46 protein-coding genes and 1 pseudogene (1 of these 47 only partly in view) are annotated in these 57671 nt (G+C 59.7%); 23 read left to right on the top strand and 24 right to left on the bottom strand.

Annotation, left to right across the window (positions count from 1 at the left end; translation table 11 throughout):
* The 5 genes in view from ABJ99_RS03515 to ABJ99_RS03495 are tightly spaced (each overlapping or abutting the next) and all read left to right on the top strand, a layout consistent with a single transcriptional unit that may run on beyond the window.
* Positions 1-465, top strand: partial view of a hypothetical protein gene (locus ABJ99_RS03515; RefSeq protein WP_054084628.1) — the 3' portion only. Its footprint begins 18 nt before the window's first position; 465 of the gene's 483 nt are visible here — the last part of the coding sequence; its start codon lies off the left edge, out of view; its stop codon occupies positions 463-465.
* Positions 462-1658, top strand: coding sequence for a beta-ketoacyl-[acyl-carrier-protein] synthase family protein (locus ABJ99_RS03510; protein WP_054084627.1), 1197 nt, complete (start codon positions 462-464; stop codon positions 1656-1658). The genes ABJ99_RS03515 and ABJ99_RS03510 overlap by 4 nt, the downstream gene beginning before the upstream one ends.
* Positions 1655-2110, top strand: a complete 456-nt coding sequence (locus tag ABJ99_RS03505) for a hotdog family protein (RefSeq protein ID WP_054084626.1) — start codon at positions 1655-1657, stop codon at positions 2108-2110. The genes ABJ99_RS03510 and ABJ99_RS03505 overlap by 4 nt, the downstream gene beginning before the upstream one ends.
* A complete protein-coding gene (fabG, locus tag ABJ99_RS03500) occupies positions 2107-2835 on the top strand; it encodes a 3-oxoacyl-ACP reductase FabG (RefSeq protein ID WP_054084625.1) in 729 nt (242 codons plus the stop codon). Before ABJ99_RS03505 ends, fabG begins: the two co-directional genes overlap by 4 nt.
* Positions 2835-4061, top strand: a complete 1227-nt coding sequence (locus ABJ99_RS03495) for a beta-ketoacyl-ACP synthase (RefSeq protein ID WP_054084624.1) — start codon at positions 2835-2837, stop codon at positions 4059-4061. The genes fabG and ABJ99_RS03495 overlap by 1 nt, the downstream gene beginning before the upstream one ends.
* A gap of 38 nt (positions 4062-4099) precedes the next feature.
* Here the strand turns inward: ABJ99_RS03495 and ABJ99_RS03490 are convergent, their stop codons facing one another.
* Positions 4100-4993, bottom strand: a complete 894-nt coding sequence (locus tag ABJ99_RS03490) for a LysR family transcriptional regulator (protein ID WP_054084623.1) — start codon at positions 4991-4993, stop codon at positions 4100-4102.
* Between the two features lie 115 nt (positions 4994-5108).
* Between ABJ99_RS03490 and ABJ99_RS03485 the strand changes: the two genes are divergently transcribed.
* The 4 genes from ABJ99_RS03485 (at position 5109) to ABJ99_RS03470 (ending at position 9943) form a co-directional block, all read left to right on the top strand.
* Entirely contained in the window at positions 5109-6365 is a 1257-nt protein-coding gene (locus tag ABJ99_RS03485) for an MFS transporter (RefSeq protein ID WP_057447169.1), read from the top strand.
* Between the two features lie 77 nt (positions 6366-6442).
* Positions 6443-7711, top strand: coding sequence for an AAA family ATPase (locus ABJ99_RS03480; RefSeq protein ID WP_054084621.1), 1269 nt, complete (start codon positions 6443-6445; stop codon positions 7709-7711).
* Positions 7708-8352 carry an HNH endonuclease gene (locus tag ABJ99_RS03475; RefSeq protein ID WP_054084620.1) on the top strand — a complete coding sequence of 215 codons (645 nt, stop codon included), beginning with the start codon at positions 7708-7710 and terminating at the stop codon, positions 8350-8352. Before ABJ99_RS03480 ends, ABJ99_RS03475 begins: the two co-directional genes overlap by 4 nt.
* 76 nt (positions 8353-8428) lie before the next feature.
* On the top strand, positions 8429-9943 hold the full coding sequence (locus tag ABJ99_RS03470; protein WP_054084619.1) for an N-acyl-D-amino-acid deacylase family protein: 1515 nt from the start codon (positions 8429-8431) through the stop codon (positions 9941-9943).
* Positions 9944-9970: 27 nt separating this feature from the next.
* Here the strand turns inward: ABJ99_RS03470 and hemE are convergent, their stop codons facing one another.
* The 12 genes from hemE to ABJ99_RS03410 form a co-directional block, all read right to left on the bottom strand.
* On the bottom strand, positions 9971-11035 hold the full coding sequence (gene hemE / locus ABJ99_RS03465) for a uroporphyrinogen decarboxylase (RefSeq protein WP_024676650.1): 1065 nt from the start codon (positions 11033-11035) through the stop codon (positions 9971-9973).
* A gap of 136 nt (positions 11036-11171) precedes the next feature.
* The gene (locus ABJ99_RS03460) at positions 11172-14420 is read right to left on the bottom strand and encodes a dermonecrotic toxin domain-containing protein (protein WP_054084618.1); all 3249 of its coding nucleotides are present in this window, start codon (positions 14418-14420) and stop codon (positions 11172-11174) included.
* Between the two features lie 292 nt (positions 14421-14712).
* Positions 14713-16131 carry an FAD-dependent oxidoreductase gene (locus ABJ99_RS03455; RefSeq protein ID WP_054084617.1) on the bottom strand — a complete coding sequence of 473 codons (1419 nt, stop codon included), beginning with the start codon at positions 16129-16131 and terminating at the stop codon, positions 14713-14715.
* A 122-nt stretch (positions 16132-16253) separates the two neighbouring features.
* Complete coding sequence (gene gltB, locus ABJ99_RS03450; protein WP_054084616.1) at positions 16254-20699, bottom strand: glutamate synthase large subunit; 4446 nt, start codon at positions 20697-20699, stop codon at positions 16254-16256.
* A gap of 357 nt (positions 20700-21056) precedes the next feature.
* Positions 21057-22688, bottom strand: a complete 1632-nt coding sequence (locus ABJ99_RS03445) for an SPOR domain-containing protein (protein WP_054084615.1) — start codon at positions 22686-22688, stop codon at positions 21057-21059.
* A gap of 10 nt (positions 22689-22698) precedes the next feature.
* Positions 22699-23802: a 3-dehydroquinate synthase gene (aroB, locus tag ABJ99_RS03440; protein ID WP_007248055.1), complete on the bottom strand. Its 1104-nt coding sequence runs from the start codon at positions 23800-23802 to the stop codon at positions 22699-22701.
* A 116-nt stretch (positions 23803-23918) separates the two neighbouring features.
* On the bottom strand, positions 23919-24437 hold the full coding sequence (gene aroK, locus ABJ99_RS03435) for a shikimate kinase AroK (protein WP_054084614.1): 519 nt from the start codon (positions 24435-24437) through the stop codon (positions 23919-23921).
* A 4-nt stretch (positions 24438-24441) separates the two neighbouring features.
* A complete protein-coding gene (gene pilQ / locus ABJ99_RS03430; protein WP_054084613.1) occupies positions 24442-26520 on the bottom strand; it encodes a type IV pilus secretin PilQ in 2079 nt (692 codons plus the stop codon).
* Between the two features lie 47 nt (positions 26521-26567).
* Entirely contained in the window at positions 26568-27095 is a 528-nt protein-coding gene (gene pilP / locus ABJ99_RS03425; protein WP_054084612.1) for a type 4a pilus biogenesis lipoprotein PilP, read from the bottom strand.
* Positions 27092-27715, bottom strand: a complete 624-nt coding sequence (gene pilO, locus ABJ99_RS03420) for a type 4a pilus biogenesis protein PilO (protein ID WP_054084611.1) — start codon at positions 27713-27715, stop codon at positions 27092-27094. Before pilO ends, pilP begins: the two co-directional genes overlap by 4 nt.
* Positions 27712-28287 (bottom strand): PilN domain-containing protein, encoded by a 576-nt coding sequence (locus tag ABJ99_RS03415; protein WP_054084610.1) that lies wholly within the window; start codon positions 28285-28287, stop codon positions 27712-27714. Before ABJ99_RS03415 ends, pilO begins: the two co-directional genes overlap by 4 nt.
* Complete coding sequence (locus ABJ99_RS03410; RefSeq protein WP_007248061.1) at positions 28287-29351, bottom strand: pilus assembly protein PilM; 1065 nt, start codon at positions 29349-29351, stop codon at positions 28287-28289. Before ABJ99_RS03410 ends, ABJ99_RS03415 begins: the two co-directional genes overlap by 1 nt.
* Positions 29352-29560: 209 nt before the next feature.
* Here ABJ99_RS03410 and ABJ99_RS03405 point away from each other — a divergent pair, with 209 nt between their 5' ends.
* Complete coding sequence (locus tag ABJ99_RS03405) at positions 29561-32005, top strand: penicillin-binding protein 1A (RefSeq protein WP_375232731.1); 2445 nt, start codon at positions 29561-29563, stop codon at positions 32003-32005.
* A 172-nt stretch (positions 32006-32177) separates the two neighbouring features.
* Here ABJ99_RS03405 and ABJ99_RS03400 read toward each other — a convergent pair whose 3' ends face one another.
* From ABJ99_RS03400 to rpmE, 3 genes are all read right to left on the bottom strand, one after another.
* Entirely contained in the window at positions 32178-33446 is a 1269-nt protein-coding gene (locus ABJ99_RS03400; protein WP_007248063.1) for a malic enzyme-like NAD(P)-binding protein, read from the bottom strand.
* Positions 33447-33566: 120 nt separating this feature from the next.
* Positions 33567-34370: a thermonuclease family protein gene (locus ABJ99_RS03395; protein WP_054084608.1), complete on the bottom strand. Its 804-nt coding sequence runs from the start codon at positions 34368-34370 to the stop codon at positions 33567-33569.
* An 18-nt stretch (positions 34371-34388) separates the two neighbouring features.
* Positions 34389-34616, bottom strand: coding sequence for a 50S ribosomal protein L31 (gene rpmE / locus ABJ99_RS03390; protein ID WP_007248065.1), 228 nt, complete (start codon positions 34614-34616; stop codon positions 34389-34391).
* A 168-nt stretch (positions 34617-34784) separates the two neighbouring features.
* Between rpmE and ABJ99_RS03385 the strand changes: the two genes are divergently transcribed.
* The 10 genes from ABJ99_RS03385 (at position 34785) to fdhA (ending at position 48794) form a co-directional block, all read left to right on the top strand.
* A complete protein-coding gene (locus tag ABJ99_RS03385; RefSeq protein WP_054084607.1) occupies positions 34785-37004 on the top strand; it encodes a primosomal protein N' in 2220 nt (739 codons plus the stop codon).
* Between the two features lie 97 nt (positions 37005-37101).
* Positions 37102-38838: an arginine--tRNA ligase gene (gene argS / locus ABJ99_RS03380; protein WP_054084606.1), complete on the top strand. Its 1737-nt coding sequence runs from the start codon at positions 37102-37104 to the stop codon at positions 38836-38838.
* Between the two features lies 1 nt (position 38839).
* The gene (locus tag ABJ99_RS03375; protein ID WP_002551645.1) at positions 38840-39535 is read left to right on the top strand and encodes an SPOR domain-containing protein; all 696 of its coding nucleotides are present in this window, start codon (positions 38840-38842) and stop codon (positions 39533-39535) included.
* A gap of 366 nt (positions 39536-39901) precedes the next feature.
* Complete coding sequence (gene glyA / locus ABJ99_RS03370) at positions 39902-41155, top strand: serine hydroxymethyltransferase (RefSeq protein WP_054084605.1); 1254 nt, start codon at positions 39902-39904, stop codon at positions 41153-41155.
* Positions 41156-41172: 17 nt separating this feature from the next.
* Positions 41173-42423: a sarcosine oxidase subunit beta family protein gene (locus ABJ99_RS03365; protein ID WP_054084604.1), complete on the top strand. Its 1251-nt coding sequence runs from the start codon at positions 41173-41175 to the stop codon at positions 42421-42423.
* 15 nt (positions 42424-42438) lie between these two features.
* On the top strand, positions 42439-42735 hold the full coding sequence (locus ABJ99_RS03360; RefSeq protein ID WP_003379926.1) for a sarcosine oxidase subunit delta: 297 nt from the start codon (positions 42439-42441) through the stop codon (positions 42733-42735).
* Positions 42732-45752 (top strand): sarcosine oxidase subunit alpha, encoded by a 3021-nt coding sequence (locus ABJ99_RS03355; RefSeq protein WP_054084603.1) that lies wholly within the window; start codon positions 42732-42734, stop codon positions 45750-45752. The genes ABJ99_RS03360 and ABJ99_RS03355 overlap by 4 nt, the downstream gene beginning before the upstream one ends.
* A 36-nt stretch (positions 45753-45788) precedes the next feature.
* Positions 45789-46421 carry a sarcosine oxidase subunit gamma gene (locus ABJ99_RS03350; protein WP_054084602.1) on the top strand — a complete coding sequence of 211 codons (633 nt, stop codon included), beginning with the start codon at positions 45789-45791 and terminating at the stop codon, positions 46419-46421.
* 214 nt (positions 46422-46635) lie between these two features.
* The gene (purU, locus tag ABJ99_RS03345; RefSeq protein ID WP_054084601.1) at positions 46636-47493 is read left to right on the top strand and encodes a formyltetrahydrofolate deformylase; all 858 of its coding nucleotides are present in this window, start codon (positions 46636-46638) and stop codon (positions 47491-47493) included.
* A gap of 101 nt (positions 47494-47594) precedes the next feature.
* Positions 47595-48794, top strand: a complete 1200-nt coding sequence (gene fdhA / locus ABJ99_RS03340; protein WP_003379921.1) for a formaldehyde dehydrogenase, glutathione-independent — start codon at positions 47595-47597, stop codon at positions 48792-48794.
* Between the two features lie 148 nt (positions 48795-48942).
* Here the strand turns inward: fdhA and ABJ99_RS26535 are convergent, their stop codons facing one another.
* Positions 48943-49980, bottom strand: coding sequence for an RHS repeat-associated core domain-containing protein (locus ABJ99_RS26535; RefSeq protein WP_080377990.1), 1038 nt, complete (start codon positions 49978-49980; stop codon positions 48943-48945).
* A gap of 61 nt (positions 49981-50041) precedes the next feature.
* Between ABJ99_RS26535 and ABJ99_RS28055 the strand changes: the two are divergent.
* A pseudogene (locus ABJ99_RS28055) lies at positions 50042-50312 on the top strand (formaldehyde dehydrogenase, glutathione-independent); the annotation flags it as partial.
* A 119-nt stretch (positions 50313-50431) separates the two neighbouring features.
* Here the strand turns inward: ABJ99_RS28055 and ABJ99_RS28955 are convergent.
* Complete coding sequence (locus tag ABJ99_RS28955) at positions 50432-51361, bottom strand: RHS repeat-associated core domain-containing protein (RefSeq protein WP_080377989.1); 930 nt, start codon at positions 51359-51361, stop codon at positions 50432-50434.
* Between the two features lie 230 nt (positions 51362-51591).
* On the opposite strand from ABJ99_RS28955, the gene ABJ99_RS03335 reads away from it, so the two are divergent.
* Complete coding sequence (locus tag ABJ99_RS03335; protein WP_054084600.1) at positions 51592-52155, top strand: DUF2780 domain-containing protein; 564 nt, start codon at positions 51592-51594, stop codon at positions 52153-52155.
* On the opposite strand, the gene ABJ99_RS03330 is transcribed toward ABJ99_RS03335, so the two are convergent.
* The gene (locus ABJ99_RS03330) at positions 52135-53034 is read right to left on the bottom strand and encodes an acyltransferase (RefSeq protein WP_054084599.1); all 900 of its coding nucleotides are present in this window, start codon (positions 53032-53034) and stop codon (positions 52135-52137) included. The two genes, ABJ99_RS03335 and ABJ99_RS03330, sit on opposite strands and share 21 nt — an antisense overlap.
* 193 nt (positions 53035-53227) lie before the next feature.
* On the opposite strand from ABJ99_RS03330, the gene rloA2 reads away from it, so the two are divergent.
* On the top strand, positions 53228-53731 hold the full coding sequence (rloA2, locus tag ABJ99_RS03325) for a retropepsin-like aspartic peptidase RloA2 (RefSeq protein ID WP_054084598.1): 504 nt from the start codon (positions 53228-53230) through the stop codon (positions 53729-53731).
* A gap of 100 nt (positions 53732-53831) precedes the next feature.
* Here rloA2 and ABJ99_RS03320 read toward each other — a convergent pair whose 3' ends face one another.
* From ABJ99_RS03320 to ABJ99_RS03300, 5 genes are all read right to left on the bottom strand, one after another.
* The gene (locus ABJ99_RS03320; RefSeq protein ID WP_054084597.1) at positions 53832-54461 is read right to left on the bottom strand and encodes a glutathione S-transferase family protein; all 630 of its coding nucleotides are present in this window, start codon (positions 54459-54461) and stop codon (positions 53832-53834) included.
* Positions 54462-54530: 69 nt separating this feature from the next.
* Positions 54531-54713 carry a hypothetical protein gene (locus ABJ99_RS03315; RefSeq protein WP_054084596.1) on the bottom strand — a complete coding sequence of 61 codons (183 nt, stop codon included), beginning with the start codon at positions 54711-54713 and terminating at the stop codon, positions 54531-54533.
* Complete coding sequence (locus tag ABJ99_RS03310; protein ID WP_054084595.1) at positions 54710-55843, bottom strand: PepSY-associated TM helix domain-containing protein; 1134 nt, start codon at positions 55841-55843, stop codon at positions 54710-54712. The genes ABJ99_RS03315 and ABJ99_RS03310 overlap by 4 nt, the downstream gene beginning before the upstream one ends.
* Before the next feature lie 118 nt (positions 55844-55961).
* Positions 55962-56945: a FecR domain-containing protein gene (locus ABJ99_RS03305; protein ID WP_054084594.1), complete on the bottom strand. Its 984-nt coding sequence runs from the start codon at positions 56943-56945 to the stop codon at positions 55962-55964.
* Entirely contained in the window at positions 56942-57460 is a 519-nt protein-coding gene (locus ABJ99_RS03300; RefSeq protein ID WP_054084593.1) for an RNA polymerase sigma factor, read from the bottom strand. Before ABJ99_RS03300 ends, ABJ99_RS03305 begins: the two co-directional genes overlap by 4 nt.
* Positions 57461-57671 lie beyond the last annotated feature (211 nt).

Genomic DNA, 57671 nt, shown 5'->3' with positions numbered 1-57671 from the left:
CTGACCGTTCTCTTGCTTGGCGGTTGCGCTGCCCAGGCACCGCTGCCGACCACGGCACCTACCCTGCAATTGCCGATGCAACTGCACATCGACCGCCGCCAGGCTGATCAACGTCAGGACTGGATGCTGATCATCCAGCGTGAAAACGCCGGGCTGCGCTGGTCGATGATGGACCCGCTGGGTATTCCTCAGGCGCGGCAGTTATTGATCAACGGGCAATGGCAAGCCGATGGCCTGCTGCCGCCCAACCCCGAAGCGCGCGAACTGTTCGCTGCGCTGATGTTTGCCATGACCCCTGACATGGAAATGCATGGCCGCTACCCCAGCGCTTATCGCCAGGGCATGCAGCGCCGCCTGGATGATCGCTGGCTGGTGGAGTATCAATCGGCCAACGCGTTCACCATTCGCCTCAAGCAAGGGCTGAGCTACCGGGTGACGCCGCTGAACGACGAGGCAGTGCCATGACCGCCTACCTCGACGCGCTGGGGGTGATCTGTTCGCTGGGCGCGAGCCGCGAGGACGTGTCGCGCAGGCTGTTTGCCGGCGACAGCTCGGGCATGGTGGTCGAAAGCGGCTGGGTCCCCGAGCGTGCACTGCCGGTTGGCGCGGTCAAGGCCGCCCTGCCGGCCATGCCACCGGCCATGAGCGCGCAGCACAGCCGTAATAACCAGTTGTTGCTGGCTGCCGCTTTGCAGATCGAAGACGATATCCGGCTGGCCATCGAGCGCTACGGCGCTGCGCGTATCGGCGTGATCATCGGCACCAGCACCTCCGGCATCGACGAAGCGAGCAGCAGCATGGCCGTCTGGCTGCGTGACAAGACGTTTCCCGAGCATTACGACTATCGCCAGCAGGAGCTGGGCGCACCGGCCAATTTTCTCGCCAGTTGGCTGCAATTGAGCGGCCCGGCCTACGTGATTTCAACCGCCTGCACCTCCAGCGCGCGAGCGCTGCTCAGTGCGCGTCGGGCGCTGGACATCGGTTTGTGCGACGCGGTGCTGTGTGGCGGCGTCGACAGCCTGTGCAAGCTGACCCTGAACGGTTTTCTGTCGCTTGAGGCCATGTCGCCACGACTGTGCAGCCCGTTTTCGCGAAACCGTGACGGGATCAATATCGGTGAGGCCGCTGCGTTGTTTCTCATGACCCGCGAAGCCAGTGGCACGCACTCGATCGCGCTGCTGGGCGCCGGTGCCAACTGCGACGCTCACCATATCTCCGCCCCTGAACCCAGCGGGCGCGGCGCGCGGGACGCCATGCTGCAAGCCTTGCACACTGCCCGTCTGGATGCCGCGCAGATCAGTTATCTGAACCTGCACGGCACGGCCACGCCGCTGAACGATGCAATGGAAAGCCTCGCGGTGCAGGCAGTGTTTCCGGATGGCGTGGCGTGCTCGTCGACCAAACCGCTCAGCGGTCATACGCTGGGGGCTGCGGGGGCACTGGAAATCGCGTTCTGCTGGCTGAGTCTGGCACCGCACAACAGCGATCAGGCCCTGCCCCCGCACGTGTGGGATGGCGAGGAGGATCCGCTGTTGCCCGCGTTGCACTGGACAACGCCGGGCGCACGCCTGACACCTGCCGACGCTCGTTACATGATGAGCAATTCGTTTGCCTTCGGCGGCAACAACATCAGCCTGATAATCGGAGATGCCCCATGATCGAGTGGCCGCTCGCCGAACTCATCCCCCACGCTGGCGACATGATCCTCATCGATCAGGTGCTGGCTTTCGACGAAGAGCAGATTGAAACCCGCCTGACCGTACGCCCCGATGGCCTGTTCAATCAGGCGGATGGCAGCCTGCCCGCCTGGCTTGGCGTAGAACTGATGGCACAGAGCGTGGCGGCCTACGCGGGTTGTCAGGCGCGCAGCAAGGGCGAAGCGGTCAAGCTGGGGTTTCTGCTTGGCAGCCGCAAGTTCGACTGCAACGTGGCGCGCTTCCCGCTGGGCAGCGAACTGCATATTCACGCCGTGCGTTCCTTGCAGGACGACAGCGGCATGGGCGTGTTCGAATGCACGCTCACCGGTCCGGAAATCAAGGCATTTGCCCGCCTCAGTGTATATTGCCCACCCAGCACTGCTGACTATCTGGCTGAAGGAGCCCCGGCATGACTGAATCGATACTGGTCACCGGCTCCAGCCGTGGCATCGGCCGCGCCATTGCCTTGCGTCTGGCGCAGGCCGGCTACGACCTTGTCCTGCATTGCCGCACCGGCCGCAGCGAAGCCGAAGCGGTACAGGCCGAGATCAAGGCGCTGGGCCGCCAGGCGCGGGTGCTGCAATTCGATGTCTCGGACCGGGCCGCCTGCAAGGCGATTCTGGAAGATGACGTGGAAACCCACGGCGCGTATTACGGCGTGGTGCTCAATGCCGGTCTGACCCGCGACGGCGCCTTTCCGGCGCTCAGCGATGACGACTGGGATCAAGTGCTGCGCACCAACCTGGATGGTTTCTACAACGTCCTGCACCCGCTGACCATGCCGATGATTCGCCGTCGTGCAGCGGGCCGTATCGTCTGCATTACCTCGGTTTCGGGCTTGATCGGCAATCGCGGCCAGGTCAATTACAGCGCGTCCAAAGCGGGCCTGATCGGCGCCGCCAAGGCGCTGGCCATCGAACTGGGCAAGCGCAAGATCACCGTCAATTGCGTTGCGCCAGGGCTGATCGATACCGCGATGCTCGACGAGAACGTTCCCGTGGAAGAACTGATGAAAATGATCCCGGCCCAGCGCATGGGCACTCCCGAGGAAGTGGCCGGTGCGGTGAATTTTCTGATGTCGGCGGAAGCCAGCTACATCACTCGCCAAGTGCTGGCCGTCAACGGAGGACTCTGTTGATGAAGCGCGTGGTGGTCACCGGCATGTCAGGCATTACCTCGGTGGGCAGCGACTGGGCCACTGTCAACGCCAGCTTCAGCGCCAACCGCAGCGGTATCCGACGCATGGACGAATGGGAACGTTTCATTGAGCTGAACACCCGGCTGGCCGGCCCTATCGATGATTTCACTGTCCCCGCGCACTGGACGCGCAAACAATTGCGCAGCATGGGCCGCGTGTCACGCCTGGCGGTGGCCGCCTCGGAGCAGGCGCTGATCGACGCCGGGCTGCTGAATGATCCGATCATTCGTGACGGCCGAATGGGCACCGCCTGCGGCTCGTCCACCGGCAGCACCGACGAGATCAAGGCATTCGGCAACATGCTGATCAACTCGGTGGCGCTGAACCTGAACGCCAACTCATACGTGCGCATGATGCCGCACACCACGGCGGCCAACATCAGCATCTTCTTTGGCCTGACCGGACGGCTGATCCCGACCTCCAGCGCCTGCACCAGCGGCAGTCAGGGCATCGGTTATGCCTACGAGGCGATCAAGTTCGGGCGTCTGCCGCTGATGCTCGCCGGGGGAGCTGAAGAACTGTGCCCGACCGAAGCGATGGTGTTTGACGCGCTGTATGCCACCAGTCTGAAAAACGACGCGCCGCAGACCACGCCGCGACCTTACGACAGCGGACGCGACGGCCTGGTGATCGGCGAAGGGGGCGGCATGCTGGTGCTTGAAGAGCTTGAACACGCTCAGGCACGTGGCGCTCATATCTACGCCGAGATCGTCGGCTTCGGCAGCAACGCCGACGGCGCGCACAGCACCCGCCCGGAGCAAGCCACCATGCGCCGCGCCATGGAGCTCGCTCTGGAAGATGCCGGCTTGCCGCCCGAAGCCATCGGCTACGTCAACGGCCACGGCACCGCCACCGAACAGGGCGACATCGCCGAAACCCTGGCGACCAGCAGCCTGTTCGGCCCATGCATGCCGCTCAGCTCTCAGAAAAGCTTCCTCGGTCACACCTTGGGCGCCTGCGGTGCCTTGGAGTCATGGTTCAGCATCGAAATGCTCAACAGTGACCGGTATATCCATACCCTGAACCTGACCGACATCGATCCGCAATGCGGCGAACTTGATTACATCGTCGGCGAACCCCGGAATATGAGTAACGAATACGTGATGAACAATAACTTCGCCTTTGGCGGGGTGAATACCTCCCTGGTCTTCAAGCGTTGGGGGTGAGACCTCAATCTCCGGGGCGTGAGGCACGATAACCTCAACTACCGTGCAACGCTCCGCGTCAAGAGTTCGGTAAACGCCTTGGCCATCGGTGACTGTTCGTCCTTGCGCTGAACCAGCCACACCGCGCTGGTCGCGCCGGGGTCAAGGACGTTGCGGTAGACCACGCTGTCGATGCGCATTCTTCGATAGGATGCAGGCAGCACGGTCACGCCCAATCCGGCCGCGACCAGGCCAATGATGGTCATGACTTCCCCCGCTTCCTGAGTGATCAACGGGCTGAAACCGGCGGCGCGCGCCAGGCTCAGGACCTGCGCGTAAATACCGCTGCCATAAGAGCGCGGAAAGAACACAAACGGCTCGGCGGCCAGCGCGGCCATGTAGATTCCGTCCTCGGTGCTGGCCGCCAGTGGATGGTCCGCGCGCATGATCGCCACCAGCGGCTCGTTCAGCAATTCAAACACCACCAGTGAATCGGGCAATGCCAGCGGGCGCATGATGCCGACTTGTATGGTCTTGTCCTCAAGCCCTGCGGCTACTTCCTGGCTGGTGATTTCGGTCAGGGTCAGGTGCACGTCGGGGTAAGCCTGACGAAACGCAAAGATCGCCTGCGGGATGCTTGACGTGAACGGTGCCGACGACGTAAAGCCGATTTTCAGCTCACCGATTTCGCCCAGTTGCGCACGCCGTGCGACATCTGTGGCTTTGTCGACTTGCGCCAGCACCAACCGCGCCTCATCCAGAAACAGCCGCCCGGACTCACTCAATTCGACACGCCTGTTGGTGCGCTCGAACAGTCGTGTACCCAGCTCCTGCTCCAGCGCCTGAATCTGCTGGCTGAGTGGCGGTTGAGATATCCCCAGCGCCAGCGCCGCACGGCCGAAGTGCAGCTCTTCGGCAACCGCGATGAAGTAACGCAGATGGCGCAATTCCATGCGGCCTCCATTAAGACGTTTTACCTATCAAACAGGTCGAACAATATATTGGATGGAATGATTAGCGAGCTATATGATTTTTTCATTGCTTGCCCCATCGTGCCCGAGGTCTCCCTTGAATCCTGCCGTCGCCCCGCCCGTCACTGACCTGAACATGTCCACCGAACCGTCTGGCGACCGCTACATAGAAAAGAACACGCCGCTGTTCAAACGCACCGCGCTGGCGCTGTTCGCGGGCGGGTTCTCAACCTTCACCCTGCTGTATTGCGTTCAGCCGATGATGCCGACGCTGTCCAGCGAGTTTTCCCTCTCTGCGGCTCAGAGCAGCCTGATCCTGTCGGTCGCCACGGCAATGCTCGCCATCGGCCTGCTGATCACCGGGCCGATATCCGACCGGCTCGGGCGCAAGTCGGTGATGGTCATGGCGCTGTTCTGCGCGTCGCTGTTCACCATCGCCAGCGCATTGATGCCCAGCTGGGAAGGTGTGCTCATCACCCGGGCACTGGTCGGTCTTTCACTGAGCGGACTGGCAGCGGTGGCGATGACTTACCTGAGCGAAGAAATACACCCCGCACACCTCGGTCTGGCGATGGGGTTGTATATCGGTGGCAGTGCGGTCGGCGGCATGAGCGGTCGACTGATCGTCGGGGTGCTGATTGATTACGTCAGTTGGCACGCGGCGATGCTGGTGGTCGGCGGGCTGGCGCTGATCGCTGCTGTGGTGTTCTGGAAAATTCTACCGGAATCGCGTAATTTCCGCACCCGCTCGCTGCACCCGCGCAGCTTGTTGAATGGCTTTGTCGTGCAGTTTCGTGATGCCGGATTGCCGCTGCTGTTCCTGGTCGGGTTTCTGCTGATGGGCGCGTTCGTCACGCTGTTCAACTACATCGCCTACCGCTTGTTGAGCGAGCCTTACAACCTCAGCCAGGCCGTGGTCGGCGTGTTTTCGGTGGTGTATCTGTCAGGCATCTACAGCTCAGCGAAAATCGGCTCGCTGGCCGACCGTCTCGGTCGCCGCAAGATGCTGTGGTCAGTGATCGTCATGATGCTGGCGGGGCTGACCCTGACGCTGTTCACGCCGCTGCCGCTGGTCATCCTCGGCGTGCTGATCTTTACCTTCGGCTTCTTCGGCGCACACTCTGTGGCCAGCAGTTGGGTAGGCCGCCGGGCCACGACCGCCAGAGGCCAGGCCGCGTCGCTGTACCTGTTCTGCTATTACGCCGGCTCCAGCGTGGCCGGAACCGGCGGCGGAGTGTTCTGGCATTACGCGGGCTGGAACGGCATCGGGCTGTTTGTCGGTGTGTTGCTGTTGATGGCACTGGGCGTGGCATTGAGATTGGCGAGGTTGCAGCCTTTAGGGGCGAGGGTTTAGTCACATATGCAGCACTGGCGATTGGGGTGAGCCAAGGTACACTGGCGCATCCGCCAGTTCTGGTAAAGGAAACCGACATGCGCCTCGACCACCTCCACCTGCAGAATTTTCGTTGTTACGAAGATGCTCATTTTGACTTCCAGCCGGGTTTCAATCTGGTGGTGGGGGTCAATGGGAGTGGGAAGACGTCGCTGTTGCTGGGGGTGGCGGGATGCCTGATTCCTTATGGCAATGCAATGGGGCAAGGCCAGGAAATTCTGAGCAAGGAAGACGTTCGTTTCGTTATAGACAGGCATGAAGGACGCAGTCGATTTGAGAGAAAGTTTCCCGTATTCATAAGAGCGGATGGCGATATTTTTGATCTGCCAAATTGGCGGGCAGTCCGTCTGCTCGAGCCCTGGGAAGGAGGAGTAGATCCCTCATCACTCTCTCACTTGAGTGCTGTGCTCGCCAGGAACAACGCAGGTGAGCAGATTGACTTTCCGGTTCTTGCCTTCTATCGCGCCAATCGTCGTTGGAGCAGTGCGCGCATATCTGCCGAGTTCGCAGCACAGCAGCGGACTTCCCGTTTTGACGGATATGCAAACTGGTTTGACGCCGTAGCCGATCTGCGTGATTTTGAAAGCTGGTTAATCGCAAGGACGCTTGAGCGCCTTCAGGACCGTCTTGATTCAACTCCGACTGTCGAGCGTGAAGATGAACTTGAATGGGTGAATCGAGCGATCAGACTTGCCATACCGGATGCCCATGATCTCCGATATGACTTGAGGCTACAAAGCCTGCTCGTAGATATGGGGGAAGGCAACGCCGTTCCGTTTCACGAACTCAGTGATGGTCAACGTAGTTTGATTGCGTTGATTGCAGATATTGCACGACGCATGTGCGTTCTAAACCCACACATAGGAAAAGACGTTCTGGCGAATACCGGTGGCATCGTGATTATTGATGAGCTCGATATTCATCTGCACCCGGCCTGGCAACGCAACATTGCGCCGACGCTTAAAAAAGCATTCCCCAAAGTGCAATTCATCGCCACAAGCCACTCGCCTCAAGTTATTGGCAGCCTGCAACCGGGCGAGGTCATCCTGCTGAAGAATGGCGACAGCTCTCACCCGCGAGCAACCTATGGCCTGGACTCCAGCACCATTTTGGAGGAAGTCATGGGCGTACCGCAGCGCGAACCCGAAATTGAAGTGTTGCTTGATGAGCTGTTCAGCACACTGGAAAACAATGAGCTTGAAAAAGCCAGGTTGCAGCTTGATGCGCTAAAGAAAAAAGCCCCCGATTTACCCGAGTTCGCAGGTGCTGAAGCACTGCTCAAGCGCAAGGAGCTTATTGGACGATGAGACGCATCATCAAAGGAACTGAGCCTGCGTCATTTACCGAATGGAAAGCCAGCGCAAATGAAGACTGGATGCCCACTTACCCAACCTTGCAGAACCCACAAAAACGCGAATTACATAACAGCCTGCTACAAGAGCAGCATTTTTCTTGCTGCTATTGCGGCAGGGAAATAGAACTTGATAGCAGCCACATCGAACATTTCAAACCCCAGGAGCACTACCTGCCACTGGCGCTGGAGTACAGCAATCTCCATGCGTCCTGCCTGCGCGAGACCAAACCAGGAAACCCGCTGCATTGCGGACATCACAAGAGCAACTGGTTCGATGAAACGCTGCACATCTTTCCACTGGCAGACGATTGCGAACAGCGATTTCGCTATCTGCTGACAGGAAAAATTCAAAACACTGAATCCGCAGACCTTCCCGCCGCCACGATGATCGAGAAACTCGCACTCGATATCGCCTACCTGACAAGAAGACGTCAGGAAGCTATCACAGGCATTTTTGATGAACAGTTCATATTGAGCGCCAGTGAGGCGGAGTTGACGCATCTGGTGCAGAGTTTGCGCTCAGGAGATGCCGGCAAGCAGGTGGCCTTTGGCCACGTCGTGGCCCGTTATGCGGAGCAGTTTTTGACGCCGTAACAGATCTATCCGGATTAAACTCGCGCTGGATGAATACCGCGGCGGTGAAGACTGGATGCCGCTGGGAGACTGAACCATGCTTTACGACCTGATCATTCGCGACGCACTGGTGATTGATGGCAGCGATACGCCCGGAGTGCGCGCCGATGTGGCAATCAGTGATGGACGTATTCAGCGCATCGGCAGCCTGACCGAGGCCCGTGCGCGGGAAGAGGTCAACGCAGTGGGGCGCGTGCTGGCCCCAGGGTTTATCGACGTTCACACCCACGACGATACGGTGGTCATTCGCAAACCCGAGATGTTGCCCAAGATCAGCCAGGGCGTGACGACGGTGATCGTCGGCAACTGCGGGATCAGCGCGTCACCGGTCTCGCTGCGCGGCAATCCGCCCGACCCGATGAACCTGCTGGGCGACGCATCGGCGTTTGTCTATCCACGTTTCGCCGATTATCGCGCCGCCGTGGACAACGCCCGGCCTGCTGTGAACGTGGCCGCCCTGATTGGCCATACGGCATTGCGCAACAATCACATGGATGACTTGTTGCGCAGCGCCAGCCCGGCAGAAATCGCCGCCATGCGCGAACAGTTGCGCGACAGCCTTGAAGCGGGCGCGCTGGGTCTGTCGACCGGTCTTGCCTACGCCTCGGCCTTCTCGGCCAAAACCAGCGAAGTCAAGCAACTGGCTGAAGAGCTGACGACGTTCGGCGCGGTCTACACCACCCACTTGCGCAGCGAATTCGAGCCGGTGCTGGAGGCGATGGCGGAGGCATTCGACATCGGCCGCCATGCGCGCTCGCCGGTGATCATTTCTCACCTGAAATGCGCAGGTGCAGGTAACTGGGGCCGCAGCCCGCAACTGCTGGCGGCGCTGGAAAAAGCCGCACAGGACCATCCGGTCGGCTGCGACTGTTATCCCTATGCAGCCAGTTCCTCGACGCTGGACCTTAAACAGGTTACCGACGCGTTCCGTATCACCATCACCTGGTCAACGCCGCACCCGGATCAGGGCGGTCGGGATCTGCAGGACATTGCCGCCGACTGGGGGCTGTCATTGCAGGACACCGCCCGCAAGTTGCAGCCCGCAGGCGCGGTGTATTACGGCATGGATGAAAGCGATGTCGAACGCATCATGTCTCACCCGCTGTCGATGATCGGCTCCGATGGCCTTCCGGAAGACCCATTTCCCCATCCACGCTTATGGGGCGCCTTCCCACGGGTGCTCGGCCACTTCAGCCGCGACAAGAAACTGTTTGCCTTGCACACCGCCGTACACAAAATGACAGGGCTTTCGGCAGCACGCTTTGCCCTGCACGAGCGTGGCCTGATCCGCGAGGGCTATTGGGCGGATCTGGTGTTGTTCAACCCGCACACCGTGCGCGATATAGCGAACTTCAAAGATCCTCAGCGAGCAGCAGAAGGCATTGATGGCGTTTGGGTAAACGGCCAACTGAGCTATGCCGAGGGCAAACCGCAGGGCAAGCGTCAGGGCAGATTTCTGCCTCGCAGCGGTTCACTGCTGGACGGCTTTGCAGAGACAAAAACGCCGACGCAGGCGTCGGCGATCAAGCTTGAAAGGAACGATACGTCTTGATCTATCAACACATCGTTAGCCTGGCAGTTACTGGTGATACTGCGCCGACAGCTCGTGCACCGCTTCGATGAAGGCACCGGCATTGGCCGGGTCGACTTCAGGGGTGATGCCGTGGCCGAGGTTGAAGACGTGGCCGGTGCCGCTGCCGTAGCTGGCGAGGATGCGCGCGACTTCCTGGCGGATGGCTTCCGGACGGGCGTAGAGCACGGTCGGGTCCATGTTGCCTTGCAGCGACACTTTGTTGCCCACGCGCTGACGTGCTTCGCCGATGTCGCAGGTCCAGTCGAGGCCAAGGGTGTCGGCGCCGATGTCGGCGATACTTTCCAGCCACAGGCCGCCGCCTTTGGTGAAGACGATGACCGGCACCTTGCGCCCGTCATGTTCGCGAATCAGGCCGTTGACGATCTTGCGCATGTAAGCCAGCGAGAACTCCTGGTAAGCCGCCGAAGACAGGCTGCCGCCCCAACTGTCGAAGATCTGCACCGCTTGGGCACCGGCCAGAATCTGGCCGTTCAGGTACGAGGTCACTGACTGTGCCAGCTTGTCCAGCAACAGGTGCATGGCTTGCGGGTTGTCATAAAGCATGGCCTTGGATTTGCGGAAGTCCTTGGAGGAACCGCCTTCGACCATGTAGGTCGCCAGGGTCCACGGGCTGCCAGCGAAGCCGATCAGTGGCACACGACCGTTGAGTTCGCGGCGGATGGTGCTGACTGCGTCCATCACGTAACCCAGGTCTTTCTGCGCGTCCGGGATTGGCAGAGCTTCGATGTCCGCCAGTGTGCTGACGGTTTTCTTGAAACGCGGGCCTTCGCCGGTCTCGAAGTACAGGCCCAGGCCCATCGCGTCGGGAATGGTCAGGATGTCGGAAAACAGGATCGCTGCATCCAGCGGATAGCGATCCAGCGGCTGCAACGTGACTTCACAGGCGAACTGCGGGTTCTTGCACAAGCTCATGAAGTCCCCGGCACTGGCGCGGCTGGCGCGGTATTCCGGCAGGTAACGGCCGGCCTGACGCATCATCCATACCGGTGTGACGTCTACGGGTTGCTTGAGCAAAGCGCGAAGGAAACGGTCGTTCTTCAGGGCAGTCATGTCGGCATCCGCTATAAAAGTGCGCGCATTTTCTCAGAGCGCGACACAAAAGGCACGGCGAGAGCCGTGCCTTTTGTCTATCGGGGCGATTTGCTGTGGTTATACAACGTCATGCGCCTTCAGAACCGACGGGGTTCTATGCCAGATCCTTATGATTCAGAACGTTCCAAGGCTCAAGCACGCCCTTGCCCTGTTGGAGTATCAGACGCCAGTCCCCTCTCCCGGTACTGTTACCAACGGTGGTGACATCCACACTAAACATTTTTACCTTGGCACTTATTTTAAATTTTCCATTGTGATGCCATTCATGGATCCCGGCGCTGCCATCGATATATTTGGCAATTGAGAGTCTGACGGCTTCTTCAAGGCCTCCCTCTGTATCGGCTTGTATTCTATCCTGCGCCTTCTGAAACCTTCGACTTTCGAAAAAATCACCTATATGTATCTTGTATTTAGGCGTGGCAGGTTTACTGGACTGTCCCACGGCGGACGGCAGTTTGGGCTGCGTATGTTTGCCGCCGCCGCGCAAACCGGTCGAGGCATGCACCCAGCCACCTTTATCATCAAGCTGGATCGGTAATTGGTAATAAGCATCTGGTCGCCGTGAATCGATCACTCGCCATACCGCGCAATCAACGTCGTACCTGACGGCATAGGCTTTTTCCTGTTGCACAGCGTAAAAGCGGCTTGGCACACCCTCTTGAGCTTTCTCATGGATGCCCCGGTAAATACCGTCGCCGCGCAACGTCAACCCGCCGGGCGTTTTTGATACCGCCGTTTTAGGATCGAGAACAGAATGGCCAACCTTTGCCGCAGAAAACGGTTTAACTCGCCGCCCTTTTGACAGCGTCAGACCATCGGCCAGCAACAGCGCCGCCTGAACGAAATACAGCGGAGCACTGCCCTCTTCATCGGCTGCCTTCCCGATTCCCTGCCAGATGGCGTAAAAACTGCGAATGGCAGCGATGGGTAGTTGCACCTTGAAAGGCGTGAAGGTGAGGATGATATCGCCAACGGTTTGGGTGATTTCCCAAGCACTTTGCCAGTTGGTTTCCCAGTTGCTGTTGGTCTGCTCGTCGACAGCCAATATCACGCGTTCGACTTCAGCGTCATACACCGCTTCAAGAAAGTTTTCGCTGCATGGCAACAACTCCATGAACAACGTATCCCGCTCAGCGGTCAATGCCCGCTGCACATCGGCCTGGAAGGGGAGCCCTGCCCTGCTCACCAGATAGTCCAGCCATTCAGGATCAAGCAGTAACTGCTGAAGGTCTTTCGAGCTGCTCATTTCCCTGAAACATTTACCGTCAGGCGCCTGCGGAGTAAAAATCACCAACGAGCCGACGCTGGAGCGAGCCTCGACTCCGATCGCCAGCACACCGCTCAATAACACATCTTTAATGGACAACTGACTGACCTGAACACGATGCCCCTCAACGGTTGCACGGTCATCACCGTCAACCGGATGGTTCAGTACCGCCGTCAACCACTTGTGACCTCTGTTCGCCAGATCGGGAGGAAGGCTACCGTCACCCAGAAAGTCGCCTGCCATCTTTGCCTCGATTCCATCCAGTCGCATCTGGGTGTGCATCACGCGTGCATAGCGCTCGCGGTGCCATGTTCCGGTAGCCGAGGTCGACAATAAGATTTTCAGGAACTTAGGGTAGTTCTCACCAATGTTCAGATCTCGAATCAGCCCGAACAGATAGCCGGCCTTGAGAAAACCGATCAATTGCCCCTGGCTGTCGTACGCGCGACTGGTCTGCAAAAAGTTGAAATCGGTCACAGCGATATTTTCAAGGGACAAGTCCGTGAGACTGCGCTGCTGTGTCTCGTAGTGCGCTTCTGCCTCCGAGGGGCCTGCAAACTCATAATCAGGATCCAGGAAGAAGCCCGGCTCGATTTCAATGCTCACGGTATGGATGCTGACCTCGTCAGGATTCACCTCTACACCGTGATCCAGCAGGATTCGCGCCTGCAGCTTCTCGCGAGCATATTGGCGAAGCTGATCAGGCTCTCCGTACCCGGAGGGTTCAAGCAGATCGGGGGCCTGAGCTTCGAGCAAGGCCTGACTGTAGTCTTGTACGGCGATCTTCCAGCTGTACTTGTCTTCATCGGACGCGTCAGCGAACCACTCGGGCAAGAATTCGCGTTCAATCTCTGTCGGTTTTTCAGGATCGAACCAACCGCTGTTTTCGTCGATCGCGCGCTGGGTCAGAGCCTTGCGAAACCCCGCCACGTCCTGCTCGAACTGCATGCCCAGCGACGAACGCTCTTCAGACGTCAATTGCGAACCGATTGCCAGGTAAAAGCTGTCGGTGCCTTCCTTGAACACACTGATCTCCCCGTTGCTCGTATCCTGAGCACGGTAATTACCAAAGCCGTCATGCAACAGCACGATACTGGTATCGTCAGGCCCCTCAGGCACGTACTTGCTCATGCCGAAGTCGACGATCACCAGATTGCGCCCTGAAGCAGCCAACAGCTCCCGGGCTCCAGTGCGCGCAAGTTCATCAGTGTGTTGATTGAAAATCCGGGTGCGTGACAGGCCGTCGATAGCCGTACTGCGGGCCCATTCGTCCAGCGAAATGTCCATCGCCTCGACGAACTCATCCGGCAGAACATCATTTTCAAGAAAGTCGATTTTCTGTTCTTCGGTCAGTGGCATCCGCTCAAGCAACTCGTCGAGACGGCCGGCCGGAACCTCGGGATGTAAAACACACAGCCAGCCCAGAACGGGCGAAAGTTGCGTATGCCCGCGATGATTCCAAAGTGGCAAAAAGGGGTTGGGCGCACGAACGCTCAGCAGGCTTTTGGAAGTTCCCTCATCTGCCAGCAAGGCAGCGAACAAAAGCGGCCGCCGCTCCCTCGCCAATCCTGCAACCTGTTCGCGCAGGGTGACGATCCGGCCAGCAGTACTGTCGCCATCCGGAAAATTCCCGCCCATCCCGAGCGTCGAGCTGCGAGGCAGTTGGCTGAAAATCAGATGCAATAACGGCTCTTCGCCGGAAAGAGAGGCACCCTCGGGTGCCACATAGTCGTCGTCAGCATTTAGCGTCAGTACAACAGCGTTTTGAATATCACTTTCGTCATGGCCTTTCAGGTAAACCGCAAGCTCTTCATCGTCTTCGTTCTGAACCCTGATCGACAGGTCGGCGGGCCATTCCGGCAACTGCACCAGCAAGGCGAACAAGGCATTATCGCCATCATCAGGGAAGTAGTTCTTTTCCGCGAAACGCTCGACGAACTGATCGATGATTCGATCCGCCCGCTCACGTGCCCGGTGTTCACGCACCGCAACCGTACTAGGGCTGAACCGGTCAGATCCGAAAGATTTCTGTTCATTGGAGCGGGCAAGCTTGCCCGCAGGTGCTGCTTTCAACATGGCTACTTCCTTATAGCGACGTGGAGGTTGGGAGCGTCGGTCCGAGGAAGACCTCCCGGTGATGCGCAGAATCCTAGCGCCTCACGGACACAGAAACAGGTGGCGGAAACAGGGCGTAAACAACCGACAGCTATCTTGATTACGAAAAGACAGGGATCGGGAGCCAAAAAGGGGAGTGAAGCGTCGAGCTGCCGCCCCTTGTAAGGGCGGCGAAGTTCGAATGAGGACAGGTCGCTATGACCCTTCGAGGTTATTTCAAAAGATTAAAACAAACGGGAACAGACCCTGGCAGTCAGACACCCAGGTAATCCATGATCCCTTCAGCCGCATTGCGGCCTTCGAAGATCGCAGTCACCACCAGGTCGGAGCCCCGGACCATGTCGCCACCGGCGAAGATTTTCGGGTTGCTGGTCTGGTGCTTGTACTGCGCCTGCTCCGGAGCCACGACACGGCCCTGGCTGTCGGTGCTGATCGTGAACTGCTCGAACCACGGCGCCGGGCTTGGGCGGAAGCCGAAGGCGATGACTACGGCGTCTGCCGGAATGATCTCTTCGGAACCCGGAATCGGCTCGGGGCTGCGACGGCCACGGGCATCCGGTTCGCCAAGACGGGTCTCGACCACCTTCACGCCTTCGACCTTGCCTTCGCCGACAATGGCGATGGGCTGGCGGTTGTAGAGGAAACGCACACCCTCTTCCTTGGCGTTCTTCACTTCCTTGCGCGAACCCGGCATGTTTTCTTCGTCGCGACGATACGCGCAAGTCACTGACTTGGCGCCCTGCCGGATCGAGGTACGGTTGCAGTCCATCGCCGTGTCGCCGCCGCCCAGCACGACCACGCGCTTGCCTTTCATGTCGACAAAGTCTTCCGGCGCCTTTTCGAAGCCCAGGTTGCGGTTGACGTTGGCGATCAGGAAATCCAGCGCATCGTGCACGCCCGGCAGGTCTTCACCGGCAAAACCACCTTTCATGTAGGTGTAGGTGCCCATGCCCATAAACACCGCATCGTACTCTTCGAGCAGTTGATCGATGCTGATGTCCTTGCCGATTTCGGTATTGAGCCGGAACTCGATACCCATGCCGGTGAACACTTCACGGCGGTGGCTCAACACGGATTTTTCCAGCTTGAACTCGGGGATGCCGAAGGTCAGCAGGCCGCCGATTTCCGGATTTTTGTCGAACACCACCGGTGCCACACCGCCGCGCACCAGCACGTCGGCACAGCCCAGGCCCGCAGGCCCTGCGCCAATGATCGCGACGCGTTTGCCGGTCGGCACGGCCCTGGACATGTCCGGACGCCAGCCCATGGCGAACGCGGTGTCGGTGATGTACTTCTCGACCGAACCGATGGTGACTGCACCAAAACCGTCGTTCAGCGTGCAGGCGCCTTCACACAGGCGGTCCTGCGGGCACACGCGGCCACAGACTTCCGGCAGGGTGTTGGTCTGGTGGGACAACTCCGCCGCCGCGAGGATATTGCCCTCGGCGACCAGCTTGAGCCAGTTGGGAATGAAGTTGTGCACCGGGCACTTCCACTCGCAATACGGGTTGCCGCAACCCAGGCAACGGTGCGCCTGATCGGCGGACTGCTGGGGTTTGAACGGTTCGTAGATTTCCACGAACTCTTTCTTGCGTTGACGCAGCAGTTTCTTCTTCGGGTCTTTACGCCCGACATCGATGAACTGGAAGTCGTTACTGAGACGTTCAGCCATTCTCTGGAGCCTCTTTGCGGCAGCTTCAGGTTACAAGCCTGAAGTTGCAAAAAATCATGGTCGCAGGCAATTCGCGCACTGCCGTTGGCTTGCGGCTTGAAGCTAACCGCTAGCAGCTGCTGTTATTGCGGATTCGCCCGAGTGCTGGAGAGCAGCGATTTCAGGTTGGCCGCCTTGGGCTTGACCAGCCAGAAACGACGCAGGTAATCGTCCAGGTTTTCCGCCAGGTTACGGCCCCATTCACTGTCGGTTTCAGCCACGTACTCGTTCAGAACGCTTTGCAGGTGAGTGCGATAAGCTTCCATCGATTCGCCGCTGATACGCTGGATCTCGACCAGTTCATGGTTGACGAGGTCAACGAAGGTGTTGTCCAGGTCGAGCACGTAAGCGAAACCGCCGGTCATACCGGAACCGAAGTTGTAGCCGGTCTTGCCCAGTACGCAGACGAAACCACCCGTCATGTATTCGCAGCAATGATCGCCAGTGCCTTCAACGACGGTGTGAGCACCGGAGTTACGCACGGCGAAACGCTCCCCCGCCGTGCCCGCTGCAAACAGCTTGCCGCCGGTTGCGCCGTACAGGCAGGTGTTGCCGATGATGGCGCTTTCGTTGGTCTTGAACGGGCTGCCCTTGGGCGGCACGATCACCAGCTTGCCAGCGGTCATGCCCTTGCCGACGTAGTCGTTGGCATCGCCTTCCAGGTACATGTTCAGGCCACCGGCGTTCCACACCCCGAAGCTCTGACCGGCAGTGCCCTTGAAGCGAAAGGTGACAGGTGCCTTGTTCATGCCCTGGTTGCCGTGCAGTCTGGCGATTTCGCCAGAGATGCGCGCACCGATCGAGCGGTCGCAGTTACAGATGTCCAGTTCGTACTCGCCGCCGCTGAGGGATTCGATGGCCGGTTTGGCCAGCTCGACCATTTTCTCGGCCAGCAAACCCTTGTCGAATGGCGGGTTGCGGTCTACCCGGCTGAACTGGGGCTTGTCCGCCGGAATGTGATCGCTGCCCAGCAACGGCGTCAGGTCCAGATGCCGTTGTTTTTCGGTTTCGCCCGGCAGGATGTCCAACAGGTCGGTACGGCCGATCAGCTCTTCCAGCGAGCGAACGCCCAGCCTGGCCAGCCACTCGCGGGTTTCTTCAGCCACGTAGGTGAAGAAGTTGATCACCATGTCGACGGTGCCGATGTAGTGGTCCTTGCGCAGCTTTTCATTCTGCGTCGCCACGCCGGTGGCGCAGTTGTTCAGGTGACAGATACGCAGGTACTTGCAGCCCAGCGCGATCATCGGCGCAGTGCCGAAGCCGAAGCTTTCAGCGCCGAGAATGGCGGCTTTGATCACGTCGAGGCCGGTTTTCAGGCCGCCGTCGGTCTGCACTCGGACCTTGCCGCGCAGGTCATTGCCGCGCAGCGTCTGGTGAGTCTCGGCCAGGCCCAGTTCCCACGGCGCGCCAGCGTACTTGATCGAGGTCAGCGGCGATGCGCCGGTGCCGCCGTCGTAGCCGGAAATGGTGATCAGGTCGGCATAGGCCTTGGCCACGCCGGCAGCGATGGTGCCCACGCCCGCTTCTGCTACCAGTTTGACCGAGACCAGCGCCGCCGGGTTGACCTGTTTCAGGTCGAAAATCAGCTGCGACAGGTCTTCGATGGAGTAGATGTCATGGTGCGGCGGCGGCGAAATCAGCGTCACGCCCGGTACCGCATAGCGCAGCTTGGCGATCAGGCCATTGACCTTGCCGCCTGGCAGTTGCCCGCCTTCGCCCGGCTTGGCGCCCTGCGCAACCTTGATCTGCAGCACATCGGCGTTGACCAGATATTCCGGTGTGACACCAAAGCGGCCAGTGGCGATCTGCTTGATCTTCGAGCTGCGGATGGTGCCGTAGCGCGCCGGATCTTCACCGCCTTCACCGGAGTTGGAACGCGCGCCCAGACGGTTCATCGCCTCGGCCAGCGCTTCGTGAGCTTCTGGCGACAAGGCGCCCAGCGAAATACCGGCCGAATCGAAACGCTTGAAGATTTCACTCAACGGCTCGATTTCGTCGATGTTCAGCGGCTGATCGAGGGTCTTGACCTGCAACAGGTCACGAATCATCGACACCGGCCGCTGATCGACCAGCGCGGTGTACTCCTTGAACTTGCTGTAATCACCCTGCTGCACCGCGGCTTGCAGGGTGCTGACCACGTCCGGGTTGTAGGCGTGGTATTCGCCACCGTAGACGAACTTGAGCAGACCGCCCTGCTGGATTGGCTTGCGCGGGCTCCAGGCTTCCGAGGCCAGCGCTTTCTGTTCGGCTTCGAGATCGACGAAGCGCGCCCCTTTCAAACGGCTCGGCACGCCACGGAAACTGGTGTTGCAGACGTCTTCGGACAGGCCGATGGCTTCGAACAGTTGCGCACCGCGATAGGACGCGACTGTCGAAATACCCATCTTCGACAGAATCTTGAGCAAGCCCTTGGTGATGCCTTTGCGGTAGTTCTTGAAGACTTCGTACAGGTCGCCCAGCACTTCGCCGGTGCGGATCAGGTCACCCAGCACTTCGTAGGCCAGGAACGGATACACCGCCGAGGCACCGAAGCCGATCAGAACGGCGAAGTGATGCGGGTCACGCGCGGTAGCAGTTTCGACCAGAATGTTGCTGTCGCAACGCAGGCCCTGCTCGGTCAAACGATGGTGCACCGCGCCGACCGCCAGCGAAGCGTGAACCGGCAGTTTGCCCGGTGCAATGTGACGGTCAGTCAGTACAATCAGGGTATGCCCGGAACGCACGGCCTCTTCGGCCTGATCAGCGACGTTGCGCACCGCGGCTTCAAGGCCGAGGCTTTCGTCGTAGTTCAGGTCAATGATGTGGCGCTCGAAGCCCGGACGCTCCAGGTTCATCAGCGAGCGCCATTTGGCCGGCGAAATGACCGGCGAGCTGAGGATCACCCGCGAAGCGTGCTCTGGCGATTCCTGGAAAATGTTGCGCTCGGCACCGAGGCAGATTTCCAGCGACATGACGATGGCTTCACGCAGCGGGTCGATCGGCGGGTTGGTGACCTGCGCGAACTGCTGGCGGAAGTAATCGTAAGGCGAGCGCACACGGCGCGACAGCACGGCCATTGGCGTGTCATCACCCATCGAGCCCACGGCTTCCTGGCCCTGCTCGCCCAACGGACGCAGCACCTGATCACGCTCTTCGAACGTGACCTGATACATCTTCATGTACTGCTTGAGTTGCTCGCTGTCGTAGAAAGCCGAGCCGTGGTCGTTGTCTTCCATGGTGGCCTGAATACGCAGGGCATTCTTGCGCAGCCATTGCTTGTACGGATGACGCGACTTGAGGCGGTTGTCGATGGCATCGGTGTCGAGGATCTGGCCGGTTTCGGTGTCCACGGCAAAAATCTGCCCAGGACCGACACGGCCCTTGGCGATGACGTCTTCGGGCTTGTAGTCCCACACGCCGATTTCCGACGCCAGGGTGATGTAGCCATTCTTGGTCGTGACCCAGCGCGCCGGGCGCAGGCCGTTGCGGTCGAGCAGGCAGACCGCGTGACGACCTTCGGTCATCACAATGCCGGCCGGGCCGTCCCACGGCTCCATGTGCATGGAGTTGTATTCATAGAAAGCGCGTAGATCCGGGTCCATGGTCTCGACGTTCTGCCACGCAGGCGGAATGATCATGCGTACGCCACGGAACAGGTCGATGCCGCCGGTTACCATCAGCTCGAGCATGTTGTCCATGCTCGACGAGTCAGAGCCCACGCGGTTGACCAGCGGGCCCAGTTCGTCCAGCTCCATCAAATCGTTGGTGAACTTGGTGCGACGCGCCTGTGCCCAGTTACGGTTGCCGGTGATGGTGTTGATCTCGCCATTGTGGGCGAGAAAGCGGAACGGCTGAGCCAGCGGCCATTTCGGCAGGGTATTGGTCGAAAAACGCTGGTGAAACACGCAAATGGCGGTTTGCAGACGCTCGTCGCTCAGGTCCGGGAAGAAGGCCGTGAGATCGGCCGGCATCATCAGGCCTTTATAAATGATGGTTTTGTGCGAAAAGCTGCAGATGTAGTGATCGTTGTCCGCAGCGTTGGCCACCGACGACCGGCGACGGGCACTGAACAGCTTGATCGCGAATTCCTGATCGCTCAGGCCTTCGCCGCCGATATACACCTGCTCGATTTTCGGCAGACGTTCCAGGGCCAGTTGACCCAGTACGCGGGTGTCGATGGGTACCTGACGCCAGCCCACCAGTTCCAGGCCCTCGGCCAGGATCTCGCGGTTCATGTTTTCGCGTGCGGCTTCGGCCCTGGCGTCGTCCTGATTGAGGAACACCATGCCCACCGCGTACTGGCGGGGCAGATCGACACCGAAATGTTCCTTGGCCATGGCACGCAGAAAACCGTCGGGCTTCTGGATCAACAGGCCGCAACCGTCACCGGTCTTGCCGTCGGCGTTGATACCGCCACGGTGGGTCATGCAGGTCAGGGCCTGGACGGCCGTCTGCAACAGGTGATGACTGGGCTCGCCCTGCATATGAGCGATCAGGCCGAAGCCACAGTTATCCTTGAATTCATCTGGTTGGTACAGACCTGCTTTCATAGACACTTTCTCACCAGGCTGCCTCTATGCGAGGCAAATTTCCTTTTAATTCAACCAATTACCTGACACGCCGAACGTACGCCAGCTTTGGACAGGCAAAACGGAGGTCATTGTACACAGCGACACAAGCGCTCACAAATTTAACGACGATTGGTTGATAATCAATGTCGCAATTATGAAAGTTTTAAAGCGGGTCGCTGTGCTAGTCAAAGCATTTCATCGTGAATCAGACTGACGCGACGGAGACTGTAGGGCGCTTGTAACGCGGACGCCGCCTGGCGCGCCTCAATAAGGCACGTCCAGGCGGGTTTAAGTCAGGTTTGCCGGGTGAGCGGTCCGGATAGGACCGCTGCGACTTCAGCGACTGGCGCCGAGCTCTTGTTGGACGCTGGCGACAGTACGAGGCCAAGGTTTACCAGCCTGAACCTTCGCTGGCAATACCTTGATGGCTGCCAGGGCGGCAGCACGGTCAGGAAAGTTGCCATACGTGATCACGTACAGCGGCTTGCCCTGCAAGGTTTTCTTGAAATAACGATACTCGCCACCTTGCTCGGCAATGTAGGCCTGAGCGGTCGCTTCGGAGCTGGTGCCCAGAATCTGCACCACATAATGGCCTGGCGCCTGACTGGCGTACCAGCTTCCACCGGCAGCTGGCTTGGCAGCTGCTGCGGCTGGTTTTTCAGCCGGTTTGGCAGCCGGAGCAGGCTTGGCAGTCGCGACCTGGGTCGGCGCAGGGGCAGGTTTGGCGGCTGGTGCGGGTGCCGGGGCCGGCGCAGGTGTCGGCGCCGGTATCGACGAACGAGGCGCCTGAGCAGCAGCCTGACCCGCGGGCACACCGGCTGGTGGCGCGGTGGTGGTCACGGTTGGCGGCTGAGCAGGCGAGCCGTTCGGCACCGCATCTTCATCGGTATCGCTGGAACCGGCGGCTTCCGCCAGCGGACCACGCATGACCGGCTGTGAATTGCCATTCATCGGCAGCGGCATCGGTTGAGAATTGCCCGCGAACTCGATGGCCGGGCCACCGTTGTTCGATTGCTGAGCAGTCGGCTTGCCTTCACCCAGCGGCAGTTGCGCCTGAGCGGAAGCAGGGGCATTGGCGGTGGTGGCTGTCTTGTCGCCGCGACCCGGAATCAGCACTGCTGCTGCCACGGCCACTATGACGACGGCACCCAAGGCCAATACGTGTTTTTTCGGCATGTTGAACCCCACACTTGGACGCTTGACCGCAGAACGACTCGCGATCATCGCCTCGATCATTGAATCGCGGGCCACCTGGTTGATCGCCCCAGGCCAGCCATCGGACTGTTCATGAATATCGGTGATCTGGTCGGCAGTAAACAACGCGATTCCCTGCCCTGCACCCTCCAGACGCTGAGCCAGATACTCTCGGGTTTCCTCTTCCGTATAGGGTTGCAGCTCGATGACGTGAAAACGTTCACCCTCGGTAGCGCCCTGCATTTCGGCACACAGCTGATCAAGACGATCAAGCAGCGATGGCTCGCCAAACAGGAACACATGCGGACGACCTTCCGGCGTGCCCGCAGCAAGACCCAGCAACGCTTCGAGCGCCGAATCGCCAAGTTGTTCCGCATCGTCTACCAGTACGTACACTTCCTGGCCGGTAAGCCCGAGCTGCACGACCTGCGACAGAATCGACTGCATCTCGGCCTGAGCCACGCTCAGCGCCTGGGCAACCTGTTGCAGCACACCGGCGGCATCGCTGGCACCGCGCGCGGAAATCACCACGCTCTGCACCGACTGCTTGTTGGTGCTGGCGACCAGCGCCTGACGCAGCAAGGTCTTGCCACTGCCCTGCGGCCCGGTGACGGCCAGCAGCAACTGGCTGTAACGCGCAAGGTGGTGCAGCTGTCCCAACACCGGCTTGCGCTGGGCAGGGAAGAATTTGAAGCCAGGTACCCGCGCCGCAAAGGGGTCATGACTCAACTGATAATGGCCGAGGAAGGCCTCGTCGGCATGCAAACTAGTCATGGGGTTTCCGTTAACCTCTAAGCTGATCCACCAGGGCGCGATAGTCCGCAACCAGAGTGGCCTGTAATACTTCTTTTGGATAATCGTCCGTGATAACCGCTTCGCCCATCCGGCGCAACAGCACCAGACGCAGACGACCGTCGATGACCTTCTTGTCGATCGCCATGTGTTCGAGGAAGTTGTCTTCCGTCATGTCCTGCGGAGGTACGACGGGCAGCCCGGCACGCTGAAACAGCCGAATGCCGCGATCCCGTTCCTGCGTGCTGATCCAGCCCAGGCGCGAGGACATCTCCAGCGCCATGACTGTACCGGCCGCCACTGCCTCGCCATGCAGCCAGACACCATAGCCCATATGCGTCTCGATGGCGTGGCCGAATGTGTGACCCAGGTTCAATGTGGCGCGAATACCGGACTCACGCTCGTCGGCACCCACCACCAGCGCCTTGGCCGCGCAGGAGCGCTCGATGGCGACCGTCAAGGCCGCCTGATCCAGACCGCGCAGGGCGTCGACGTGCTCTTCGAGCCAGGTCAGGAACGGTTCGTCGCAGATCAGGCCGTACTTGATGACTTCTGCCAGCCCGGCGGACAGCTCACGCTCGGGCAGGGTATTGAGCGACGTGGTATCGATCAGCACGACGCTCGGCTGATAGAACGCACCGACCATGTTCTTGCCCAGCGGGTGGTTGATACCGGTCTTGCCGCCCACCGACGAGTCCACCTGTGACAACAGCGTGGTAGGAATCTGGATGAAGTTCACGCCGCGCTGGTAACAGGCGGCAGCGAAACCGGCCATGTCGCCGATCACCCCGCCGCCCAGCGCAATGACCGTGGTACGACGGTCATGACGGGCAGTCAGCAGACCGTCGAAAATGGTTTGCAGGGTTTCCCAGTTCTTGAACGCCTCGCCATCCGGCAAGACAATCGGCAAAACGTTGTAGCCAGCCAGAGTCCGGGTCAGACGCTCCAGGTACAGCGGTGCCACTGTCGTGTTGGAAACGATAGCCACCTGACGCCCGACGATATGCGGGGTCAGGAGTTCAGGCTGGTCCAGCAGGCCTTCGCCTATATGGATCGGGTAGCTACGCTCACCCAGCTCGACCTTAAGTGTCTGCATGTGTCCCCACATTGATTACCGGTTGCACGGTGGTGTGCTTCAGCGGGTCATGGCGCCAGGCCATCCACCATCGCTGTTTTTATGGTCGCCGAGGATAGCGCATTTTCGTCTGCGCTTTAACGGGGAGGAAGCTCTGCCAGACTCGCAAGTATCTCGAGAACCACCATCCGCGGCGGCCGCTCATCGGTTTTGATCACCAGATCGGCGATTTCACGGTACAGCGGGTCGCGAATGGCCAGCAGTTCGCTCAATACCCGGGCCGGATCAGCCGTACGCAACAAAGGACGATTGCGGTCACGCGCCGTGCGCCCGACCTGCTGTTCGATGGAGGCATGCAGGTACACCACGCGCCCGCCCGCCCGCAGCGCCTGACGGTTTTCGCTGCGCATGACCGCGCCACCACCGGTTGCCAGCACCACGCCATCAGCTTCGCACAGCTCTGCAATCATGGCTTGCTCGCGATCACGAAAACCCGGCTCGCCTTCCTTGTCGAAGATCCAGGGGATGTTGGCGCCTGTACGCAGTTCGATTTCCTTGTCGGAATCCTTGAACGGCAGTCGCAGCTCTTTGGCAAGCAAGCGGCCGATGGTGCTCTTGCCAGCACCCATCGGCCCCACAAGTATTAAATTTCGCACAAAATCAACGACTCACAGAAATCGCCTGGTTGTTCATGATACGCGGAGTCAGAAATACCAACAGCTCGGATTTGGACTCGGATACCACATCGCGCCTGAAAAGCCGGCCAAGATACGGTACATCGCCAAGAAATGGCACTTTATCCACACTTTTACTTTGCGTATTCGAGAACACACCACCGATGACGATGGTTTCGCCGTCGGAAATCAGCACTTTGGCATTGACTTCGTTTTTCTTGATCGGCGGCACACCCAGCACCGCATTCACGTAATCCGGCTCATCCTTGGTGACCTTGACCTCCATGATGATGCGGTTGTCGGGGGTGATCTGCGGCGTGACTTCAAGCGACAGGGACGCTTCCTTGAAGCTGACCGTGGTTGCACCACTGGAGCTGGATTCCTGATACGGAACCTCGGTGCCCTTGAGGATCTTGGCGGTTTCCTTGTCGGACGTGACCACCTTGGGTTGCGAGACGATTTCACCGTTGCCGGTCTTTTCCATCGCGGTCAGCTCAAGGTCGAGCATCGTGTTGTTGGTCAGGAAGCCAAGGCCGATGCCGGAGGTGGCGTTGGCAGCGCCCATGTCGACAAACGTCGAGCTGTTGGCCGTGGAGCCACCCGCTGAGGTGCCCGTCGACCAGTTGCTGTCGCCACTGGTATTGGTTGCACCGCCCCAGCGCACACCCAGCTCTTTGTCGTAATCGACGTTGGCCTCGACGATGCGCGCTTCGATCATCACCTGACGCACCGGAATATCCAGCTGCGAAACAATGCGGCGCAACTCGTCGAGCCGGTCCTGGGTCTGGTAAGCGATGATGTTGTTGGTCCGGTCATCGACTGTAATCGAACCGCGCTCATCGGCCTTGGACTCGGCACTGGTCACCGACTGGAACAGCTTGGCGATGTCGGCAGCCTTGGCATAGTTGACCTGCAACAGCTCACGACGCAACGGCGCCAGCTCGGCGATCTGCTTGAGCGACTCCAGTTCCTGACGTTCGCGGGCAGCGATTTCATCGGCCGGGGCGACCAGCAGCACGCTGCCGACCTTGCGTTTGTCCAGCCCTTTGGTTTTCAGCACCAGGTCCAGCGCCTGATCCCACGGCACATTCTGCAGGCGCAGGGTGATACCGCCCTGCACCGTGTCACTGGCAACCAGATTGAGGTTGGTGAAGTCGGCAATCAGCTGCAGCACCGAGCGCACATCAATGTCCTGAAAATTCAGCGAGAGCTTTTCACCGGTGTACACCGGCTTGTCGGCGGCGCGCCGGTCCATATCCTCGTTGGTCAGGGGGCGCACACTGATGGTCAGCTTGTTTTCGGTCTGGAACGCCGAATAGTCGAAGGCGCCCGACGGCTCGATCAGAATGCTCGCTTTGTCACCTGCGGCCGACGCGCTGACAAACTGCACCGGGGTCGCGAAATCCTTGACGTCGAGGCGCACGCGCAAGGGTTCAGGCAGCATCGTTTTGGCGAAGTCGACACGGATCTTGCCGCCTTGCTCCTGAATGTCAGGCGCAATGTTGGCATTGCTCAGGTCGATGACCACGTTGCCTTCGCCCAGCTCACCGCGCTGGAAATCGATATTCCTGATGGCTTTGGCACCGGCCGGCACAAAAGGTCTGGCGGACGTCGGGGTGGGTGGTGGAACGGCCACTCTGGCTGCGCCCATCGCGGTACTTGGCTGGGACGCCTGAGCCGCGGCTGCGCCCTGACCGATGACCACGAACAGATTGTTGCCGTCGACCCGCGAGCTGTAAGGCGACAGCGTCGTCAGGTTGATGATTACCCGCGTGCGATCCTGAGCCTGCACCACCACCACGCTGCGCGCGTTACCGGTGCCCAGCTCACGACTTTTGGTCGCCAACTGGCTGGTGACACCGGGCAGGTCGAGCGCAATACGCGCCGGTTGCGCCGTGGTGTAACCGCGCGGGGCAGGCACCGGGCCGTCGAAAGACAGCTTGAGTTCGACCCGGTCACCCGGCAACGCCGCGACATCCAGGGTCTTGAGGTTGGCAGCCTGGACAACCGGCGACAGCATCGCGATGCATAACGACGCGCCGATAATCGAGAGAATCCGGGTCATGATCAATTTCCGTTGAGCGCTACTGTGCATACTTGGCCTTGCCCACTTCATGAGCGTTCCTTGAGCTGGATGGTGCGCGGCCTTTCCAGCCATGCCCCTTCTCCGTCGGGAACAATTTCGATGACATCGACCTGCGCATCGCCGATCGACACAACCCGTCCGTTATTGCGGCCCAGGTAATCTCCCACTTTGACGCGATGAACGCCCCCGGCTCCACGCAACAGGGCGAACGTACCTGACCCGTTGCCAATCGTGCCGACCATTTCGAACGACTCGATGTTGAACCCTTCAAGAAACTGCCTGACCCGGTTTTCATCCGGTGCCACCAGCCGCGTGCCCTTCTGACGATTCAGCAGGTCGATCTTGACCGGCGGCTGAAACGGGCTGCGCAGGGCCGCAGCGTTATAGGTAAATGCTTCATAGGGCCGAAATTTCGGTAACGGCTCGATGGTGCCACTCGGACGCGCCCTGGCCTGATCCATGAACTCGGTCAGGTCGGCAAAATCGTTGTCACTGCCACACCCGGCCAGCCCGGCCAGAACAACACTGACGCACAACAATCGCGCCGCCCTCATTTCTTCAGCCCTTCATCGTTGTAGCGGTAGGTCTTGGCCAGAATACTCATGCGCAATTTGGTCGGGACCTTGGGATCGACCGGCTTGATCTCGAAATCATGCAGCGTGACGATGCGTGGCAGGCTGGCAACGCCACTGACAAACGTCGCCAGATCGTGATAACCGCCAACCACCGTGATCTGTATCGGCAGCTCTATATAGAACTGCTGGACCGCCTCGGGCAGCAGCTTGATTTCCTCGAATTCAAGGCCGCTTCCCAGGCCGGTGCGGGTAATGTCTTCGAGCAGCCCGGGCACTTCGGTGTCGCTGGGCAATTGCCGCAGCAGCGCACCGAAGGTGTTTTCCATTTCTTCCATCTGCTTCTTGTAAGGCTCCAGGTTGGCGGCCTGGAACGCCTTGTTGGAATACTGCTCGCGGAGCGTCATTTCACCGGCCTGAGCACTGTCGAGCTGGGTCTCCAGATCCTGAATAAAGAAGAAGTAGCCGAGCGCGAAAATCAGTACCGCCACCAGCAGCCCGGCAATCACCTTGACCGCCGCAGGCCAGGAGCCCAGGTTGTTGAGGTCCAGTTCGCTGAAATCGACCTTGCGAAGCCCGTCCATCCATTCAGACATATTCATGGCTTCGCTCCTTCGGCAGCGACAACCGGAGGCTGGGTCTGGCGCACGGTCAGCTGAAACACGTTGGCCTGATCCACCGCACCGGCAGTGGTGGCCTTGACCTCGGTCAGACTGGGCGCTTCAAGCCACTCCGAGGCTTCAAGGTTGCGCATCAGGTCCGAGACCCGGTTGTTGGATTCGGCAGCACCGCTGATGGCAATCAGCTTGCTGGTCATTTTGACCTGCGAGTAATAGACGCCATCCGGCAGGGTTCGCGCCAATTGATCGAACACCCGGCCCGTGACCGGGCGGTTACCTTGCAGGTCCTGGATAATCTTCATGCGCTCCAGCAATTGCTTGCGGCGCGCTTTCAGGTCGCTGATTTCCTTGATGCGGATATCCAGCTGAGCGATCTGCGTCTGCAGATACGCGTTACGCGCCATTTGATGCTCGATGGAATTGCTGACGTAGCGATCAATCAGAAACAGAATGCTGACCGACAGCACCAGTACACCGACCAATACGGTCAAAAAGCGTTTTTTTCGTTCTTCGCGGAGCTCTTCGCGCCACGGCAGCAAGTTGATCCGTGCCATCAGTCGAAGCTCCTCAACGCCAGACCGCACGCGATCATCAGGGCCGGGGCGTCACTGGCCAGTGCGCCCGCATTGACCTTGGAACTCAGGGCCATGTCGGCAAACGGGTTGGCGACCATGGTCGGCGTGCCGATGCGTCGCTGAATCAGATGCTCCAGCCCGGAAATCGAAGCCGTACCGCCTGCCAGCATGATGTGATCCACCGAGTTGTACTGCCCTGCCGCAAAGAAAAACTGCAACGAGCGGGAGACCTGCTGCACCAACGCGTCCTTGAACGGATCCAGCACCTCGCTGACATAGTCGTCAGGCAACCCGCCCTGTTTCTTGGCAAGTCCGGCCTCTTCCATGGACAGGCCATAGCGACGCTGGATCTCGTCGGTCAGCTGGCGGCCGCCGAACAGTTGCTCGCGGGTATAAATGATACGGCCATGGTGCAGCACGCTGAGCGTGGTCATGGTGGCGCCGATATCGACCACGGCAACGGTCAGCTCGTCGTGGCCATTCCCCAGTTGCGCAGCCAGCAGGCCGAACGAGCGCTCCAGCGCATAGGCTTCGACGTCTACGACGCGCGCGGTCAGCCCGGCCAGCGCCAGTGCCGCCTCGCGGACCTCGACGTTTTCCTTGCGGCAGGCCGCCAGCAGCACTTCAACCCGTTCCGGGTTGCGTACCGAATAGCCCTGCACTTCAAAATCGATGGCCACTTCTTCAAGCGGATAAGGAATGTACTGATCAGCTTCAAGCTTGAGCTGGTTTTCCATGTCGTCGTCGGAAAGACCGGCGTCCATCTCGATGGTTTTGGTGATGACCGCGGACCCGGCCACTGCGACCGCCACAATCTTGACGCTGGTCTTGGCCTTGACCAGCACGCGAGACAGCGCCTGACCAACCCCTTCGAGTTCAGCAATATTCTTTTCGACGACAGCGTTGGCCGGCAACGGCTCGACTGCGTAGGACTCGACCTTGTAACGGGTGCCGGAACGACTCAATTCCAGGAGTTTTACCGAGGTGGAGCTAATATCGATCCCTAGAAGGGTGTTGGCCTTCTTACTGAAGAGTTCGAACACAACCTGATTCCTTTGAGTTTCCGTCACTTACGGAGTTATTTCGGGTCAACGTCACTGCCGACAGCCTTGACAGTAGCGCAAATCACGCTCGGGGACGAAAAATGCTTATAATGCCCAGCGTTTTTTTCGTTTAACAAAGCTTCAAGGCATGTTCATTTGTAAATGCCTGCGCTTAACCCATTATTTTTTCTGGAAATCCAAAAGCCTTGATACGCCTGCTGAAGTTTTTGTGGTGGTCCCTCGTCGCGGTCTTCTGCTCGCTGTTACTCGGCCTGAGCGGCGCCTTTCTCTACCTGAGCCCCACCCTGCCGTCCGTCGAGGCGCTGCGAAGCATCCAGCTGCAAATCCCCCTGCGCGTATTCAGCAGCGACGGCAAGCTGATCGCCGAATTCGGCGAAATGCGCCGGACGCCGATTCGCTTTGCCGAAATCCCGCCCAATTTCATCAATGCACTGCTATCCGCCGAAGATGACAATTTCGCCAACCACTACGGTGTCGACCCCAGCAGCCTGATGCGCGCCGCCACACAGCTGGTGAAGAGCGGTCACATTCAATCGGGCGGCAGTACGATCACCATGCAGGTCGCGAAGAACTTTTTCCTGACCAGCGAAAGAAGCTTTTCACGCAAAACCACCGAGATCCTGCTTGCCTTGCAAATCGAGCGCCAACTCACCAAGGACGAGATTCTCGAGCTGTACGTGAACAAGATTTATCTGGGTAACCGGGCTTACGGTATCGAGGCGGCGGCGCAAGTCTACTATGGCAAATCGATTCGCGATGTAAGCCTTGCGCAAATGGCCATGATTGCCGGTCTGCCCAAGGCACCGTCACGTTTCAACCCACTGGCCAACCCGACCCGGGCCAAGGAACGCCGCGACTGGATCCTCGGGCGCATGTACCGCCTGGGCAAGATCGACCAGACCGCTTACCAGACCGCCTTGAACGAGCCACTCAACGCCAGCTATCACGTACAGACCCCGGAAGTGAATGCACCGTACATCGCCGAAATGGCCCGTGCGGAAATGGTCGGCCGTTATGGCAGCGAGGCCTATACAGAGGGCTTCCGCGTCACGACCACGGTGCCGAGCGACTTGCAGGAGCACGCCAACAAGGCGATCCAGCAGGGCTTGATCGACTACGATCAGCGCCATGGCTATCGCGGTCCGGAAAGCCGCTTCGCCGGCATGACCCGCGCCAACTGGGTACAGGAACTCAGCAAACAACGCACGATCAATGGTCTTGAGCCGGGCATCGTCACTCAGGTCGACAAGACCGGGTTGCGCGTCCTGACCCGCAATGGCGAGAAAGAAGAGACGGTCGACTGGGCCACCATGAAGTGGGCGCGCCCTTATCTGAACACCAACAGCCTGGGCGCCAATCCCAAGCAGCCGGGCGATGTGGCAAAGGTCGGTGATCTGGTTCGCTTGCTGCGTCAGGACGATGGCTCGCTGAAATTCAGTCAAATTCCCGTCGCGCAAAGCGCGCTGGTTTCGCTTGATCCGCAAAACGGCGCCATTCGTGCGCTGGTCGGCGGTTTCGCGTTCGAGCAAAGCAACTACAACCGGGCCATGCAGGCCAAGCGTCAGCCGGGCTCCAGCTTCAAACCTTTCATCTATAGCGCCGCACTCGACAACGGCTACACCGCGTCGAGCCTGGTGAACGACGCCCCTATCGTGTTCGTCGATGAGTATCTGGACAAGGTATGGCGTCCAAAAAACGACACCAACACATTCCTCGGCCCGATCCGCCTGCGTGAAGCGCTGTACAAGTCGCGCAACCTGGTTTCGATCCGTCTGCTCCAGGCACTGGGCATCGACAGCACCATCGATTACATCACCCGCTTCGGATTTGCCAAGCAGGACCTGCCGCGCAACCTGTCGCTGGCCTTGGGTACGGCCACGCTGACCCCGATGGAAATCGCCACCGGCTGGGCCACGTTTGCCAACGGCGGTTACAAGGTCAGTCCATATCTGATCCAGACCATCGAGAACCGTGACGGCCAGACGTTGTTTGTCGCCAATCCGCCAAGCGTTCCAGCCAACGACGCCAAGACCGCGCCGAACACCTCGACCTTTGCCGTGCATGACAACCCTGGCATTGCTGCCACCACAGCACCGGGCACACCCACCGAACCGCAAACGCCAGCCTTTGCAGAACGCATTGTGGATGGCCGCACGACGTACATCCTGAACAGCATGCTGCAGGACGTGATCAAGCGTGGTACCGGGCGTCGCGCCTTATCGATGAACCGGCCGGATATCGCAGGCAAGACCGGTACGACCAACGATTCCAAGGATGCATGGTTCTCCGGCTATAACGCTGACTACGTCACGACGGTCTGGAGCGGTTTCGACCAGCCAGAGAGCCTTGGGCGTCATGAGTTTGGCGGCACGGTCTCGCTGCCGATCTGGATGGATTACATGAGCGCAGCGCTCAAGGACAAGCCACCGCACCAGCAAGCTGAACCGGACGGCATTCTCAGCCTGCGCGTCGACCCACTGAGCGGCCGCGCGGCCACGCCAAGCACGCCGAATGCGTTCTTCGAACTGTTCAAAAGCGAAGACACACCGCCAAGCGTCAACGAACTGGGCGGCAGCAGTGCCCCCGGCAGCCCGCTGCCAGCAGACGAGTCAGCGCCCATCGATTTGTTCTGATACGCAGGTATGTGACGCAGAGCGTCACGACAGGCACTCCCACGCTGGAGCGTGCGGAACGATGATCCTGACGATCGTCGCATGTAGCTCTGGACGCTCCGCGACCGCTTTAAGTGTTACCAGACATAAAAAAACCCCTGCATCGCTGCAGGGGTTTTTTATTGCTGCGTGATCAGCCGTTGAACACGTCGTCCACACTGGTCAGCGGGTAGTGCTTCGGATACGGCAGGGTGGCAACGCCGCTCTCGATGGCCGCCTTGGCAACCGCATCGGCGATCAGACCCAACAGGCGGGTGTCCATTGGTTTCGGGATGATGTACTCACGACCGAATTCCAGCTTGATCCCGCCGTAAGCATCGCAGACTTCCTGAGGCACTGGCAGTTTGGCCAGTTCACGCAGAGCGTTGGCCGCCGCGATTTTCATTTCCTCGTTGATGCGCTTGGCGCGAACGTCCAGAGCACCACGGAAGATGAACGGGAAGCCCAACACGTTGTTGACCTGGTTCGGGTAGTCCGAACGGCCAGTCGCCATGATCACGTCGCTACGGGTAGCGTGAGCCAGCTCAGGGGAGATCTCCGGATCAGGGTTCGAGCACGCGAACACGATCGGGTCCTTGGCCATCAGCTTGAGGTTTTCAGGGCTCAGCAGGTTCGGACCGGACAGGCCCACAAACACGTCAGCACCGTCCAGCGCGTCAGTCAGCGAGCGCTTTTCAGTCGCGTGAGCGAACACGGCCTTGTACTGGTTCAGGTCGGTGCGGCCAGAGTGAATCACGCCGGTGCGGTCGACCATGAAAATGTTTTCGATTTTCGCGCCCATGCTCACCAGCAGCTTCATGCACGAGATGGCAGCAGCGCCCGCGCCCAGGCAGACGATCTTCGCCGAATCGAGGCTCTTGCCGACGATTTCCAGCGCGTTGATCATGCCGGCTGCGGTCACGATAGCGGTGCCGTGCTGGTCATCGTGGAAAACCGGAATGTCGCACTGCTCGATCAGCGCTTTCTCGATTTCAAAGCACTCAGGTGCCTTGATGTCTTCCAGGTTGATGCCACCGAAGGTAATCGAGATACGCTTGACGGTGTCGATGAACGCCTGCGGGCTTTCGGAATCGACTTCGATATCGAAAACGTCGATACCGGCGAAACGCTTGAACAGAACCCCTTTACCTTCCATGACGGGCTTGGACGCCAATGGACCCAGATCACCGAGGCCGAGAATCGCGGTGCCATCGGAAATAACTGCTACCAGATTGCCTTTGCCGGTGTACTTGTAAGCCAGCTCAGGGTCACGGGCGATTTCACGCACGGGTTCAGCAACGCCAGGGCTGTAGGCCAGAGCCAGGTCACGGGCGGTTGCGGTCGGCTTGGTGAGTTCGACGCTCAGCTTCCCCGGACGAGGATTGGCATGGTATTCGAGCGCGGCAGTTTTCAGATCTGACATGTATTGGATTCCGCTTTTTTTACTGTGGGACAGACGGACCGCCGAGGATACGCAAGATGCCTGGTCCTAACAAGACTGACCAGTCACTGCTGTCAAGAGGCGCGGCCTTAGACTTTACGCTTAGAAAGCGGACGTGCTCAGCATCGCAGAATGGGTCAACGGCAGCAGCCAGCGCGACTGGCCTGATTTTAGACCACCCCGACGAGCGCGATCGACCACCCAGCCGCGCGCTTCAATCTTTTTGCCTTTGAGGCGCTCGAGCGCTGCCATGTCGAACCCGGACACGTTGTCCGGTGCAATGCGCAGCACCAGCGAGCCCGGCAACTCAATCCACACGCCGCCGCGATTGCGCTGCACGCTCTTGACCTGTCCGGACACTACGGCAAAGCCGCTTTTAGCGATGCTGTCAGACGCCTGCACCGGCGAGTTGCGCCACAGGCCCAGCCTGGCCTGACGTGCCTGACGCTCTGCACTTTGCTGGCAATCGACCAGCGCAACATTGGGTGCGACGGCGACCAGATAACCCAGACCTTCGCTCAGCAATTGCGCTTCAAGGTTTGCACCATCACGCCCATAGACGTTGGCCAGCGTGCGACCGTAATGATCCTTGCTCTGCTGACCGACCCGCAGACGGACCTTGCCGCCGCTGTCATCCACCAGCGCTCGCAGCCTGCGCCTGGCGGCTTCGGCAAGCGGCTCGGCCGACTGGCCTTTTTTGCCGGTTTCAGGCGTATTGAGCCCGATCATCCGCACGCTGCGGCCATCGGTCAGGCGCAGTGTGTCGCCGTCGACCACGTGCTGCACCTGCGCGACCGGCAACGAGTCTGGCGCAGGGCAGAACGCCTGCGCGCAGGACAGCCAGATCGCAGACATAAAAAAGACGCCCACAAGGGGCGCCTTTTCAAGCAGCCTGGAGATGCCCAAGGGGCAACCAGCTCAGCTTCAGTCTTGCTTCGCTTTGGTTGCGCCGAACGCACCGAAACGGGATTTGAACTTGTCGACACGGCCGCCAACGTCAAGCATCTTCTGCTTGCCGGTGTAGAACGGGTGGCACTCGTTGCACACGTCCAGGCTCAAAGGGCCGGTCAGGGTGGAACGGGTTTTGATGACATTGCCGCAGCTGCAGGTCGCGTCAATGGCTTCATAAACTGGATGGATATCAGCTTTCATCGGTACTTCCTCGGTCTAACGCGCCGCCACCCAACACTATTGTTGAATACCGCACGGAAATAGGCTGCGGATAGTACCAGACAATTGCAACGACGCAAGCGAACCTTCACACCAGTCGTCTGCTAAGATCGCGCCTTCTTATTACCGACCACCACAGGGAAACATCGCGTGCCCGACGCCATCCTGCGCCTTGCCCTGCCCTCGCCGCTTCGCCGCCTGTTCGACTATCGCGCCCCTGCCGGTGTGTCGCGTAGCGCCTTGCAGCCCGGCATGCGCCTGCGGGTGCCGTTCGGAAGACGGGAAATGATCGGCATTCTGGTGGAAGTGGTCGATCACAGTGAAGTGCCTGCCGACAAGCTCAAACCCGCGATTGCCCTGCTCGACAGCGAAGCGCCGTTGCCGCCCGCGCTGTTCAGGCTGTGCCTGTGGACGTCGCAGTATTACCAGCACAGCCTGGGTGACACGTTGAGCTGGGCCTTGCCGGTGCTGCTGCGTCAGGGCGACCTGGCCGAGAGCCGCCAGGAACGCTTCTGGCACGTGACCGCCACCGCCAGCGTCGATGACCCGCGTATCGCTCGCGCGCCCAAACAGCGTGAAGCGCTGACCACCCTTGCCCAGCACCCGCACGGCGTGGCGCATCAGTTGCTCAGCAAGCTGATGCTTAATAAGGAAAGCCTCAACCTGCTGCTGGCCAAAGAGCTGGTGTACGTCGAAGTGCGCAGTCACGCGCCCAGCGCACGCCATGAACACTGGCTGGCCCAGCCGGAATTACCCCTCAATACCGAGCAGCGTGCCGCTTACGAGGCGATCCGTGCCGGGTTCGACAGTTTTCACGCATTTTTGCTGGCAGGCGTGACGGGCAGCGGCAAGACCGAGGTCTATCTGCAACTGATCCGCGAGACGCTGGAGGCGGGCAAACAGGCGCTGGTGTTGATCCCGGAAATCAACCTCGGCCCACAAACGCTGGCGCGTTTCGAACAACGCTTCAATGCCCGCATCGCACTGGTGCATTCCGCCGTCAACGACCGCGAGCGACTGGATGCCTGGCTGGCCGCCCGCGATGGCGAAGCCGACATCATCATCGGTACGCGTTCGGCCCTGTTCACGCCGATGAAGAACCCCGGCCTGATCATCATCGACGAAGAACACGACGGCTCCTATAAACAGCAGGAAGGTCTGCGTTACCACGCCCGCGACCTGGCGCTGGTGCGGGCCCGTCAGGAAAACATTCCTATTGTGCTCGGCTCGGCCACGCCCTCTCTGGAAAGCCTGCACAACGCCTACACCGGACGCTACGGCCTGCTACGCCTGAACCAGCGCGCAGGCGGCGCGCAACAGCCGCGCTTCATGCGCCTGGATGTCAAAAGCAGGCCGCTGGACAGCGGGATTTCCGGGCCGATGCAACAGGCCATCGGTCAGACGCTTGCGGCAGGCCAGCAGGTGCTGGTGTTTCTCAATCGACGCGGCTTTGCGCCAACGCTGCTGTGCCATGACTGCGGCTGGATGTCCGGTTGCCAGCGTTGCGACGCGCGTATGACCGTACATCAGCGCTCTGCCGAGCTGCGCTGTCATCACTGCGGCTATGTCGAGCGCGTGCCGCGGCAGTGCCCTTCGTGCGGCAAAGTGGATTTGCGCCCTGTCGGCGCCGGCACCGAGCGCGCCGAAGAGCGGCTGGCAATCATGTTTCCGGACTTTCCGGTGCTGCGCGTCGACCGCGACAGCACGTCGCGCAAGGACGCCATGAACCAGTTGTTCGCGACCATCCAGCGCGGTCAGCCGTGCATTCTGGTCGGCACCCAGATGCTCGCCAAGGGTCATCACTTCCCAAGGGTGACGCTGGTGTCGATTCTCGACGCCGACGGCGGATTGTTTTCCGGTGACTTCCGGGCCAGCGAGCGCATGGCGCAGTTGATCGTGCAAGTGGCCGGGCGTGCAGGACGTGCCGAGGAACCGGGCAAGGTGATCATACAGACTCATCTGGCCGACCATCCGTTGCTGATCCAGCTCACCGAACAGGGTTATTTCGCGTTCGCCGAACAGGCCTTGAGCGAACGTCGCTCGGCCGGTCTACCGCCGTTCTCGCACCTGGCCCTGCTGCGTGCCGAGGCCCACAAACCCGGTCAGGCCGAGGCCTTTCTCGATCAGGCCTGCAGCGAAGCCGAACAACTTCTGACGCAGATGAGCCTGGGCGGCATCGAGCTGCTGGGCCCCGTTCCCGCACCGATGGAACGCCGCGCCGGGCGTTATCGCGCGCAGTTACTGGTGCAGTCCAGTGCACGTGCGCCGCTGCATAAATTGCTCAGTACCTGGCTGCTCGCGCTGGAGCAAATGCCCAGCGGCCGGCAAGTCAGGTGGTCGCTGGATGTGGACCCGGTGGATCTTTATTAGGTCACGCCGTTGGCAAGCAGGCTCCGGCAACGGATAATGCGGAGTTTTTCCACCTGCGCATCGAAGCGCCACCGCGCTTGCGGTCGAAGAGAGCCCCATGAAAGACACCATTCGCCAGCTGATTCAACAAGCCCTGACCCGTCTCGTCACCGAGGGCGTCTTGCCAGAAGGGCTGACGCCGGCGATTCAGGTGGAAAACGCCCGTGACAAGACCCATGGTGACTTCGCCAGCAATATCGCGATGATGCTCGCCAAGCCTGCCGGGATGAAGCCGCGCGATCTGGCTGAAAAACTGATCGCTGCGCTGCCGGCCGACGATCAGGTCAGCAAGGTCGAAATTGCCGGGCCGGGCTTTCTGAATTTCTTCCAGAACACCGCCGCACTGGCTGCGCGCCTTGACGCGGCGTTGCTCGACGCGCAGTTGTCGGTCCGCAAGGCCGGTGCCGCGCAGCGTGTGGTGGTCGATCTGTCGGCACCGAACCTGGCCAAGGAAATGCACGTGGGTCATCTGCGCTCGACCATTATTGGCGACGGCGTGGCGAACGTGCTGACGTTTCTGGGCGACACGGTCATTCGCCAGAATCACGTCGGCGACTGGGGCACCCAGTTCGGCATGCTGTTGGCCTATCTGCAGGAAAAACCGGCGACCAGCGACGAGCTGTCCGACCTGGAAGACTTCTATCGCGCCGCCAAGCAGCGCTTCGACGAGTCCGAAGAGTTCGCCGAGCGCGCTCGCGGGCTGGTGGTCAAGTTGCAGGCTGGCGACGCCGAGTGCCTGACGCTGTGGAAGCGCTTCAAGGATATTTCGCTGTCCCACTGCCAGGATATCTACGAGCGCCTCAACGTCAGACTGACCCCGGCCGATGTCATGGGCGAAAGTGCCTATAACGATGACCTGGCCAATGTGGTCAACGATCTGAAAGCCACCGGCCTGCTGGTCGAGAGCAACGGCGCGCAGTGCGTGTTCCTCGAAGAATTCCGCACCGCCGATGACACACCACTGCCGGTGATCGTGCAAAAGGCCGGTGGCGGTTATCTGTATGCCACCACCGACCTGGCTGCCATCCGCTATCGCAGCAAGGTGCTCGAAGCCGACCGCGTGCTGTATTTCGTCGATCAGCGTCAGGCACTGCATTTCCAGCAGGTATTCGAAGTGGCTCGCCGCGCGGGCTTCGTTCGCAACGGCACTCAGCTGGAGCACATGGGTTTTGGCACCATGAACGGCGCCGATGGCCGCCCGTTCAAAACCCGCGATGGCGGTACGGTCAAGCTCGTCGACCTGCTCGATGAAGCCGAAGAACGTGCTTACACGCTGGTGAAGGAAAAGAACCCGGAGGTCGCCGAGGCCGAGCTGCGCAGCATTGCCAGGGCGGTGGGAATCAGTGCGGTGAAATACGCTGATCTGTCCAAGCACCGTGCCAGCGACTACAGCTTCAACTTCGATCAGATGCTCAGCTTCGAAGGCAACACCGCGCCTTATCTGCTGTACGCCTACACCCGGGTAGCCGGTGTGTTCCGCAAGCTGGGCACGCCGTTTGACGCCGACAAGGGGCACATCGTCCTTGAAGCGCCGCAGGAGCAGGAACTGGCAGCACGTCTGGCGCAGTTCGCTGAAACATTGAACAACGTCGCAGAAAAAGGCACACCGCACGTACTTTGTGCTTACCTGTATGACCTTGCGGGTCTGTTTTCCAGCTTTTATGAAAACTGCCCGATCCTTGGTGCGGAAAGTCCCGATCAGCAACAGAGCCGTCTGCGTCTGGCTGCCCTGACCGGCCGCACCCTCAAGCAAGGCCTGGACCTGTTGGGTCTGGAAACTCTGGAGCGTATGTAAGTTGGCAGTTGCGAAGAAGAAACCGGCACCCAAGCGGGGCGCCAGCCGTTATCAGGCACCCGCGAAGAAACCGATTCCAGGATGGTTGTGGCTGGCGATTGGTCTGACCGTAGGCGCATTCGTGGTCTTTCTGATGAAGCTCGAGCCGGGCGGCGAAGACGTCAAGCGGGTCAAGGCGGACGCCAAGGCTGCGAAAATCGCCGAAGCCAACAAGACGCCGCCGAGCCCGACCGCGCCGGTCAAGCCCAAGTACGACTTCTACACGCTGCTGCCGGAATCGGAAGTGATCGTGCCCAACGAAGCGGTGCCGGAGAAGACGCCACCGCCCGTGGCGCCGACGGCTCCGGTTTCGCCCGAACAGGCCGCCAAGATCGACACCGCACGCGCTCAGGCAGCGCTTAGCGGTTTGACGCCACCACCGGCCCCGCCCGTGGCGACGACCAAGCCAGCGGCAGTCACGACGTTCTTCCTGCAAGCGGGCTCGTTCCGCAAACAGGCCGACGCCGAGAAGGTACGTGCGCAAATCATCCTGCTGGGCCAGACGTCGACCGTCGAATCCGGCACGGTGAAGGATGAAACCTGGTATCGCGTGCTGGTCGGCCCGTTCAGCAACCGTGAACAACTGACGACCGCTCAGAAGCAACTGGCAAGCGGCGGGTTCAGCAACCTGTTGCTGCAACAACGCCAGAGTCGCTAGCCGGAGCGGGATTTACGGTGATGCTGGAGCGTGCGGAACGATAACCTCAACTATCGTGCGACGCTCCGCGTCCTCATTGCAAATGCGTCGTGTGAAAGACCGTCTTCGCGGACAAGTCCGCTCCCACTGGAGCCGGAGGAACGATGATCCCGACTATCGTGCTCCTGGCGGCGCTGATTGGTGTTTGTTAACGCCTTCCCCGTCTTCATCTATTTATCTCTCCGCGTCAGGCCATGTCGTAAACGCACCTTTGTGTGGCGTCCATAGGCATTTGACGTCTTTGGTCCGGCCCTACCATCGCTCTCAGAGGGCTCTGTTCGGCCCGACCAAAAAGTCAGGCGCAGCGGCGCCGCCGGGAGATCCGCGATGTTCAGCAAGCAAGACCAGATTCAGGGTTATGACGATGCACTGATGTCGGCCATCAACGCCGAAGAGCAGCGTCAGGAAGACCATATCGAGCTGATCGCCTCGGAAAACTACACCAGCAAGCGCGTGATGCAGGCTCAAGGCAGCGGCCTGACCAACAAATACGCCGAGGGCTATCCCGGCAACCGTTACTACGGCGGCTGCGAGCATGTCGACAAGGTCGAGCAACTGGCCATCGAGCGCGCCAAACAGCTGTTCAGTGCCGACTACGCCAACGTCCAGCCACACTCAGGCAGCCAGGCCAACGCCGCTGTCTATCTGGCGCTGCTGCAGGCGGGTGACACCGTGCTGGGCATGAGCCTTGCGCATGGCGGTCACCTGACCCACGGCGCCAAGGTCAGTTTTTCCGGCAAGCTGTACAACGCCGTGCAGTACGGTATCGACACCTCTACCGGCTTGATCGATTACGACGAAGTCGAGCGCATTGCCGTTGAATGCCAGCCAAAAATGATCATTGCCGGTTTCTCGGCCTATTCCAAAACGCTGGATTTCCCCCGCTTTCGCGAAATCGCTGACAAAGTGGGTGCCTATCTGTTCGTCGACATGGCCCACGTCGCCGGTCTGGTCGCAGCCGGTTTGTACCCCAATCCGCTGCCGTATGCCGACGTGGTCACAACCACCACCCACAAAACCCTGCGTGGCCCGCGCGGCGGTCTGATCTTGGCCAAGGCCAACGAAGAGCTGGAGAAGAAATTCAATTCCGCCGTCTTTCCCGGTGGTCAGGGTGGCCCGTTGATGCACGTCATCGCCGCCAAGGCCGTGTGTTTCAAGGAAGCGATGGAGCCCGGCTTCAAGGCGTATCAACAGCAGGTCATCGATAACGCACAAGCGATGGCGCAAGTCTTCATCACGCGCGGCTTCGACGTGGTCTCCGGCGGTACTGACAACCACCTGTTTCTGGTCAGCCTGATCCGTCAGGGTCTGACCGGCAAAGAGGCCGACGCCGCGCTGGGCCGTGCGCACATCACCGTCAACAAGAACTCGGTGCCCAACGATCCGCAGTCACCCTTCGTGACCTCGGGCCTGCGCATCGGCACCCCGGCCGTTACCACGCGCGGTTTCAAGGTGACCCAGTGCATCGAACTGGCAGGCTGGATCTGCGACATTCTCGATAACCTCGGTGATGCCGATGTCGAGGCCAATGTCGCCGGCCAGGTCGCAGCCCTGTGCGCCGATTTCCCGGTTTATCGCTGAGTCAGGAGTAGCCTTACATGCAGCATTACTCAGGCTTCGGCCTTCTCAAGCATTCTCTCAGCCACCACGAAAACTGGCAGCGCATGTGGCGCACGCCAACGCCGAAGAAGGTCTACGACGTGGTGATCGTCGGTGGCGGCGGACACGGTCTGGCGACCGCTTATTACCTGGCCAAAGAGCACGGCATCACCAACGTGGCAGTAGTCGAGAAAGGCTGGCTAGGGGGCGGCAATACGGCGCGTAACACCACCATCGTGCGCTCCAACTACCTGTGGGACGAGTCGGCGCATCTTTATGAGCACGCGATGAAGCTATGGGAAGGCCTGTCTCAAGACCTGAACTACAACGTCATGTTCTCCCAGCGCGGCGTCTACAACCTGTGTCACACCTTGCAGGACATGCGCGACTCCGAACGCCGCGTCAGCGCCAATCGCCTCAACGGCGTTGACGGCGAACTGCTCAACGGCAAGCAGGTCGCTGAAGAAATTCCGTACCTGGACTGCTCGAAAAACACCCGTTACCCGATCATTGGCGCAACCGTTCAACGCCGTGGCGGCGTGGCCCGTCATGACGCCGTGGCCTGGGGCTTCGCGCGCGCTGCCGACGCCTTGGGCGTGGACCTGATTCAGCAAACCGAAGTCATCGGTTTTCGCAAGGAAAACGGCGTGTGCATCGGCGTCGAAACCAACAAGGGCTTCATCGGCGCCAAACGCGTTGGCGTCGTCACAGCCGGTAACTCCGGGCACATGGCCAAACTGGCGGGTTTCCGTTTGCCGATCGAGTCGCACCCTTTGCAGGCGTTGGTTTCCGAGCCGATCAAGCCGATTATCGACAGCGTGATCATGTCCAACGCCGTGCACGGTTACATCAGCCAGTCCGACAAAGGCGATCTGGTGATCGGTGCCGGTATCGACAGCTGGGTCGGCTATGGCCAGCGCGGCTCGTACCCGGTGATCGAACACACCATTCAGGCCATCGTCGAGATGTTTCCAGTCTTGTCCCGCGTGCGTATGAACCGTCAATGGGGCGGCATCGTCGACACCACGCCGGACGCCTGCCCGATCATCTCCAAAACGCCGGTAGCCAATATGTTCTTCAACTGCGGCTGGGGCACCGGAGGCTTCAAAGCCACGCCGGGCTCGGGCAACGTGTTTGCCGCCAGCCTGGCCAAAGGCGAAATGCACCCGCTGGCCAAGCCCTTCTCCATCGACCGCTTCCACAATGGCGCGCTCATCGACGAACACGGCGCCGCAGCCGTAGCCCACTAACAGGAGAACCTGACCATGCTGCATATCTTCTGTCCTCACTGTGGCGAACTGCGCTCCGAAGAGGAATTTCACCCGTCCGGCCAGGCGCATATCCCGCGCCCGCTGGACCCCGCCGCCTGCACCGATGAGCAATGGGGCGACTACATGTTCTTCCGCGACAACCCGCGTGGCCTGCATCACGAACTGTGGATTCACGCCGCCGGCTGCCGTCAGTACTTCAACATGACGCGCAACACGGTGACCTACGAGATTCTCGAAACCTATCCGATCGGTAGCAAGCCGCAGTTCACGGATCAGGGAGAAAAGGCATGAGCCAGAGCAATCGTCTGCCCAACGGCGGCCGCATCAACCGCAGCAAAGTGCTCAACTTCACCTTCAACGGCCAGACCTATCAGGGCTTTGAAGGCGACTCGCTGGCGTCCGCGCTGCTGGCCAATGGCGTTGACATCATTGGTCGCAGTTTCAAGTACTCCCGGCCACGCGGCATCTTCGCAGCGGGTTCGGAAGAACCAAACGCCGTGTTGCAGATCGGCGCGACCGAAGCGACGCAGATCCCCAACGTGCGCGCTACGCAGCAAGCGCTTTATTCCGGGCTGGTGGCGACCAGCACCAACGGCTGGCCGAGCGTAAACACCGACGTGATGGGCATTCTGGGCAAGGTCGGCGGCAAACTGATGCCACCGGGTTTCTACTACAAAACCTTCATGTACCCGCAATCGTTCTGGATGACGTACGAAAAATACATCCGCAAGGCCGCGGGCCTGGGCCGTTCGCCAACCGAAAACGATCCGGACAGCTACGACGCAATGAACCAGCACTGTGACGTGCTGATCGTCGGCGCAGGCCCGGCTGGTCTGGCCGCTGCTCTGGCTGCGGGCCGCAGTGGCGCCAGAGTGATTGTCGCCGACGAGCAGGAAGAGTTCGGCGGTAGCCTGCTCGACAGCCGCGAAAGCCTGGATGGCAAACCCGCTGCCGAGTGGGTCGCAAGTGTGGTGGCCGAGCTGAAAAGCCTGCGTAACGTCACCCTGCTGCCTCGCGCTACGGTCAATGGGTATCACGATCACAATTTCCTGACCATTCATGAGCGCCTGACCGATCACCTCGGTGATCGCGCGCCCATCGGCATGGTCCGCCAGCGCATGCACCGGGTACGCGCCAAACGTGTGGTGCTGGCTGCCGGCACGCACGAGCGGCCGCTGGTGTATGGCAACAACGATGTGCCAGGCAACATGCTCGCCGGTGCAATCTCGACGTACGTCCGTCGTTACGGCGTCGCGCCGGGCAAAAAACTGGTGCTGTCCACCAACAATGATCACGCTTACCGCGTCGCGCTGGACTGGCTCGACGCCAGCCTGCAAGTCGTTGCGATTGCCGATGCACGGCACAATCCGCGCGGCCCGCTGGTTGAAGAGGCACGCGCCAAAGGCATCCGCATTCTGACCGGCAGCGCGGTGATCGAAGCCCGTGGCAGCAAACGCGTCACCGCTGCACGGGTCGCCGCCATCGACGTTAAGTCACACGCCGTTGCCAGCCCCGGTGAATGGCTGGAATGCGATCTGGTTGCCAGCTCCGGCGGGTACAGCCCCATCGTCCATCTGGCCTCGCACTTGGGCGGCAAGCCGGTCTGGCGTGAAGACATCCTCGGTTTCGTACCGGGCGAAGCGCCGCAGAAACGCATCTGTGTGGGCGGCGTGAACGGTGTTTACAGCCTCGCCGACAGCCTGGCGGACGGCTTCGAAGGTGGCGTGCGCGCTGCCAGTGAAGCAGGCTTCAAGATTGTCGAGGCCGTAATGCCCAAAGCACTCAGCCGCGCGGAAGAACCGACGCTGGCGCTGTTCCAGGTGCCGCACGAAAAAGGCACCGCGCGGGCACCCAAACAATTTGTGGACTTTCAGAACGACGTGACTGCCGCCGCCATCGAGCTGGCGACCCGCGAGGGTTTCGAGTCGGTCGAGCACGTCAAACGCTACACCGCGCTGGGCTTCGGCACCGATCAGGGCAAGCTGGGCAACGTCAACGGTCTGGCCATCGCCGCTCGCTCACTGAACGTGTCGATCCCGGACATGGGCACCACCATGTTCCGCCCCAACTACACGCCGGTGACCTTCGGCGCGATTGCCGGGCGTCATTGCAAGCACATCTTCGAGCCGGTGCGCTTCACCGCGCTGCATGCCTGGCACATCAGAAACGGTGCCGAATTCGAAGACGTCGGCCAATGGAAACGCCCGTGGTACTTCCCGAAAAACGGCGAAGACCTGCCCGCAGCCGTCGCTCGCGAATGCAAGGCGGTGCGCGACAGCGTCGGCCTGCTGGACGCCTCGACGCTGGGCAAGATCGACATTCAAGGCCCGGACGCCCGCGAATTCCTCAACCGCATCTACACCAACGCCTGGACCAAGCTGGACGTGGGTAAAGCGCGTTACGGCCTGATGTGCAAGGAAGACGGCATGGTCTTCGATGACGGCGTGACTGCCTGCCTCGCCGACAACCACTTCCTGATGACCACCACGACGGGCGGTGCTGCACGCGTCCTGCAATGGCTGGAAATCTATCAGCAGACCGAATGGCCGGACCTGAACGTGTATTTCACTTCCGTGACTGATCACTGGGCGACCCTGACATTGTCCGGCCCCAACAGCCGTAAGCTGCTGAGCGAAGTGACCGATATCGACCTGGGCCGTGAAGCCTTCCCGTTCATGACCTGGAAAGAAGGCCTGGTCGCAGGCGTGCCAGCGCGGGTGTTCCGTATTTCGTTTACCGGCGAGCTGTCCTACGAGGTCAACATCCAGGCCGACTACGCAATGGGCGTTCTGGAAAAGATCGCCGAGGCCGGCAAGCAATACAACTTGACGCCTTACGGCACCGAAACCATGCACGTACTGCGTGCGGAAAAGGGTTTCATCATCGTCGGTCAGGACACCGACGGCTCGATGACCCCGGACGACCTGAACATGGGCTGGTGTGTCGGCCGCACCAAACCGTTCTCGTGGATCGGCTGGCGCGGCATGAATCGCGAAGACTGCGTGCGTGAGCAACGCAAGCAGCTGATCGGTCTCAAACCCGTCGATCCGACCCAATGGCTGCCGGAAGGTGCGCAACTGGTGTTCGACACCAAACAGGCAATCCCGATGAGCATGGTCGGCCACGTGACCTCCAGCTACGCGCACAACTCGCTGGGCTATTCGTTCGCGATGGGCGTGGTCAAAGGCGGCCTGAACCGGATCGGCGAGCGCGTGTTCGCGCCGCTGGCCGATGGCAGCGTGATCGAAGCCGAGATCGTCTCGTCGGTGTTCTTCGACCCGAAGGGCGAGCGTCAGAATGTTGAGTAAACAGCAGGGCCAAACAGAATTCAAAGCAGGTGAATCATGAGCACAGCCAACGTTTACCAGCAGCGCCCGACCACCGACGTCAAAGCCGAGTCGCCGCTGTTCCACGCCAGTCTCGACAGCCTGATCGGCAAAGGCCGCGCCAGTCCGGGCGTGTTTCTGCGCGAAAAGAAACTGCTGGGCCACCTCACGATTCGGGGCGATGCGCATGATCCGGCCTTCGCCGCTGGCGTACACAAGGCGTTGGGCATGGAACTGCCAGCAGCACTGATGCTGGTGATCAACGGCGAAAGCTCGCTGCAATGGCTCGGCCCGGATGAGTGGCTGCTGATTGTGCCAAGCGGCGAGGAATTCGCTGCGGAGCAGAAACTGCGTGCTGAACTGACCGGGCTGCACATCGCCATCGTCAATGTCAGCGGCGGCCAGTCGATCCTTGAGCTGTCCGGCCCGAAGGTGCGTCAGGTGCTGATGAAATCCACCAGCTACGACGTACACCCGGACAACTTTCCGGTGGGCAAGGCGGTCGGGACAGTGTTCGCGAAATCACAACTGGTGATCCGCCGGACCGGCGAAGAGACCTGGGAACTGCTGGTGCGTCGCAGTTTCTCGGATTACTGGTGGCTGTGGCTGCAGGATGCGAGTGCCGAGTACGGGCTGAGCATTCAGGCGTGAAGCGCCCGAGAAACCGCGCTTTTGTGGGATAAACCGCGCTCTTTGTGGGAGCGGACTTGTCCGCGAAGACGGTAGTCCAGACGATGCATTTCCGTTGAATATACCGCCCCCTTCGCGAACAAGTTCGCTCCCACAAGATTTGTGTATAACGCGGAGCATCGGCACGAGAATCAGTTGGACCTGCACATAACGAACTTTCAGGAGCATCGATTGAATGAGCCGCGCCCCGGACACATGGATTCTGACAGCCGACTGCCCCAGCATGCTGGGCACGGTAGACGCGGTGACCCGCTTTCTGTTCGAGGAGGGCTGCTACGTGACAGAGCACCACTCCTTCGATGATCGCCTGTCGGGGCGGTTCTTCATTCGCGTGGAATTTCGTCAGCCTGACGCCTTCGACGAGCAGGCATTTCGTGAAGGGCTGACTGAACGCGGCGAGACGTTCGGCATGATCTTCGAACTCACAGCGCCCAACTACAGGCCAAAAGTGGTGATCATGGTTTCAAAAGCCGATCACTGCCTGAACGACCTGCTCTACCGTCAGCGCATCAATCAGCTGTCCATGGACGTGGTCGCCGTGGTGTCCAATCACCCTGATCTTGAACCGCTCGCTGGCTGGCACGGAATTGCGTACTACCATTTCCCTCTGGACCCGAACGACAAGCCTGCGCAGGAAGCGAAGGTCTGGCAGGTGATTGAAGAGTCTGGCGCTGAACTGGTGATCCTTGCGCGTTATATGCAAGTGCTTTCACCGGAACTGTGCCGCAAGCTGGATGGCAAGGCGATCAATATCCATCACTCCTTGCTGCCCGGTTTCAAAGGCGCCAAGCCATACCATCAGGCCTACGACAAAGGCGTGAAACTGGTGGGTGCAACAGCGCATTACATCAACAACGATCTGGACGAAGGCCCGATCATTGCTCAAGGCGTGGAAGTGGTCGATCACAGTCACTACCCCGAAGACCTGATCGCCAAGGGTCGGGACATCGAAGGGCTGACACTGGCCCGTGCGGTGGGCTATCACATTGAACGGCGAGTGTTCCTCAACGCCAACAGGACGGTGGTTTTATAGGCGCAAGCTGCAAGCGATCAGTATTTCTTGTCGCTTGAAGCTTGCAACTGTTTTTCTCTGCTCTAAATCTGCTTCACCACAATAAAAGCGAGGCGACATGTATGTCTGGTAATCGCGGTGTAGTTTATCTCGGCGCTGGCAAGGTCGAAGTGCAATCCATCCCCTTCCCGAAAATGGAAGACCCACGCGGCAAGCGCATCGAACACGGCGTCATCCTGCGCGTCGTTTCCACCAATATCTGCGGCTCGGACCAGCACATGGTGCGTGGCCGCACGACGGCGCAAACCGGGCTGGTGCTGGGCCATGAAATCACCGGCGAAGTGCTGGAAGCCGGTCGCGACGTCGAGCATCTCAAAGTCGGTGATCTGGTCTCTGTGCCGTTCAACGTGGCGTGCGGTCGTTGCCGCAGTTGCAAGGAACAAAATACCGGCGTCTGCCTGACGGTCAACCCTGCCCGCCCCGGCGGTGCTTACGGATATGTCGACATGGGCGACTGGGTCGGCGGTCAGGCTGAATACGTGCTGGTGCCTTACGCAGACTTCAACCTGCTGAAACTCCCGGACCGCGATGCGGCGATGGAGAAGATTCGCGACCTGACCTGCCTGTCCGACATCCTCCCAACCGGCTACCACGGCGCAGTGACCGCAGGCGTCGGCCCCGGCAGCACAGTTTACGTTGCAGGCGCGGGCCCGGTCGGTCTGGCCGCCGCAGCTTCAGCACGCTTGCTGGGTGCAGCGGTGGTGATCGTCGGTGACGTGAACCCGACTCGCCTGATCCACGCCAAGGCACAGGGTTTCGAGATTGCCGACCTGTCTCAGGACACGCCGCTGCACGAGCAGATCGCTGCATTGCTCGGCGAACCGGAAGTCGACTGCGCCATCGACGCGGTAGGCTTCGAAGCACGCGGCCACGGTCACGCCGGCGCGCAGGCCGAAGCACCCGCCACCGTGCTCAACTCATTGATGGGCGTGGTGCGTGTAGCCGGCAAGATCGGCATCCCCGGTCTGTACGTCACCGAAGACCCAGGCGCCGTGGACGCAGCCGCAAAAATGGGCAGCCTGAGCATCCGCCTTGGCCTGGGCTGGGCCAAATCCCACAGCTTCCACACCGGGCAGACCCCGGTCATGAAATACAACCGCCAACTGATGCAAGCCATCATGTGGGACCGCATCAAGATCGCCGACGTGGTGGGCGTCGAGGTGATCAGCCTGGACGATGCGCCGCGTGGTTATGGCGAGTTTGATGCGGGCGTGCCGAAGAAGTTTGTGATTGATCCGCATGGGCTGTTTGGTGGGGTGTAGGTTTTGTGAGCGGGCAGTCGGTACTGCCCGCCTAACAAAATAAGAATTTATACGACAAGCTAGAGCGCGGAAAACCAGACAGGTCTGTAGCGGATGTCGAGGTGATCGGCTTAGATATTATCCCGCACCCATCATCGATAAACGATTTTTAGTTTCTTCTTGTTAGATGCCTTACTCGAGCAGGATCAGGACCGGGTGGGCGTGGAGGCGGGGGACGAACCGAACTTACCGATCCGTAACTACGCACAGGAACATAGGGCATTCTCTCGTAAAATTCAGCAAAAGCATAACTAGGTGGATCCGCACCACTTAATTTTATGTCAAGCTCAGCCAGTTCCGATATTAGCTCATCACGTAATTGATTAGTCGAAGTATTATAAACTCCTTTACTATGCATGACCTCGATAGTACGCTCTGCTCCAGACAACGCTTTACTGGCCTTACGATATTCGGCATAAAAAACATCAATTTCACTGTAGCGATGGTGCGATGGTGCGGCTTGAGTACTCTCATTGATCGCAACCGGTTTTTTTTGCGAAGGCAGATGGTTAGTTTGGCTACGTCCAGGTTTTGCACTTAAGGTGAGCACTCCATTTTTTGGGGGGATTATAACAGGCTGTGGTTTCGCTACCGAACGTGCAAAAACCTGCGCTTTTAAATACACAAGTATGTGACCACTAGGATCAACCTTATTAACCGGATCCCCCTCACAGCACGTATACGCATTCAACCCGCCCTCGCCAAACGGGCTCAGACTGTCCGGGCTATTGAACCGCATCAACACTGGATTAAACGCCCGATACCCATTGCCCAGCAAATAATGCCCCGTCACCGGATCAAGTCGCTGACCTGTAAAGCCCGGCAGGTTCATCGGCCCTGTTGAAGGATGACGATGGCCGTAAGGCGTATAAGCAAACGGCAAACCCTGAGCCGCGATCACAGACTGCTGTTGATCGGTCACCAGCAACGCGCTATCGCTCTGACTGTTTTCCGTACGCCGTTGCGCCAGCAAATGCTCGTCCGTACGCAGAACCGTGTGCTGGATCTGCCCTTGAATTTGCGTCGTCAGGCGATTCTTCTGATAGAAAAACCGGGCGCTGCCCTGCCCCGCAGGCGAACAGTCGGCCAGGCGGTCCAATGGGTCGTAGCGATAGACGCAGAGTACGGATCGATCAGAAATAGCCACGGTGTCATTCCTTTGATGCAACGCTGTGACAGCCAGTCTGGGCTTACTATCTGCTGCCGCCCAGCTAGCAGAACTACTAGGTGCCAGGCTGAAAGGCGCTGGACACGATCACGTCGGCGCGCAGGCCGAAGCACCTGCCACCGTGCTCAACTCATTGATGGGCGTGGTGCGCGTTGCTGGCAAAATCGGCATCCCCGGCCCGTACGTCAACGAAGCCCCAGACGACGTAAATGCCGCCGCGAAAATGGGCGGCCTGGATGATGACGAGTTTGATGCAGGCGTGCCAAAGAAAGTTTGTGATTGACCCGCATGCGTTATTTTGTGTGACTTAAATATAAAAACTTATATCACCTTCATGATTAGAGGGCACCCGACCGGCCCTCTAATCAGAAAAATAACTTTAACCACTTTAAATACTTGACGATCATTGGACTTGCCGAACATCCCGGACCTACTGGATTATAGTTGCAACACCTACCGGCCTGTCGAGCCTATTACCCCTACGTTGAGCATATCCAACCATACTGGCAAAATACCTAAAATTTCTTGATATATTAAATGGCACTCTTTCATTTCGGCTAGAAACTGTTTTAATTACTTTGCGAAGTTCATCACGCTGTGCAGTAGCTTCAGCCACGCTAAATTCGTTATCACCTATCTTAAAGGCAGGAATAGATGATGGGGCATCAAGGGATGGACTATCAGTACGCTTAGAGACAGATACTTCCACGGAGTGCCGCACTTCTCCAAGAGGATCCCGACTAGCAGTAGCAGTAGCAATAGCAGGCTCGTTACCCGTGGGTAAACTACGAGAAGGCTTCATTATTCCCGCCTCTCTTAAAATCACCTTCAAGAAATTGGGTGTACTCCCTGTCAAGTCAACCCAGTTAACAGGATCCCCTCTACAATACGCATACGCATTCACCCCGCCCTCGCCAAACGGGCTCAAACTGTCCGGGCTGTTAAACCTCATCAACACCGGGTTGAACGCCCTGTACCCATTTCCCAGCAAATAGTGCCCCGTCACCGGATCAAGTCGTTGGCCGGTGTAGCCAGGCAGGTTCATAGGCCCTTTTGAAGGGTGACGATGGCCGTAAGGGGTATAAGCAAACGCCGCCCCCTCAGCCGCGATCACGGACTGCTGTTGATCGGTCGCCAGCAACGCACAGTTGCTCTGGTTGTTTTCCACACTCAGGCGGGCCAGCAAATGCTCGTCCGTGCGCAAAAGCGTGTGCTGTATATGTCCTTGGATCTGCGTCGCCAAAAGGCTCTTTTGGTAAAAAAGCCGCGTCCCGCCCTGCCCCGCAGGCGAGCAGTCGGCCAGGCGATCAGTTGGGTCGTAACGGTATGTGCAGAGCACGACACGATTGCCAGAAGACATGAAAACCACCCACAAAGATCAACGATAACGTCATGATTCTGGGCGGGTGATCTCGTGCTGCACAGCTAGCAGAACTACTAGGTACATCACTTCGCCTGCCGGGGCTGATGCCGGCGCAATGAAATAACGGCCTGTCTTCGGCACGCCGGGAACAAGCATCTGTTCCTCCAGTCAAACCGTGTGCTTTACCGCCCACTCATGGGCGGTTCAGGTTTGATAAGGGTGACGCAATGAAAACTGCACGCGGTATGGCTTTGGTAACGTTGATGGCGCTGGCGGCAAGCCCGGTGTTTGCCTTCAATTTGAATGACGCCGCGAATGCGGTCACCAATGCCACGAATGGCAATCAGAAAGCCACGGCGGCACCCGAAGTGGCTGGCCTGCTCAATACCCTCGGCACGCAGCTCAATGTCACCCCTGAACAGGCTGTCGGCGGAACCGGCGCATTGCTCGGGCTGGCGAAGAACAAACTGAGCAACGCCGATTTCTCCCAATTGGCCAAATCGGTACCCGGCCTGGAGCAGATGTCTGGCACGTCTGCGCTGGAAAGCCTGGGTGGCGCAAACGGGCTGGGCAGCTTGCTGGGCGGCAAATCGGGCAATAACTCGATGCTCAACAGCGCACTGGGCAACGTGCAGAACATGGGCGATGTGAACACTGCCTTCAAGGCGCTGGGCATGGACAGCACGATGGTCAGCCAGTTTGCCCCGCTGATTCTGCAATACCTTGGGCAGCAAGGTGCCAGCGGGTCGGCATTGCAGAGTTTGAGTGGGTTATGGGGTGCCGGCAGCTGATTCACGCCGCAACGCCGCAATACGCGCATCTTTTTCGACCCAGAGCTGATTGACCCAGCCCTGCACTTTCTCGCGAAACGCCGGGTCGTTCTCGTAATCACCCTGCCACAGCGCAGGGTCCAGCTCGCGGGTCTGGATGTCGACGATCACCCTGGCAACCCGTCCGCAGAGCATGTCCCAGAAACCGGGGATGCCTGAGCCAGGATAGACCACCGTAACATCCAGAATGGCATCCAGTTGTTCACCCATCGCTGCCAGCACGAAGGCAACACCACCCGCCTTGGGCTTGAGCAGATGCGTGTAGGGCGAAGCCTGAGCCGCATGTTTGGCCGGAGTGAAGCGCGTGCCTTCCAGGTAATTGACGATGGTCACCGGCTGACGCTTGAACAACTCGCAGGCGGCCTTGGTGATTTCCAGGTCCTCGCCCTTGCGTTCCGGGTGCTTCGCCAGAAAAGCCTTGCTGTAGCGCTTCATGAACGGGTAATCCAGCCCCCACCACGCCAACCCCAGCAGCGGTACCCAGATCAGTTCTTTTTTCAGAAAGAACTTGAAGAACGGCGTGCGGCGGTTGAGTGCCTGGATCAATGCGGGAATATCGACCCACGACTGATGATTGCTGATGACCAGATAAGACGTGTCGCCGCGCAGCCCTTCATCGCCGCGGATGTCCCATCGGGTGGGTATGAAGGTTGCGAAGATGGCCTTGTCGATCTCGGCCCAGGTCTCGGCTATCCACATGACCGCGCGTGAGCAGCGATCACGCATTGGGCCCCAGAGCATCAACTTGAGCAGGGCGAGAATCAGCAAGGGTCCGATCAGCACCAGGGTGTTGACCAGTAGCAGAAGTGTGACGAAACAGCCGGTGAGCAGACGGCGCATAGCGGACTCTTGAGGGTTCAGGGGCGGCAATAATAAAGACCCTCGCGTTTTACGCCAATTACACAGGTGCTTACAAATGTTTCACGCAATCGTCCGTATGCTGGTTCTACATTCATTCTGCAGAACCAACCTCAGGTTCGCTGTCTAAAAACGGGCGCCGATTAGGCGCTGCCCATTGCGAGGAACCTCTCACGTGAAACCGATTCTGGCGCTGTTGTGCCTGCTGGCTCTGCCGGTCATGGCTGCTGAACCCACGCTGTATGGTCGCTACGAGAACATCAAGGTGCTGGAAATAGGCAAGACCTTCAAAGCCAAAATGGACACCGGCGCGTTGACCGCGTCGTTGTCGGCCAAGGACATCGAGCTGTTCCAGCGGGATGGCGATGACTGGGTACGCTTCCGCCTGGCAAGCAAGGGCGCGGATAACAAGGTGTACGAGCACAAGGTTTCGCGGATCAGCAAGATCAAGGGTCGCGCTGAAGGTGATGACGAGGACGACGACGGTGTGAACGCAGCCAAGCGGCCGGTAGTGGACCTGGAGCTGTGCCTCGGTAACAAGAAACGCACGGTCGAAGTGAATCTGGTGGATCGCAGCCACTTCAATTACCCGCTGCTGATCGGTGCCAAGGCTTTGCGTGAATTCGACGCAGCAGTCAACCCGGCCCGTCGTTATACCGCTGACGAGCCTGATTGCTGAGGCTTTTTATCGCCTTGCACTATCGTGCGACGCAGCGCAGATCTGTGACGCGTCACGCAAGGCATTCCTGCGCTGGAACGTGAGGAACGATAGTCCTGACTCAAACCGGCGGCTGGGTCGCTTGCATCGACGGCCGTTGGCTGACTTCCAGATACCAGTTAGCCAACTCGGGATAGCTGTTACGCCAGTTCAGGTCTGGCTGGCGGAAGTCGAGATAGCCGAGTGCGGCCGCCATGCTGATGGAGGCCACGTCGAACGATGAGCTGAGTTCGGTGATCGCATTGTTTTCGAAGTAGCTCAAAGAACGTTCGATCTTCTGTTGCTGATTGTCCAGCCACTGGCCCCAGTGTTTTTCCTGTGGGCGCAAGGCGGTTTCATAACGGATCAGTACGGCGGCATCCAGTACGGCATCGGCCAGCGAGGCCAGGGTCAAGCGTCTCCAGCGCGTCGAGCCTTCTCGGGGGATCAGCGGTAGACCGACGTGCTGGTGGTCCAGGTAATCAAGAATGACCCGGCTGTCATGAATCACACTGCCATCGGCCAGACGCAGCGCCGGGAGCTTGCCTGCCGGGTTGTCTTCATTGAGTTCGGCAGACGGGCTGACCGGCGTCAACACGGTAGGCTGCAACTGCACGCGCTCAAGCTGAGCGGTTTCGTGAAGCATCACCACTACTTTGCGGGCAAAGGGCGAAGCGGCGTTGAAGTACAACGTCATCGTGGGCGCTGACATAGGTGTTCCTCGAATGGGACAGGTCCCTAGACTAGTCAGCGTGTGGCGGGGCTGCAATCAATGTGTCGATCAGCCGCGCCGTGTCAGCAACCCTCGAACGCTTACGGCCGATGCACTGCCCATCGCCAGACAGGCCAGCGTGTCCCACCAGCCGTCACCCAGCAGCGCTGCGAACAGGCCCGTTGCGGTAAGCATGGCAATGACGCCGGGGATGGCGAAGGTCTTCCAGAACCGCGACGGCCTTGCGCTCATTGCGCGACCTGCGCCTGAACAGCACTGACTGAGCGCGCGGCGCGGCGTCTGACCCACCACAGGTAAACCCCGCTGCCGAGCACGACGATGGTCAGTACGTCCAGCACCGCCCAGAGAACCTTCATCGGCATGCCGCCGTAGTCACCGAAATGCAGCGGTTGCGACATGCCCAGCGCATCCATGTACCAAGGGCGTTCAACCACGGCGGTGACGTGCAGGGTTTGCGCGTCAATCAGCACCGGTGTTGCGAGGTGTGCCGTCAGATGAGTATTGCCCTTGAGGAACACGGCGTAATGGTGCTCGCTGGAAAAGCGCGTACCGGGAAAGGCGATGAAGTCAGCCTGCATGCCGGGCGCAGCCGATTCGGCGATCTCCAGCAAACGCGTCGCGGGAGCGCGCTGGGTCAGTGGCGGCGCGTCTTTGTAAGGCGCGATCATGGTCGCCAGTGCGTCGTTACGCCACGAGGCAATCAACAGGTCGGCGCAGGCGCTGATCACCCCCGTCACGCCGACGACCAGCGCCCAGGTCAGCGTCACCACACCAATCAGGTTATGCAGGTCGAGCCAGCGCGTACGTCGGGATTTGTTGGCGCGCACCTGCGCGAACTCCAGTTTGCGCATGAACGGTGAATACAGCACCGTTCCGGACACGATGGCCACCACAAACAGCAACCCCATGAAGGCCAGCAACAGTTTGCCGGGCAGTTCAGCGTACATGTCCACATGCAGACGCAGCATGACCATCATGAAACCGCCATTGGCCGACGGCATTTCCAGCGCTTCGCCGGTGCGCGCATCCAGTGCGAAGGTGTGGGACGAATTGGGCTCGGTGCCAGCCGTGGCGGCAGTGATCGCCATAACGCCGTTGGGGTCTTCGTCGTCCCAGCCGAAATACTGCAGCACTTCGCCGGGACGATACGCTTCAGCAGCTCTGGTCAATTGCTCCAGGTCCAGGCGCGGCGTGTCGGCAGGCATCTCTCGGTACTGCGGCGCGTCGCCCAGCAGGTGATCGATTTCATGATGAAAGATCAGCGGCAGGCCCGTTATCGCCAGCATCAGCAGAAACAGAGTGCAGATCAGGCTGCTCCAGGTATGAACGACGGACCAGCGACGCACGGTTTGGCTTTTCATGAATTATCCACAGGCGAAGAGGACCGCTGAGCGCGCCCTTGAATGACGTGTAAAACCAAGCCGTATGAAACACGAAAAGTGTCAGTGGCAATTCGCTGGCAAGCTGAAAAGAAGTGTTTCAGCGTCCCGCCGGGCTGGCGTCAAGCTGAGCGTCCCTTGCTTGGACGCTGACCCACCATTGGGTGTGCTGCTCGATCTGCACGGGCAGCGTGGGCAGCAGCGCCTTGAGCGCCAGGTCAGTGTCGGCCAGCGGGAAAGCGCCGGTGATGCGTAAATCAGCGATTTCAGGATCGACTCCCAGATGCCCGGCACGATAGCGACCCAGTTCCGCAAGCAGGTCGGCCAGTCGGGCGTTGTCCACCACCAGCATGCCGCGGGTCCAGGCGTCAGTGCCGGAAGGCAGGCTGAGCAGCGGGCCCAGACCGTTGCGAGTCAACAGGATCTGCTGGCCTTCGCGCAGCACTTGCCCATCGGCCGCGTCACGGGGGCTGGCAGCCACCGCCGACTGCAAGACGCTCAACAGCGTCCCGTCCGTTTCACGCCGGACCAGAAACCGCGTGCCCAGCGCGCGCATGCGGCCATCCGGCGTTTCAACGATGAACGGCCGTGGATCATCGTGATTGCCAGTCTGCACCAGTATTTCGCCGTCTTGCAGAATGATCCGGCGTTGCTGCGCATCGAACCGCACGTCGATGGCGCTGTGGGTGTTGAGACGAATCAGGGTGTTGTCGGCCAGACGCACGTCACGCTGTTCGCCGGTGGCGGTGCGTAGATCGGCCAGCCAGTAATTCACCGGCAGGTAGCCATCGCCCATGAACAGGGCCAGACCGAACGCGACACACATCATCGCCAGACCGCCACCCAGCTTGCGCAGGCTGTGCCGCAGCGCGCCAGACGATTGTTGCAACGCCTTGCGCGCCGGACCTGCTGGCAGGGCAAAACGTTGATTCACCATGCCCAATTGACGCCAGGCTCTGGCATGTTCTTCGTCAGCGGCCAGCCATTGGGCGAACTCGGCACTGTTGCCGTGAGCGCCATCCATATCGAGTTGCCACTGGATGGCGGCATCCAGCACACGCGCGGAAACAGGTCGGGCGCTCATGTCGGCTCGCCGTACAGCGCCACGTAGCACTGACGCATCGCCTGCGCCAGATATTGCCGGACTCGCGAGACCGAGACACCCAGCCGCTCTGCAATCTCGCCGTGGCTCAAACCATCGAGACGGTTATACAGAAACGCAGCCCGTGCCTTGCTCGACAACCTGTCGAGCAAGCGGTCGATGGTTTTGAGGTCTTCAAGAATCAGCAATTGTTGTTCGGGCGAAGGCTGTTCGGCTTCCGGAAGTTGCATCAACTCGCCAAGGTAAGCCTGCTCAAGCGCAGCACGCCGGAAGTAATCGAACATCAGGCCTTTGGCGATGGTCGCCAGAAAAGCACGTGGCTCGCGGGGCGGATGCAGCTCATCCCGACCGAGCAAACGCACGAACGTGTCCTGGCTCAGGTCCTGCGCACGCTGCGGGCAGGCGACATTACGCCGAAGCCAGGCCAGCAGCCACCCGCGATGATCGCGATACAACGCACCAACGATTTCGCTATGAGCGCTTGGGACTGACGACACGAACGGCCTCGATGAGAAAGATCGAACTAAAGAGAATCATTCGCGATTGTGGCAGAGCCGAGGGGGAGTGGCAATTGGCGTCTGTCGGGAGGCTGAAGACTGACTCCAGAGAGTCGTGAAATGCGTGTCCACGCTGGAGCGCTCAGCGTTGTACACAGGCCTGCTTTTGATTCTGGCCGAAGGCCGTGTGCGAACTTGTTCGCGAAGAGGC

It is taken from the genome of Pseudomonas syringae pv. cilantro, assembly GCF_001293775.1.
Classification (GTDB): Bacteria; Pseudomonadota; Gammaproteobacteria; order Pseudomonadales; family Pseudomonadaceae; genus Aquipseudomonas; species Aquipseudomonas syringae_P.
Note: the sequence above shows the minus strand (reverse complement) of the source record. Positions and strands in the feature narration are given on the sequence as shown.

Bases quoted from the DNA above. Each gene is read 5' to 3' on its own strand.
- ABJ99_RS03510 (WP_054084627.1), top strand. From the start codon at position 462: ATGACCGCCTACCTCGACGCGCTGGGGGTGATCTGTTCGCTGGGCGCG.
- ABJ99_RS03505 (WP_054084626.1), top strand. From the start codon at position 1,655: ATGATCGAGTGGCCGCTCGCCGAACTCATCCCCCACGCTGGCGACATG.
- fabG (WP_054084625.1), top strand. From the start codon at position 2,107: ATGACTGAATCGATACTGGTCACCGGCTCCAGCCGTGGCATCGGCCGC.
- ABJ99_RS03495 (WP_054084624.1), top strand. From the start codon at position 2,835: ATGAAGCGCGTGGTGGTCACCGGCATGTCAGGCATTACCTCGGTGGGC.
- ABJ99_RS03490 (WP_054084623.1), bottom strand. From the start codon at position 4,993: ATGGAATTGCGCCATCTGCGTTACTTCATCGCGGTTGCCGAAGAGCTG.
- ABJ99_RS03480 (WP_054084621.1), top strand. From the start codon at position 6,443: ATGCGCCTCGACCACCTCCACCTGCAGAATTTTCGTTGTTACGAAGAT.
- ABJ99_RS03475 (WP_054084620.1), top strand. From the start codon at position 7,708: ATGAGACGCATCATCAAAGGAACTGAGCCTGCGTCATTTACCGAATGG.
- ABJ99_RS03470 (WP_054084619.1), top strand. From the start codon at position 8,429: ATGCTTTACGACCTGATCATTCGCGACGCACTGGTGATTGATGGCAGC.
- hemE (WP_024676650.1), bottom strand. From the start codon at position 11,035: ATGACTGCCCTGAAGAACGACCGTTTCCTTCGCGCTTTGCTCAAGCAA.
- ABJ99_RS03460 (WP_054084618.1), bottom strand. From the start codon at position 14,420: ATGTTGAAAGCAGCACCTGCGGGCAAGCTTGCCCGCTCCAATGAACAG.
- ABJ99_RS03455 (WP_054084617.1), bottom strand. From the start codon at position 16,131: ATGGCTGAACGTCTCAGTAACGACTTCCAGTTCATCGATGTCGGGCGT.
- gltB (WP_054084616.1), bottom strand. From the start codon at position 20,699: ATGAAAGCAGGTCTGTACCAACCAGATGAATTCAAGGATAACTGTGGC.
- ABJ99_RS03445 (WP_054084615.1), bottom strand. From the start codon at position 22,688: ATGACTAGTTTGCATGCCGACGAGGCCTTCCTCGGCCATTATCAGTTG.
- aroB (WP_007248055.1), bottom strand. From the start codon at position 23,802: ATGCAGACACTTAAGGTCGAGCTGGGTGAGCGTAGCTACCCGATCCAT.
- pilQ (WP_054084613.1), bottom strand. From the start codon at position 26,520: ATGACCCGGATTCTCTCGATTATCGGCGCGTCGTTATGCATCGCGATG.
- pilP (WP_054084612.1), bottom strand. From the start codon at position 27,095: ATGAGGGCGGCGCGATTGTTGTGCGTCAGTGTTGTTCTGGCCGGGCTG.
- pilO (WP_054084611.1), bottom strand. From the start codon at position 27,715: ATGAATATGTCTGAATGGATGGACGGGCTTCGCAAGGTCGATTTCAGC.
- ABJ99_RS03415 (WP_054084610.1), bottom strand. From the start codon at position 28,287: ATGGCACGGATCAACTTGCTGCCGTGGCGCGAAGAGCTCCGCGAAGAA.
- ABJ99_RS03400 (WP_007248063.1), bottom strand. From the start codon at position 33,446: ATGTCAGATCTGAAAACTGCCGCGCTCGAATACCATGCCAATCCTCGT.
- rpmE (WP_007248065.1), bottom strand. From the start codon at position 34,616: ATGAAAGCTGATATCCATCCAGTTTATGAAGCCATTGACGCGACCTGC.
- argS (WP_054084606.1), top strand. From the start codon at position 37,102: ATGAAAGACACCATTCGCCAGCTGATTCAACAAGCCCTGACCCGTCTC.
- glyA (WP_054084605.1), top strand. From the start codon at position 39,902: ATGTTCAGCAAGCAAGACCAGATTCAGGGTTATGACGATGCACTGATG.
- ABJ99_RS03365 (WP_054084604.1), top strand. From the start codon at position 41,173: ATGCAGCATTACTCAGGCTTCGGCCTTCTCAAGCATTCTCTCAGCCAC.
- ABJ99_RS03360 (WP_003379926.1), top strand. From the start codon at position 42,439: ATGCTGCATATCTTCTGTCCTCACTGTGGCGAACTGCGCTCCGAAGAG.
- ABJ99_RS03355 (WP_054084603.1), top strand. From the start codon at position 42,732: ATGAGCCAGAGCAATCGTCTGCCCAACGGCGGCCGCATCAACCGCAGC.
- ABJ99_RS03350 (WP_054084602.1), top strand. From the start codon at position 45,789: ATGAGCACAGCCAACGTTTACCAGCAGCGCCCGACCACCGACGTCAAA.
- purU (WP_054084601.1), top strand. From the start codon at position 46,636: ATGAGCCGCGCCCCGGACACATGGATTCTGACAGCCGACTGCCCCAGC.
- fdhA (WP_003379921.1), top strand. From the start codon at position 47,595: ATGTCTGGTAATCGCGGTGTAGTTTATCTCGGCGCTGGCAAGGTCGAA.
- ABJ99_RS28955 (WP_080377989.1), bottom strand. From the start codon at position 51,361: ATGTCTTCTGGCAATCGTGTCGTGCTCTGCACATACCGTTACGACCCA.
- ABJ99_RS03335 (WP_054084600.1), top strand. From the start codon at position 51,592: ATGAAAACTGCACGCGGTATGGCTTTGGTAACGTTGATGGCGCTGGCG.
- ABJ99_RS03330 (WP_054084599.1), bottom strand. From the start codon at position 53,034: ATGCGCCGTCTGCTCACCGGCTGTTTCGTCACACTTCTGCTACTGGTC.
- ABJ99_RS03320 (WP_054084597.1), bottom strand. From the start codon at position 54,461: ATGTCAGCGCCCACGATGACGTTGTACTTCAACGCCGCTTCGCCCTTT.
- ABJ99_RS03315 (WP_054084596.1), bottom strand. From the start codon at position 54,713: ATGAGCGCAAGGCCGTCGCGGTTCTGGAAGACCTTCGCCATCCCCGGC.
- ABJ99_RS03310 (WP_054084595.1), bottom strand. From the start codon at position 55,843: ATGAAAAGCCAAACCGTGCGTCGCTGGTCCGTCGTTCATACCTGGAGC.
- ABJ99_RS03305 (WP_054084594.1), bottom strand. From the start codon at position 56,945: ATGAGCGCCCGACCTGTTTCCGCGCGTGTGCTGGATGCCGCCATCCAG.